This is a genomic window from Variovorax sp. EBFNA2 (assembly GCF_033802765.1).
GTDB classification, from domain to species: domain Bacteria; phylum Pseudomonadota; class Gammaproteobacteria; order Burkholderiales; family Burkholderiaceae_C; genus Variovorax; species Variovorax paradoxus_H.
The window spans coordinates 2946145-3002254 of the sequence record NZ_CP138496.1 but is presented as its reverse complement, the minus strand read 5'-3'; the positions used below and the strand labels follow the sequence as shown (position 1 = coordinate 3002254).

At 67.1% G+C, this 56110-nt stretch carries 52 protein-coding genes, 4 tRNA genes and 1 riboswitch (2 of these 57 running past the window's edge); of the genes, 20 read left to right on the top strand and 36 right to left on the bottom strand.

The annotated features are described in order from the left end of the window. The 9 genes from RZE79_RS14025 to RZE79_RS13985 all read right to left on the bottom strand — a co-directional run. On the bottom strand, positions 1-146 hold the 5' portion of the coding sequence (locus RZE79_RS14025) for a MotA/TolQ/ExbB proton channel family protein (RefSeq protein WP_056581454.1). Its footprint begins 328 nt before the window's first position; 146 of the gene's 474 nt are visible here — the first part of the coding sequence; its start codon is at positions 144-146; its stop codon lies off the left edge, out of view. Further along, positions 146-844, bottom strand: a complete 699-nt coding sequence (bluB, locus tag RZE79_RS14020) for a 5,6-dimethylbenzimidazole synthase (RefSeq protein WP_319360891.1) — start codon at positions 842-844, stop codon at positions 146-148. The genes RZE79_RS14025 and bluB overlap by 1 nt, the downstream gene beginning before the upstream one ends. A gap of 5 nt (positions 845-849) precedes the next feature. Further along, positions 850-1419, bottom strand: a complete 570-nt coding sequence (gene cobO / locus RZE79_RS14015) for a cob(I)yrinic acid a,c-diamide adenosyltransferase (protein WP_319360890.1) — start codon at positions 1417-1419, stop codon at positions 850-852. Positions 1420-1732: 313 nt separating this feature from the next. Then, positions 1733-2515 carry an ABC transporter ATP-binding protein gene (locus RZE79_RS14010; RefSeq protein WP_319360889.1) on the bottom strand — a complete coding sequence of 261 codons (783 nt, stop codon included), beginning with the start codon at positions 2513-2515 and terminating at the stop codon, positions 1733-1735. Further along, positions 2512-3522, bottom strand: a complete 1011-nt coding sequence (locus tag RZE79_RS14005) for an iron ABC transporter permease (protein ID WP_319360888.1) — start codon at positions 3520-3522, stop codon at positions 2512-2514. Before RZE79_RS14005 ends, RZE79_RS14010 begins: the two co-directional genes overlap by 4 nt. Positions 3523-3527: 5 nt before the next feature. Further along, positions 3528-4394: an ABC transporter substrate-binding protein gene (locus tag RZE79_RS14000; RefSeq protein WP_373696571.1), complete on the bottom strand. Its 867-nt coding sequence runs from the start codon at positions 4392-4394 to the stop codon at positions 3528-3530. Positions 4395-4405: 11 nt separating this feature from the next. Continuing rightward, positions 4406-4996: a bifunctional adenosylcobinamide kinase/adenosylcobinamide-phosphate guanylyltransferase gene (locus RZE79_RS13995; RefSeq protein WP_153284477.1), complete on the bottom strand. Its 591-nt coding sequence runs from the start codon at positions 4994-4996 to the stop codon at positions 4406-4408. Then, entirely contained in the window at positions 4983-6380 is a 1398-nt protein-coding gene (locus RZE79_RS13990) for a cobyrinate a,c-diamide synthase (protein WP_319360886.1), read from the bottom strand. Before RZE79_RS13990 ends, RZE79_RS13995 begins: the two co-directional genes overlap by 14 nt. Further along, positions 6365-8311 (bottom strand): TonB-dependent receptor domain-containing protein, encoded by a 1947-nt coding sequence (locus RZE79_RS13985; protein WP_319360885.1) that lies wholly within the window; start codon positions 8309-8311, stop codon positions 6365-6367. The genes RZE79_RS13990 and RZE79_RS13985 overlap by 16 nt, the downstream gene beginning before the upstream one ends. A gap of 71 nt (positions 8312-8382) precedes the next feature. Next, positions 8383-8624, bottom strand: a riboswitch (cobalamin riboswitch). A 143-nt stretch (positions 8625-8767) separates the two neighbouring features. Between RZE79_RS13985 and RZE79_RS13980 the strand changes: the two genes are divergently transcribed. From RZE79_RS13980 to RZE79_RS13965, 4 genes are all read left to right on the top strand, one after another. After that, entirely contained in the window at positions 8768-8995 is a 228-nt protein-coding gene (locus RZE79_RS13980) for a hypothetical protein (protein ID WP_056581479.1), read from the top strand. Beyond that, positions 8992-9327 (top strand): cell division protein ZapA, encoded by a 336-nt coding sequence (locus tag RZE79_RS13975; protein WP_153284480.1) that lies wholly within the window; start codon positions 8992-8994, stop codon positions 9325-9327. The genes RZE79_RS13980 and RZE79_RS13975 overlap by 4 nt, the downstream gene beginning before the upstream one ends. Positions 9328-9619: 292 nt before the next feature. Continuing rightward, complete coding sequence (locus tag RZE79_RS13970; protein ID WP_319360884.1) at positions 9620-10447, top strand: sulfite exporter TauE/SafE family protein; 828 nt, start codon at positions 9620-9622, stop codon at positions 10445-10447. A gap of 73 nt (positions 10448-10520) precedes the next feature. Beyond that, complete coding sequence (locus tag RZE79_RS13965; protein ID WP_319360883.1) at positions 10521-10946, top strand: universal stress protein; 426 nt, start codon at positions 10521-10523, stop codon at positions 10944-10946. A gap of 42 nt (positions 10947-10988) precedes the next feature. Here the strand turns inward: RZE79_RS13965 and RZE79_RS13960 are convergent, their stop codons facing one another. Continuing rightward, positions 10989-11963 carry a helix-turn-helix domain-containing protein gene (locus RZE79_RS13960; RefSeq protein WP_319360882.1) on the bottom strand — a complete coding sequence of 325 codons (975 nt, stop codon included), beginning with the start codon at positions 11961-11963 and terminating at the stop codon, positions 10989-10991. A gap of 180 nt (positions 11964-12143) precedes the next feature. Between RZE79_RS13960 and RZE79_RS13955 the strand changes: the two genes are divergently transcribed. Beyond that, positions 12144-13160 carry a carbon-nitrogen hydrolase family protein gene (locus tag RZE79_RS13955; RefSeq protein ID WP_319360881.1) on the top strand — a complete coding sequence of 339 codons (1017 nt, stop codon included), beginning with the start codon at positions 12144-12146 and terminating at the stop codon, positions 13158-13160. Here the strand turns inward: RZE79_RS13955 and RZE79_RS13950 are convergent. From RZE79_RS13950 to RZE79_RS13915, 8 genes are all read right to left on the bottom strand, one after another. Then, entirely contained in the window at positions 13157-14701 is a 1545-nt protein-coding gene (locus tag RZE79_RS13950; protein ID WP_319361181.1) for a malonyl-CoA synthase, read from the bottom strand. The genes RZE79_RS13955 and RZE79_RS13950 overlap by 4 nt on opposite strands. Positions 14702-14728: 27 nt before the next feature. Beyond that, a complete protein-coding gene (locus RZE79_RS13945; RefSeq protein ID WP_319360880.1) occupies positions 14729-15517 on the bottom strand; it encodes an enoyl-CoA hydratase/isomerase family protein in 789 nt (262 codons plus the stop codon). Next, positions 15514-16503 (bottom strand): tripartite tricarboxylate transporter substrate binding protein, encoded by a 990-nt coding sequence (locus tag RZE79_RS13940; protein ID WP_153284485.1) that lies wholly within the window; start codon positions 16501-16503, stop codon positions 15514-15516. The genes RZE79_RS13945 and RZE79_RS13940 overlap by 4 nt, the downstream gene beginning before the upstream one ends. A gap of 93 nt (positions 16504-16596) precedes the next feature. After that, positions 16597-18063, bottom strand: coding sequence for a malonyl-CoA decarboxylase (locus RZE79_RS13935; RefSeq protein WP_319360879.1), 1467 nt, complete (start codon positions 18061-18063; stop codon positions 16597-16599). Positions 18064-18109: 46 nt separating this feature from the next. Next, positions 18110-18778: a GntR family transcriptional regulator gene (locus tag RZE79_RS13930; RefSeq protein ID WP_101492953.1), complete on the bottom strand. Its 669-nt coding sequence runs from the start codon at positions 18776-18778 to the stop codon at positions 18110-18112. Positions 18779-18979: 201 nt separating this feature from the next. Next, positions 18980-19810 carry a prolipoprotein diacylglyceryl transferase gene (lgt, locus tag RZE79_RS13925; protein WP_153284487.1) on the bottom strand — a complete coding sequence of 277 codons (831 nt, stop codon included), beginning with the start codon at positions 19808-19810 and terminating at the stop codon, positions 18980-18982. 57 nt (positions 19811-19867) lie between these two features. Next, on the bottom strand, positions 19868-20137 hold the full coding sequence (locus RZE79_RS13920) for a hypothetical protein (RefSeq protein ID WP_319360878.1): 270 nt from the start codon (positions 20135-20137) through the stop codon (positions 19868-19870). 42 nt (positions 20138-20179) lie between these two features. Then, on the bottom strand, positions 20180-20953 hold the full coding sequence (locus RZE79_RS13915; RefSeq protein ID WP_319360877.1) for an SDR family oxidoreductase: 774 nt from the start codon (positions 20951-20953) through the stop codon (positions 20180-20182). Between the two features lie 150 nt (positions 20954-21103). Between RZE79_RS13915 and RZE79_RS13910 the strand changes: the two genes are divergently transcribed. After that, positions 21104-22048 carry a LysR family transcriptional regulator gene (locus tag RZE79_RS13910; protein ID WP_319360876.1) on the top strand — a complete coding sequence of 315 codons (945 nt, stop codon included), beginning with the start codon at positions 21104-21106 and terminating at the stop codon, positions 22046-22048. 3 nt (positions 22049-22051) lie between these two features. Here RZE79_RS13910 and RZE79_RS13905 read toward each other — a convergent pair whose 3' ends face one another. Further along, positions 22052-22993, bottom strand: a complete 942-nt coding sequence (locus RZE79_RS13905) for a LysR family transcriptional regulator (protein WP_101492949.1) — start codon at positions 22991-22993, stop codon at positions 22052-22054. Positions 22994-23099: 106 nt separating this feature from the next. On the opposite strand from RZE79_RS13905, the gene ilvD reads away from it, so the two are divergent. Then, entirely contained in the window at positions 23100-24794 is a 1695-nt protein-coding gene (gene ilvD, locus RZE79_RS13900) for a dihydroxy-acid dehydratase (RefSeq protein WP_319360875.1), read from the top strand. A 7-nt stretch (positions 24795-24801) separates the two neighbouring features. On the opposite strand, the gene RZE79_RS13895 is transcribed toward ilvD, so the two are convergent. After that, positions 24802-25620: a DUF3592 domain-containing protein gene (locus tag RZE79_RS13895; RefSeq protein ID WP_319360874.1), complete on the bottom strand. Its 819-nt coding sequence runs from the start codon at positions 25618-25620 to the stop codon at positions 24802-24804. 46 nt (positions 25621-25666) lie between these two features. After that, a complete protein-coding gene (locus RZE79_RS13890; RefSeq protein WP_153284493.1) occupies positions 25667-25924 on the bottom strand; it encodes a TIGR04438 family Trp-rich protein in 258 nt (85 codons plus the stop codon). Between the two features lie 106 nt (positions 25925-26030). Between RZE79_RS13890 and RZE79_RS13885 the strand changes: the two genes are divergently transcribed. Beyond that, positions 26031-26336, top strand: coding sequence for a c-type cytochrome (locus RZE79_RS13885; protein ID WP_319360873.1), 306 nt, complete (start codon positions 26031-26033; stop codon positions 26334-26336). A gap of 33 nt (positions 26337-26369) precedes the next feature. Here the strand turns inward: RZE79_RS13885 and RZE79_RS13880 are convergent, their stop codons facing one another. Next, complete coding sequence (locus RZE79_RS13880) at positions 26370-26870, bottom strand: LapA family protein (RefSeq protein WP_319360872.1); 501 nt, start codon at positions 26868-26870, stop codon at positions 26370-26372. A gap of 319 nt (positions 26871-27189) precedes the next feature. Next, on the bottom strand, positions 27190-29187 hold the full coding sequence (acs, locus tag RZE79_RS13875) for an acetate--CoA ligase (protein ID WP_319360871.1): 1998 nt from the start codon (positions 29185-29187) through the stop codon (positions 27190-27192). A gap of 153 nt (positions 29188-29340) precedes the next feature. On the opposite strand from acs, the gene RZE79_RS13870 reads away from it, so the two are divergent. Then, positions 29341-29976 carry a YqhA family protein gene (locus RZE79_RS13870; protein ID WP_319360870.1) on the top strand — a complete coding sequence of 212 codons (636 nt, stop codon included), beginning with the start codon at positions 29341-29343 and terminating at the stop codon, positions 29974-29976. A gap of 6 nt (positions 29977-29982) precedes the next feature. On the opposite strand, the gene RZE79_RS13865 is transcribed toward RZE79_RS13870, so the two are convergent. Further along, a complete protein-coding gene (locus RZE79_RS13865; RefSeq protein WP_319360869.1) occupies positions 29983-30891 on the bottom strand; it encodes a LysR family transcriptional regulator in 909 nt (302 codons plus the stop codon). Between the two features lie 108 nt (positions 30892-30999). Between RZE79_RS13865 and RZE79_RS13860 the strand changes: the two genes are divergently transcribed. Further along, positions 31000-31617, top strand: a complete 618-nt coding sequence (locus tag RZE79_RS13860; RefSeq protein WP_319360868.1) for an NAD(P)-dependent oxidoreductase — start codon at positions 31000-31002, stop codon at positions 31615-31617. Positions 31618-31681: 64 nt separating this feature from the next. On the opposite strand, the gene fumC is transcribed toward RZE79_RS13860, so the two are convergent. After that, positions 31682-33079: a class II fumarate hydratase gene (fumC, locus tag RZE79_RS13855; protein WP_319360867.1), complete on the bottom strand. Its 1398-nt coding sequence runs from the start codon at positions 33077-33079 to the stop codon at positions 31682-31684. Between the two features lie 557 nt (positions 33080-33636). Between fumC and proV the strand changes: the two genes are divergently transcribed. The 10 genes from proV (at position 33637) to RZE79_RS13805 (ending at position 47084) form a co-directional block, all read left to right on the top strand. Continuing rightward, positions 33637-34890 (top strand): glycine betaine/L-proline ABC transporter ATP-binding protein ProV, encoded by a 1254-nt coding sequence (proV, locus tag RZE79_RS13850; RefSeq protein WP_101492940.1) that lies wholly within the window; start codon positions 33637-33639, stop codon positions 34888-34890. A 21-nt stretch (positions 34891-34911) separates the two neighbouring features. Beyond that, positions 34912-36099, top strand: coding sequence for a glycine betaine/L-proline ABC transporter permease ProW (proW, locus tag RZE79_RS13845; protein ID WP_319360866.1), 1188 nt, complete (start codon positions 34912-34914; stop codon positions 36097-36099). A 22-nt stretch (positions 36100-36121) separates the two neighbouring features. Continuing rightward, positions 36122-37144 (top strand): glycine betaine/L-proline ABC transporter substrate-binding protein ProX, encoded by a 1023-nt coding sequence (proX, locus tag RZE79_RS13840; RefSeq protein WP_319360865.1) that lies wholly within the window; start codon positions 36122-36124, stop codon positions 37142-37144. 148 nt (positions 37145-37292) lie between these two features. Further along, complete coding sequence (locus RZE79_RS13835) at positions 37293-38411, top strand: helix-turn-helix transcriptional regulator (protein ID WP_319360864.1); 1119 nt, start codon at positions 37293-37295, stop codon at positions 38409-38411. A 142-nt stretch (positions 38412-38553) separates the two neighbouring features. Continuing rightward, the gene (locus RZE79_RS13830; protein ID WP_319360863.1) at positions 38554-39207 is read left to right on the top strand and encodes a hypothetical protein; all 654 of its coding nucleotides are present in this window, start codon (positions 38554-38556) and stop codon (positions 39205-39207) included. Between the two features lie 39 nt (positions 39208-39246). Continuing rightward, complete coding sequence (locus RZE79_RS13825; RefSeq protein WP_319360862.1) at positions 39247-41478, top strand: hypothetical protein; 2232 nt, start codon at positions 39247-39249, stop codon at positions 41476-41478. A 150-nt stretch (positions 41479-41628) separates the two neighbouring features. Continuing rightward, positions 41629-43182: a fumarate hydratase gene (locus RZE79_RS13820; protein ID WP_101492937.1), complete on the top strand. Its 1554-nt coding sequence runs from the start codon at positions 41629-41631 to the stop codon at positions 43180-43182. After that, on the top strand, positions 43179-43991 hold the full coding sequence (gene murI / locus RZE79_RS13815; RefSeq protein ID WP_319360861.1) for a glutamate racemase: 813 nt from the start codon (positions 43179-43181) through the stop codon (positions 43989-43991). Before RZE79_RS13820 ends, murI begins: the two co-directional genes overlap by 4 nt. A 17-nt stretch (positions 43992-44008) precedes the next feature. Continuing rightward, on the top strand, positions 44009-44797 hold the full coding sequence (locus tag RZE79_RS13810) for a hypothetical protein (RefSeq protein ID WP_319360860.1): 789 nt from the start codon (positions 44009-44011) through the stop codon (positions 44795-44797). Positions 44798-44885: 88 nt separating this feature from the next. Beyond that, the gene (locus RZE79_RS13805; RefSeq protein ID WP_319360859.1) at positions 44886-47084 is read left to right on the top strand and encodes an Ig-like domain-containing protein; all 2199 of its coding nucleotides are present in this window, start codon (positions 44886-44888) and stop codon (positions 47082-47084) included. Between the two features lie 10 nt (positions 47085-47094). Here the strand turns inward: RZE79_RS13805 and RZE79_RS13800 are convergent, their stop codons facing one another. The 11 genes from RZE79_RS13800 to RZE79_RS13750 all read right to left on the bottom strand — a co-directional run. Continuing rightward, the gene (locus RZE79_RS13800; protein WP_319360858.1) at positions 47095-48399 is read right to left on the bottom strand and encodes an MFS transporter; all 1305 of its coding nucleotides are present in this window, start codon (positions 48397-48399) and stop codon (positions 47095-47097) included. A 32-nt stretch (positions 48400-48431) separates the two neighbouring features. Then, positions 48432-49073, bottom strand: coding sequence for a DUF6806 family protein (locus RZE79_RS13795; protein WP_099796722.1), 642 nt, complete (start codon positions 49071-49073; stop codon positions 48432-48434). Positions 49074-49096: 23 nt separating this feature from the next. Next, positions 49097-49188 (bottom strand) — tRNA-Leu (locus RZE79_RS13790). Between the two features lie 98 nt (positions 49189-49286). Then, a tRNA-Cys gene (locus tag RZE79_RS13785) sits at positions 49287-49360 on the bottom strand. A 64-nt stretch (positions 49361-49424) separates the two neighbouring features. Then, a tRNA-Gly gene (locus RZE79_RS13780) sits at positions 49425-49500 on the bottom strand. Positions 49501-49561: 61 nt separating this feature from the next. Continuing rightward, entirely contained in the window at positions 49562-52003 is a 2442-nt protein-coding gene (gene lon, locus RZE79_RS13775) for an endopeptidase La (RefSeq protein WP_101492931.1), read from the bottom strand. A gap of 15 nt (positions 52004-52018) precedes the next feature. Then, positions 52019-53287 (bottom strand): ATP-dependent Clp protease ATP-binding subunit ClpX, encoded by a 1269-nt coding sequence (gene clpX / locus RZE79_RS13770; protein ID WP_062475840.1) that lies wholly within the window; start codon positions 53285-53287, stop codon positions 52019-52021. 116 nt (positions 53288-53403) lie between these two features. Further along, positions 53404-54012: an ATP-dependent Clp endopeptidase proteolytic subunit ClpP gene (clpP, locus tag RZE79_RS13765; protein WP_095745077.1), complete on the bottom strand. Its 609-nt coding sequence runs from the start codon at positions 54010-54012 to the stop codon at positions 53404-53406. A gap of 123 nt (positions 54013-54135) precedes the next feature. Beyond that, positions 54136-55449 carry a trigger factor gene (tig, locus tag RZE79_RS13760; RefSeq protein WP_153284507.1) on the bottom strand — a complete coding sequence of 438 codons (1314 nt, stop codon included), beginning with the start codon at positions 55447-55449 and terminating at the stop codon, positions 54136-54138. Positions 55450-55475: 26 nt separating this feature from the next. Further along, positions 55476-55562 (bottom strand) — tRNA-Leu (locus RZE79_RS13755). Between the two features lie 206 nt (positions 55563-55768). Continuing rightward, on the bottom strand, positions 55769-56110 hold the 3' portion of the coding sequence (locus RZE79_RS13750; RefSeq protein WP_319360857.1) for an efflux RND transporter permease subunit. 2823 nt of this gene lie beyond the right edge of the window; 342 of the gene's 3165 nt are visible here — the last part of the coding sequence; the start codon falls outside the window, past its right edge — the gene reads right to left on this strand; its stop codon occupies positions 55769-55771.

Below are 56110 nucleotides of genomic sequence, written 5' to 3'. Positions count from 1 at the left end.
GACGGATCGCGTCGGCGCTGCCACCCCTCGATGCCGAAGGCACCGAGGCAGTACACCGCATAGACGAAAGACAGCAGCACGCCGAGCGTCACGGGCCAAAGGAACAGGCGCGCAAGCTCGAAGAGAACGGTGTCGAAGGCCAGCATCAGGTGGGCTCCACGGAAGAAGATGAAGTGGAAGAAGGATCGAACAGGTCCGACGCCCGGCCCCAGCTTTCGTCGAACACCAGTGAGGCAAGCGGTGCACGCTTGGCCCAGCGTTCGCGTTGCAGCATCGGCTCTTCGTAGAACGCATGCACCGGGCCCAGGCACAGCAAGGCGATCGGCTCCGCGCCTTCGGGCAGGCCGAGCAGCACGCTCAGTTCGGCGGGTTCGAACAGCGACACCCAGCCCATGCCCAGCCCTTCGGCGCGCGCCGCGAGCCAGAGGTTCTGGATGGCGCAGGAGGCGGAGGCCAGGTCCATCTGCGGCAAGGTGCGGCGGCCGAACACATGCTGCTCGCGGCCGTCGGCCAGCGTCACCACCAGCAGCTCGGCCGCGTCGAGCACGCCCTGCACCTTGAGACGCATGAACTCGTCTTCGCGCTGGCCGAGCGCGCGGGCGGTGCGCACGCGTTCGCGCTCGACCACCTCGTGCAGCTGCCGGCGCAGCCCTTCGCCGCGCACGCGGATGAAGCGCCACGGCTGCATGAAGCCGACGCTGGGCGCGTGGTGCGCGGCGTCGAGCAGGCGGCGCAGCACCTCGGGCGGCACCTCGCCCCCAGCAAAGTGGCGCATGTCGCGCCGCTCGTGGATGGCGCGGTACACCGCCTTGGCCTCGTCGGCCGCGAACGCATGCGCCACCATCGGGTTCAGTCCTCGATGCCGCGCTGCGCCGGAATGCCGGCCTTGAACGCGTGCTTGACCATCTGCATCTCGGTGACCGTGTCGGCCAGTTCGATGATCTCCGGCGGGCAGCGCCGGCCCGTGAGCACCACGTGCACGTGCTTGGGCCGCGCGCGCAATGTTTCGAGCACGCCTTCGAGCGGCAGCCAGCCGTAGATCAGCGGGTAGGTGATCTCGTCGAGCACCACAAGAAAGAAGTCGCCCGACATGATCGCGGCCTTGGCCTTTTCCCAGCCGTCGCGCGCGAGCTGGCCCGAGCGTTCGAGGTCCTGGCTTTTCCAGCTGAAGCCGTCACCGAGGCCTTCGATGGGCACGCCGATCTGCTCGAACATGCGGTGCTCGCCGAAGCGCGCCGAAGGCACCTTCATGAACTGGTAGATCTTCACGGCCTTGCCGCGGCCGTGTGCGCGCAGCGCGAGGCCGAAGGCTGCCGTGCTCTTGCCCTTGCCGTCGCCGGTGTTGACGATGACGATGCCGCGGCGTTCGCCTTCGGGCTTCTCGTAGGGCTTTTCGCTGGGAGGGGTTTCTATTTGCATGAGGTTTTCCGTTTGCTTGTGTTCTTGGCGCTGCGGTTCAGGGCGTGTGCACAGGCCACCGGGTACTTCCCTCCGCGAATGTCCCCCGGGCTTCGCCCTCCTCCTTGATTTCGCTGCGGGAAGCACCCAGTGCCCTGCGCACACTGAGCGCGGTCGTTGTTCTGGTCGATCAACAACCGCACCGCCCGACGCTCACGTCGATGGGGTGCCTTGCGCAGCGAAATCAAGGAGGAGGCCGCAGGCCGGGGGACATTCGCGGAGCAAGGTGCCCCGTCGGCGGGAGCGCGCCCTGAATGACTTGATGCACGAGGCTTCATAGCGGCAACGCGATCCACTGATCCGCGACGCGATGCACGCGAATTCGATGGTCGAACACCTGTTCCAGCGCAGCGTGCGTCACTGGGTCTGAGCAAGCACCGTGGTGCACCACCCTCCCCCGATTCATCACCACCAGTTCGTCCGCAGCCAGCGCCATCGGCAGCTCGTGCAACACGCTGACCACGGTGCGGCCTTGCGCGACCAACTCGCGCGCCGTCTGCATCCAGTCCGCTTGATGCGGCGGATCGAGATTGGCCAGAGGCTCGTCCATCAGCAACAACTCGGCCTCGACCGCCAGCGCACGCGCCAGCAGCACACGCTGGCGCTCGCCGCCCGACAGCTGCCCCAGCGGACGATCGCGCCAATCCCACGCTTGAGTGCTGCGCAGTGCACGTTCCACAGCATCGCGATCCGCTTCGCTAGGTGCCGCGAGCCAGCGCTGGTGCGGCAGGCGACCGAGCATGGCCACGTCGTAGACCATCAGGTCGTCGGCGCTGCCCTCGCCCGTGCCGCTCTGGCCCAGCCACGACAGGCGCCGTGCGCGCACGCGGGCCGGCACTGCCGCCTGGACCTCGCCGAAGAGCCTCACCTCGCCACGATGTGCGAGCAACCCGGCCAACGCCTTCAACAACGTCGACTTGCCGGCGCCGTTCGGTCCGACGATGCTGGTCCAGCGGCCGGCGGCGAGCGACAGGTCGATGCTGTGCAGCACCTCGACCGACCCGAGCGTGGCGCTGAGGCCGTGCGCTTCGAGCGCGGCGGATCGGGTGCGGCTCATAGACCACCGCCCTTCGCGCCGCGCCGGTGCATCAGCCATAACAGGTAGCTGCCGCCGAGCACCGCCGTGAGCACGCCCACCGGCAGTTCCTGCGGCGCGATCAGCCAGCGCGCCAGCAGGTCGGCCGCCATCAGCAGCAGCCCGCCCATCAGCGCCGACAGCACGATCAGCCGCGCGTGCGTGGTCTTGACCACCGAGCGCACCAAGTGCGGTGCGGCCAGGCCGACGAAAGCGATCAGGCCGGTCTGCGCGACGGCGGCGCCGGTCGCCAGCGCCAGCACCGCCACCAGCGCGGCGCGCATGCCGCCGAGTGGCAACCCAAGGCTGCGCGCCGTGGCCTCGCCGAGTGCGAGCCCGTCGAGCACCGGCGCGAGCGCCCAGGCCAGCAGCAGGCAGACCGCGCCGACGGCCGCCATCACGGCGCAGGCGGTCCAGCCGACCAGGCCCGTGCTGCCGAGCACGAAGCCCTGCAGCGCCTGCAGGATGTCGGCCGAGGCGATGGTGATGAGGTCCTTGGCGGCGCCCAGCACCACGCCAACGATCACCCCAGCGAGCAACAGCCGCAGGGTCTGTTGCACGCCGCGCGCCAGCGTGAGCGTGAGCAGCACCGCCGCCACGGCGCCGACGAAAGCCGCACCCGTGAGCCCGATGCGCATCACCCATTGCGTGCTGGTGACGGAGCCACCGAACAGCATCAGCGCCAGCGCCACGCCGAGCGACGCGCCCGAGGCGCTGCCCAGCAGGTACGGGTCGGCCAGCGGATTGCGGAACAGGCCCTGCGCCACCGCACCCGCGAGCCCGAGCAGCGCGCCCGCGAGCCATGCACCGAGGGTGCGCGGCAGGCGGATGTCCCACACGATCTGCAACGCCACCGGATCGTGCCGTGCAGACAGCAGGCTCTGGAAACCGGTGCTGCCGATGCCCAGGCCGAAGAGCAGCAACGCCGCGCCCAGCACGAGCAAGCCGGCACCCAGCAGCAGCACGCGACGCAGGTGGGCGGAATGCATGCCGCTCACCGCCCCTTGTCCGACAGGCACTGCGCCATCAGGCGCGCGGCCTCGTCCATGCGCGGGCCGGGGCGCACGACCACGTCGGTCTGTTCGGCGTCGAAGCGGCACACGCGCCCTTCGCGCACCGCGCGGATGCCGCCCCAGCCGGGACGCTGCTCCAGCCCCATCGCGCTGCGCACGCTGACCATGATGAGGTCGGGGTTCGCACGCACGACGAACTCGGGGTTGAGCTTGGGAAAGGGGCCGAGCGACGCTGGCACGATGTTCTTCACGCCGAGCCGCGCGAGCGTCTCGCCGATGAAGGACGAATCGCCCGCCGCGTAAGGGCCGGTGTTGACCTCGAAGTACACGCGCAGGCCCTTGGCACTGGCGGGCAGCGACTGCGCTGCGGCCGACACAGCCGCGTCAATGGCTCGCCAGACGGCCGGCGCCTCGTGCGTGCCGAGCACCTGATCGAGCGCGCTCAATACGCGGCGCACGTCGGCGTGGCTCTTGGGTTCGAGCACGATCACCTTCAGGCCCAACGCCTCCAGCCGCTGCGTCACGCGCGACGACTTGGCAAGCAGCACCATGTCGGGCTTGAGCGCGACGATGGCTTCGACATTCGGATCGATCCCGCCGCCGAGCTGCGGCAGCGCGCGCACCTGCGCGGGCGAGTTGGAATAGCGGTCGACGCCGATCAGCCGGTCGCAGGCGCCGAGCGCGCAGACGCCTTCGGTGAGCGATGGCAGCAGCGAGACGATGCGCTGCGGCGGCTGCGCCAGATGCACGGTGACGCCGCGCTCGTCGAGCACATCGATGGCCTGCGCAGCCTGCGCGCACACCGCCAACGCAAGGCCGAGCGAGAGCGCGCGCAGCCAAGTCTTCATGGATTCGAAGCTCATGCGGCGGGCGCCTTCAGCGTCAGCGGCAGGCCGGCGACCATCAGCGTCGCGCGGTGGCAGGCGGCGGCGACGTCCTGGTTCAAGCGGCCGAGCACGTCGACGAAGGCACGCGTCTCGCGGCCCAGCGGGATCACGCCCAGGCCGATCTCGTTGCCGACCAGCACCACGGGGCCGCGCGCTTCGCGCAGCGCGATGAGCAGTAGCGTGGCGTGCGCCGAGGGCGTGCGCGTGACCATGGCGGCACCTTCGGTGCGCAGCGGCATCAGCAGGTTGGTGAGCCACAGCGTGAGGCAATCGACCACCACGAGCGTGTCGGGCGCGCTCTGCGTGACGATGGCACGCGCCAGCTCGATCGGCTCCTCGAGCGTCTGCAGGCCGGGCACGCGCTCGGCACGGTCGCTCTGGTGGCGCGCGATGCGATCGCGCATCTCGTCGTCGTGGGCCTGCGCGGTGGCGATCAGCACCGCGCGGCGCGACTTGGGCGATGTCGGCGATTGGGCCAGCCAGTCGGCGGCGCGCTGTTCGGCACGGCGCGACTTGCCGCTTTTCTGGCCGCCGAGGATGAATTCGTGCTCAATGAGGGGCATCGGAAGGCGCCGGTGCGGCGTGGCTGTCGAGTTCGAGGGGCATGGCGCCGAAGAGCCGCGCGGTCGCCTCCGGGCTGGACGCGAACCACGCATGGAAGTAGCTCGCGCGCACGGGGCCGTGCACGTACAGCGCCTCGCCGCCGCGCGTGCCGACGGTGCGCGCGGCGGGCGCGAGCGGCGTCTCGCAGCGCGAGTAGTGGAAGGTGTGGCCGCGCAAGGCATGCGCGCCGAGGTCCAGCTGCTGCGGGCCGAGGCCGGCCAGCCGCTTCTGCATGACCGCCCTTCCCGGCAGCACGCCCCAGAGGCGGTGCACGTCGTGCGGTTCGGCGTCGTCGCGCGTGGCGAGTTCGTCGAACAGCGCCATCATGCCGCCGCACTCGGCCCAGATGGGCTTGCCGGCGGTCACGTGGTTGGCAAGCGAAAGGCGCAACCGATCGCTGGCCGACAGCACTGCCGCATGCAGCTCGGGATAGCCGCCAGGGAACCAGGCGGCATCGCAAGGCGGCAGCGGCTCGTCCGCCAGCGGCGAGAAGAACGCGAGCCGCGCGCCGAGCGCTTCGAGCACGTCGAGATTCGCCGGGTAGATGAACGAGAACGCCGCGTCGCGCGCGATGGCGATGGTGCGTCCGGCCAGCAGCGGTGCGATGGGGGCAGCGGCTTCGTGTTCGAAGCGCACCTGCGGCAGCTGATCGGGCGTGCGTTGGCCGAGCGGCGTGGTCGCGAGCACGTCGGCCGCGGCATCGAGCCGTTCCATGGCATCGCCGAGTTCGGCCGCGCCGACCAGCCCCAGGTGGCGTTCAGGCAGTGCGAAGTCGGCGCTGCGCGGCAAGGCGCCGAGCCAGTCGCCGGGCTCACGCAATGCGTCCTTCAGCATGTCGGCATGACGCTCGCTGGCCACGCGGTTGGCGAGCACGCCGGCCCAGGGCAGGCCCGGCTGGAAATTCTGCAGGCCATAGGCCAGCGCACCGAAGGTGCCGGTCATGGCGTGCGCGTCGATCACGGCGAGCACGGGCAGCCCCAGGCGCGCGGCCAGTTCGGCCGCACTGGGCGTGCCGTCGAACAGGCCCATCACGCCTTCGACGATGACCAGGTCGGCCTCGCACGCGGCGGCATGCAGGCGGGCGCGGCAGTCGGCTTCGCCGGTCATCCACAGGTCGAGCGAATGCACCGGCGCGCCGGTGGCCAGCGCGAGCCAGTGCGGATCGAGGAAGTCGGGCCCGCACTTGAAGGCCCGCACGCGGCGGCCCTGGCGCACGTGCAGCCGCGCGAGCGCGGCCGCGACGGTGGTCTTGCCTTGGCCGGAGGCCGGCGCAGCCACGAGCACCGCAGCGCATGTGGCAGCGGCGCCAGGCGGGAAACGGCGGGTGTTTACTGCGGAGTCCACTTGAGTCCGACGTACGCGGTGCGGCCCCCGTTGGCGTAGAGCCGTGCGAACTGGTAGTCCTTGTCGCCCACATTGTCCACGCGCGCCACGAGGTTCAGGTCGCGCGTGATCTGCGTGCTGGCCGACAGGTTCAGCAGCGTGTAGCCGCCGAGCTTGACGGTGTTGGCCGCGTCGTCGAAACGCTTGCCCGAGCTCTGGATCTCGGCGCCCAGCGTCCAGCCTGCGACGCGCCAGTCGGCGCCCAGCGTGCCGTGGGCCCGGGCACGGCGTGCCAGCAGGTTGTCGGTGGCGAGGTCGCGCGGGTCCTGGTAGTCGAGCGAGGCGCGCAAGGTGACGTCGCCGATGCGGTGGCCGCCTGTGAGCGTCACGCCCTGGTAGCGCGCGCGCGCCGTGCTGGCGTAGCAGCCGAACGACGACTGGCAGCCTTTGGCGCTGCCGTCGAACACGATGAGGTTCTGCACCCGGTTGCGGTACAGCACGATGCCGGCCTGCGTGGCCCCGGCCGTGTATTGCAGGCCCAGCTCGACGTTGCGGCTCGACTCAGGCTGCAGGCTCGCCAGGCCGTACTCGCTGAAGCGCTGGTACAGCGTGGGCGCACGGAACGCGGTGCCGGCCGACACGGTGGCGCGCAGGCTCGGCGTGATGGCGTAGCCGTAGGCGGCGCTGCCGGTGGTCTTGCCGCCGAACTCGCTGTCGTCGTCATGGCGCACGTGCAGCTGCAGCGAATGCGGGCCCTTCACGTAGCCGTAGCCCAGTGCCGCGGCGTTCTGCGAGCGGTCGCGCGAGAACAGCTTGGCCGAGGTGGTCGGCGCGTTTTCGAGCGCGTCTTCGCGGCGCTCGAGCGTGGCGGTGACCAGGTGCGCGCCGAAGCGGAATTCGTTCTGGAACAGGTAGCCGCGCAGGTTGGTTTCGGTGCGGTAGAACGACGGCTGGGTCTTGTAGACCGTCTGCGAATCGGTCACCTGCAGGCGGGTGCTGTAGATGTCGTTCCACTTGGCCGACCAGGTCAGGCCGGCGGTGCGCAGTTCGTTGGTCGACACATCGCCCCGGAAGGTGATCGGCAGCTTGGTGCGAAAGCTCACCGACGGGTCGTACGCCGCTTCGGTGTTGCTGGTGAGCAAGGTGGCGTCGAGGCGCTGGTCGGGCGTGATCTGGAAACCCAGCTTCAGGTTGCCCGAGGTGCTGCGGTAGCCGTCGCGGTCGGGGTTGGTGAAGCCGTCTTTCGACGGCGTGCGCTTGGCGATGGGCTGGATGTTGAAGCCCTTGCTTTCTTCATGTGCCACGCCGAACGCGTAGTCGAGCAGGCCCGACTTGCCGCTCACGCCGCCTTCGATCTTGCGCAGGCCGTGGCTGCCGAAGCCGATGCCGGCGTAGGGCGACACGCCCTCTTCGCCGCGTTTGGTGAAGAGCTGGATCACGCCGCCCACGGCGTCCGAACCGTACACCGCCGCGGCCGGGCCACGCAGCACTTCGATGCGATCGATCTGCGCGAGCGGAATGCCTTCCCACCCGGCGCCGCCGGTCGATTGCGAATCGATGCGCACGCCGTCCAGGTAGACCGCGGTGAAGCGCGATTCGGCGCCGCGGATGAACACGCTGGTGGCGTTGCCCACGCCGCCGCTGCGCGAGATCTCCATGCCGGGCAGGCGCGCCAGCACGTCGGCCACACCGGTGGCGCCGCTGCGCTCGATGGTCTTGCGGTCGACGATGGAGACATCGCCCACCAGGTCCGACAGCGCCTGCGGCGTGCGGTTGGCGGTGACGACGGTCTCGCCGAGCGTGGCAGCTGCCACGACTTGCGCGTGCGCAGCCACTGGCACCAGGACCAGGCCGCCGAAGGCCGAAGCCAGGGCGAGCGTCAACGGCAGGCACGCGGGACGGTTGCGGCGCACGCTGGCGCGGCCGCTGGAGAGGGAAACACAGGAAATCATGGGGTGAACCGAACGAACTTCTATGCCCTGGCCGGCTTCCCCGCCGGCGCCATGGGCGTCATGGCTGCCGATGCGGCAGCCGCCTTGTTGGCCGGTATCCGGGCTGGCAGATCGACCCTTTGCCGCCTTCCCAGGCGCCTGTTTCAGAGCGCCCAGTGGCTGGATGGAAAGGGGTGACGCCTTGCGGCGTCGTCTGCTTGACCGTTGCGGGGGCAGCGCAGGCGGCTTCGGCCCCGGGGGGCGTCCACTCCTGCTTCCCGTTGAACTGCGCCGTGCGAACCACGCCGCGAGCACCAACGGGCGGGATTTTAGGCCCACGGGACGCCCGCGGGGCGCACACACCACACTGCGTTTGATCGCGGGCGGCGCAGGCCCCAGAATCTCGGCCACGTCCGGTGCGCGCCCCGCGCGGTGCGCCGGACCTTCCGAATTCCCGGGAAACTACAATCGCCAACCATGCCCGCCTCCAGCCCCATCGACCAGATCGCCGAGCGTGTGGAACGCCTGCTTGTGCGTCACGAAGAGGTGCAGCGCACCAATGCGCTGCTGCAGGAACAGGTCGATGCGCTCACGCGTGAACGCGACGGCCTGAAGTCGCGGCTCGCCGCGGCCCGCACCCGCCTCGATGCCCTGCTGGAACGGCTGCCGGCCGAACCCCCTTCCGAAGATTCCCATCACGCATGAAGCAGATTGAAGTACAGATCATGGGCCAGAGCTACCTGCTCGGCTGTCCCGACGGCGGCGAGGCGCAACTGCGCGAGGCCGTCGACCGCGTGGACGCGGCCATGTGCAAGATCCGCGACGCAGGCAAGGTGAAGGCCCGCGACCGCATCGCCGTGCTCGCCTCGCTGAACCTGGCCTTCGATCTCGCGGCCCAGCAGGCCGCTGCTGCTGCCGCACCGGCGCCTGTTGCCGCCGCCCGCGCCGAAGAAAGCGCCGGCGACGCCGACCCGAAGGCCGCCCAACTCATTCAAAGACTCGATCAAGCCCTGGCGGGCGATGGACATTTGCTCTGAAGGCACGCGGCACGACGCAGACGGGGCGTAAAATCCACTTCGTCTGCAGACGTGTCGGGCTTAATATTTCCTTGTTCCAATGCTCTCCGGAGCCGGGCTTGGTACATCGCTAGACGGGCGTGATCATCTCGCGTCAGATGAACCCGAAGTCTTGCTGCCCTCGCCCACCTGAACCCTGGTTCAGGATGCGGGTCCGGCACACCATCTGCAGACACCTTTTCCCGCCACGGCCCCCTGCTTCACCGCACGGGGCCGTTGCTTTTTCAGCCACTCCTTTCTTCCTCATCCGCCCGTGAACTTCACCGCCCTGCTCGACCCGCTCCTGATCGCCGAACTCGCCGCGCTCGGCCTGGGCACCGGTTTCCTCGCGGGCCTCCTGGGCATCGGCGGCGGCATGCTGATGGTGCCGTTCATCACGATCATCATGGGCCAGCGCGGCGTGCCGGCCGACCTCGCAGTGAAGATGGCGATCGCGACCTCGATGGCGACGATCATCTTCACGTCGGTGTCCAGCGTGCGCGCGCACCACAAGCGCGGCGCGGTGCGCTGGGACATCGTGCAGCGCCTGGCGCCCGGCATCGTGATCGGCAGCCTCGCGGGCAGCCTGGGCGTGTTCGCGCTGCTCAAGGGCACGGCGCTCGCCATCTTCTTCGCGCTGTTCGTGGGCTTCTCGGCCACGCAGATGTTCCTCGACAAGAAGCCCAAGCCGACGCGCCAGATGCCGGGCACCGGCGGCCAGTTGGCGGCGGGCGGCACCATCGGCTTCATCTCGGGCCTGGTGGGCGCGGGCGGCGGCTTCATCAGCGTGCCGTTCATGACCTGGTGCAACGTGGCGATTCACAACGCGGTGGCGACCAGCGCGGCGCTGGGCTTTCCGATTGCGGTGGCCAACGTGCTGGGCTACGTGCTCGCCGGCCAGTCGGTGCAGGGCCTGCCGGCCGGCGCCTTCGGCTATATCTGGCTGCCCGCGCTCGTGGTAATCGCAGCCTGCAGCGTGTTCACCGCGCCACTGGGCGCCAAGGCCGCGCACAGCCTGCCGGTGAAGAAGCTCAAGCGCGTGTTCGCGAGCATCCTGTACCTGCTGGCCGCCTACATGCTCTGGAAGGGCCTGCGGGGCTGAGGCATATCAAACGTTCACCGGCGTTCCTGTGCCATCCTATGCAGCTGTTGTTCATAGTCGTAAAAGGAAAGCCATGAAAATCCTCATTGCCGTCGACGGCAGCGCCTACACGCAAAAAGCCCTCAACTACCTGCTCGCCAACCGCGCCATGTTCGTGGACGGCCATGAGCTGGTGGTGGTGAATGTCTGCACCGGCATCTCCGGCCACGTGGCACGACACCTCAGCAAGGAAATCGTCACCGATTACTACGCCGAGGAAAACGCCAAGGTGCTCGACCCGGTGAAGGCCTGGTTCGCCGACAAGGGCGTGACCAACTTCACCGCTGACGCGCGCCACGGCCACGCGGCCGAAGAAATTCTCAAGTCGGCCAGCGAATCGAAGGCCGAGCTGATCGTGCTCGGCACGCACGGCCACGGCATCCTGGGCCGCGCGCTGATGGGTTCGGTGGCGACCAAGGTCGTGGCCGAGACCGACATCTCGGTGCTGCTGGTTCAGTAAAAAGCCCGCCACCCGGCAACGGCCGATGCGCCGTTGCCGCAGTCATGGCTGCGCGCGCTGCCGCCGCCATTCGCGCGGCGAGCATCCGAAGCGCTCGCGAAACGCGCGGCTGAAATGCGCCGCGTCGTTGAAACCCCTCCCATACGCGATCTCCCCCACCGGCCGCCCTGCCAGGCGCGGCTCCAGCAGGTCGCGGCTGCACGCGTCGAGCCGGCGCTCCCAGATGTACTGCGACGGCGTCAGCGGCTCGCTCTTGAACACGCGGTGGATGTGACTCACCGACATGCCCAGCTGCGCCGCCAGCGTGCCCACCGACAGCGTCGGATCGGCCAACTGCTCGTCGATGCGCTGCTTCACGCGCCCCAGGTGGTACGCCGTGAGGTTGCTGAGTGCCGGCGCGTGCGCCGCGGGCAGCGTCTGCAGGCCGGCCACGAGGATGTTCTGCACGCCATGGGCCACCGCCAGTGCCGAGGCCGGCTGCAGCGCGTCGAAGTCTTCGCGCAGCGTACGGATCATGCCCAGCAGCAGGTGCCCCGCGCCCTCGCGCCCTGACACGGTGGTGGCCGTGAGCGCTTCGGTGTCGCGCAATTCGCTGCGCAGCCGCTCGCCGGGCAGCTTGAGCACGATCTGCTCGAAGGGCTGGTCGAACAGCAGCTCGTAGGGCCGCGTGCTGTCGTACAGCGCGAAGTCGCCGGCGCCGAGCACGGCGTCGCGCCCGTCCTGGCGCACCACGCCCTGCCCGCGCGCCTGGATGCTGACAAGAAAGCAGTCGTCGCTCGACGCGGCGATGTGACGCGGCGTGCGCATCACCTTCTGCGCCCGCGAGGTCACGACCGACATGCCGAGGCCGGGCAGCGCGTGCTGGCGGATGCTGCCCTCGAAGTCGCCGCCGTCGCCGCGATCGCCGGTGCGCACCGCGTCGCATTCGAGCTGCACGTAGACGTTGCAGATCATGTCGGTCCAGTACGCGAGCCGCTGGTCGCGCGAAACGGCATCGGTGCTGAGCAGATGGGTCATCGGGGTCCTCGGAAGGCCTTCGCAAAGGCACATGCAACGCTGGAACAAGAACGCCGCCAATCCGGGTCAAGGCGTTCCGGCGGCGCGAATCTACGCTTCATGCAACCCGCATGCCACCGCGCAAACCCGGTGCGCACGGCGGGGATTTCGTTACGTTCATTGCACTCTGGAGAACACCCCATGCCGACCACCGTCCACCCCAAGCTGCGCGTCGCCGCCGTGCAGGCCGCCCCAGTGTTCCTCGACCTCGACGCCACCATCGACAAGACCATCGACCTGATGGCGCAGGCCGCGAAACAGGGCGTGCAGCTCATCGCCTTTCCCGAGACCTGGGTGCCCGGCTACCCGTGGTGGACGTGGCTCGACTCACCGGCCTGGGGCATGCAGTTCGTGCAGCGCTACCACGACAACTCGCTGGTCATCGGCTCGCCCGAGTTCGAGCGCCTGCAGGCCGCGGCGCGCCAGCACAAGATCTGGCTCTCGCTCGGCTACAGCGAGAAAGCGGCGGGCAGCCTGTACATCGCGCAGGCGCTGATCGACGACCAGGGCCGCACCGTGCAGACGCGCCGCAAGCTCAAGCCCACGCACGTGGAACGCACCGTGTTCGGTGAAGGCGACGGCGCCGACCTGCACGTGGTTGAAACGCCATTGGGCAACATCGGCTCGCTGTGCTGCTGGGAACACCTGCAGCCGCTGAGCAAGTACGCGATGTATGCGCAGAACGAGCAGATCCACTGCGGTGCGTGGCCAAGCTTTTCGCTCTACCGCGGCGCGGCCTATGCGCTGGGCCACGAGGTCAACAACGCCGCGAGCCAGGTGTATGCGGTCGAGGGCGGCTGCTTCGTCATCGCGCCCTGCGCCACGGTGTCGAAGGCCATGAGCGAGCTGATGTGCACCGACGACGGCAAGCGGCAGATGCTGAGCGTCGGCGGCGGGCATGCGCGCATCTACGGCCCGGACGGTTCGCCGCTGGGCACGCCGCTGGCCGAGGACGCCGAAGGCCTGGTGATCGTCGACATCGACCTCGGCATGATCGCGCTCGCCAAGGCGGCGGCCGACCCGAGCGGCCACTACGCGCGGCCCGACGTCACGCAGCTGCTGCTGAACAAGACGCGGCGCACGCCCGTGGTGGTGCAGCTCACGCCGGAGCCCGAGGGCAGCGCGGCCGAGCCGGTGGCTGCGGCCGTGCAGGCCTAGCCGGCGAACAGTTCCTTGTGCTCGGCGCGCAGCAGCGCCTTCTGCACCTTCCCCATCGTGTTGCGCGGCAATTCGGGAACGACGAAGCAGCGCTTCGGGATCTTGAAGTTCGCGAGTTTGGCCTTGAGTTCGGCCACGATGGCGTCGGCGTCGATCGTGGCGCCGGCCTTGGGGATCACGATGGCCACGCCCACCTCGCCGAAGTCGGGGTGCGGCACGCCGATGACGGCGCTTTCGGCCACGCCGGCCATCTCGTTGATGTAGCCCTCGATCTCGGCGGGGTAGACGTTGTAGCCGCCGCTGATGATCAGGTCTTTGCTGCGTCCGACGATGGTGATGTAGCCGCGCGCATCGATCTTGCCCACGTCGCCGGTCTTGAAGAAACCGTCGGCGGTGAACTCTTCCTTGGTCTTCTCGGGCATGCGCCAGTAGCCGGCGAACACGTTGGGGCCCTTCACCTGGATGCCGCCGATTTCGTCGACGGGCAGGTCTTTGCCCTCGTCGTCGCGCACGCGCAACTGCACGCCCGGCAGCGCGAAGCCGACGGTGCCGCCGCGGCGCTCGCCCTTCTTCGGGTCGTAGGGGTTGGACGTGAGCATGGCGGTCTCGCTCATGCCGTAGCGTTCGAGGATCGTGTGGCCGGTGCGCTCGCGCCACTCGTCGAAGGTCTCGATGAGCAGCGGCGCCGAGCCCGCGACAAACAGGCGCATGTTGCGCACGGCCTCGCGCGTGAGGCCGGGCTCGGCCAGCAGGCGCACGTAGAGCGTGGGCACGCCCATGAACACGGTGGCCTCGGGCAGCTTGGCGACGATGCGCTTGGGGTCGAACTTCGAGAACCAGATGATCTTGCTCCCGTTGAGCAGCGCGCCGTGCAGCGCCACGAACAGGCCGTGCACGTGGAAGATGGGCAGCGCGTGGATCAACACGTCGCCCTTCTTCCAACCCCAGTAGGTCTTGAGCACTTCGGCGTTCGACAGCAGGTTGCGGTGCGTGAGCATCGCGCCCTTGCTGCGGCCCGTGGTGCCGCTGGTGTACAGGATCGCGGCGAGGTCGTCGGGCTTCTTGACGGCAACGGTATGGCGGTCGCTGCAGCGCGCCGCGGCGTCGAGCAGCGTGCCGGTGCGGTCGTCGTCCAGCGTGAACACATGGCGCGTGCCGGCCGCTTCGGCAATCGGTCGCACCCAGGCCGCGTTGCGGCCGGTGCACACGACCACGGCGGGTTCAGCGTTGCCGATGAAGTACTCGATCTCGGCGCTCTGGTAGGCCGTGTTGAGCGGCAAAAACACGTAGCCCGCACGCAGGGTCGCGAGGTACAGGAGCATGGCCTCGACCGATTTCTCGACCTGCACGGCAACGCGCGCGCCCTTCTCGAGCTTCAGGCCGTCGAGCAGGTTGGCGATCATCGCGCTGGCGCGGTCGAGGTCGCGCCACGAATAGTGCAGGCCGTTGTCGGTTTCGACCGCGATGGCATCGAGGTCGGCAGGAAAGGCCGCGCGCAAGGCGGCGAACAGGTTGGCGTTGGGGGAGGACTTCGTCTTCATCATCTTCGTCATCATCGAACGGCAGGCTCAGGACGAGCGGAAATTCGGAGGGCGCTTGGCCAGGAAGGCATCGATGCCTTCGCGGTGCTCGGCGGTGTCGGCGTAGTCGTACGCGGTGGCCAGCAGCTGCTGTGCCGCCGCGCCGCCGCGCTTCAGTGCGGTGAAGGTGGCCTTGTGCAGGCGCGCGGCCTGCGGCGACAGCGCGGCAATGCGCCCGGCATGCGCCTGCGCAGCGGCCGGCACTTCGGTGTCGGGCAGCACGTGCAAGAGAAAGCCGGCGTCGTACAGCCGCTGCGCGCCATGCACGCCGGCGGCCAGCAGCATGTCGCGCGCCAGCACGTCGCCGATGGCGCCATGCACCAGCGCGGCTTCGCGCGGCGCCATCGGGAAGCCCAGCTTCGCGATGGGCGCGCCGAACTTCGACGACGCGCCGGCCAGGCGGATGTCGCAGCAGCTGGCAATCTCGACGCCGGCGCCCATGCAGGCGCCTTCGATCTGGGCCACCAGCGGCAGCGGGCAGTCGAGCATCGCCTGCAGCGCGGCCCAGACTTCGTTCTCGTGGAATTCGCGCAGGCTCGCTTCCTCGAAGCGGAACGAGGGGTACTCGGAGATGTCGCCGCCCGCGCAGAAGGCACCGCCCTCCCCGCGCACGACGACGCAGCGCAGCGCGGTGTCATCGTCAGCACGCAGCCCGTCGAACACCGCACGCAGCTCGCGCCACATGGCGCGCGTCATCGCATTGAGACGCCCCGGGTTCGACAGCGTGACAACCGCCACGGCGCCGTCGCGGCGCAGCGAGACCTGCCGATCGCTCATTCGAGCTTGGCGCCCGAGGCTTTCACGACGGTCGCCCATCGCTTGATCTCGGCGTTGACGAAGCGGCCGTAGGCGGCGTTCGTGACGTTCGGAATCTCGGAGCCGTTCTGGGCCCAGATGGCTTTGAGCTCGTCGGTGCCGAGCGCCTTCTTCATCGTCTCGATGATCTGCGTCTGCGCTTCGGCCGGCGTGCCCTTGGGCGCCCACAGGCCGTACCAGGTGGTGACGGTGTAGTCGGGCAGGCCCACTTCGGCGGCGCAGGGCACGTCGGGGAAGGCGGGGTTGCGCTTGGCACCGGCGACCATGAGCGCCTTGATGCGGCCGCCCTTGATGTGCTGTGCGGAAGAACCGAGGCCGTCGAACATCAGGTCGACGTTGCCCGCGATCAGGTCGGACAGCGCCGGGCCCGCGCCGCGGTACGGAATGTGGGTGATGAAGGTGCCGGTCTGCAGCTTGAACAGCTCGCCCGCGAGGTGGTGCGACGTGCCCGAGCCGGCCGAGCCGTAGTTGAGTTTGCCGGGATTGCGCTTGACCGTGGCGATGAGCTCCTGGATGGTCGCGGCCTGCACGCGCTTCGGGTTGACCACCACCACCTGCGGCACGTTGGCCAGCAGCATCAGGGGCACGAAGTCTTTCTCGAGGTCGTAGTCGAGCTTGGGGTAGATCGACGGTGCAATGGCGTGGTGCACCGCACCCATGAAGAGCGAGTAGCCGTCGGCCGGCAGCTTGGCCGCGATGCTCGCGCCCACGGTGCCGCCCGCGCCGCCGCGGTTGTCGATGACCAGCGTCTGGCCTGCCGCGCGCGAGAACTGGGCCGACAGCGGGCGCGCGAAGGCGTCGGTGCCTCCGCCGGCCGGGAACGGCACCACCATGGTCACCGGCTTGGTCGGCCAGCCTTGGGCGCGCGCACCACCGCAAAGGGCCACGGCCCCGGCAGCGGCGGCGACGCGCAGCACATCGCGTCGTTGAAAACTCTGTTGCGTCATCTGTCTTGTCTCCTGTCGTCGTCGTTGTGGAAGTTGCCGCCCTCCGGCGGTCAGGGTGCGGGCCGCAGCGCTGCCGCGGCGAAGCGAACGGACTCAGCCTTTTTTGAGGAACAGGCCTTCGATGTCTCCCGAAACTGCGATCTTGCCTTCGGCCAGCCAGGCGCGATGGCGGTCCAGGCGCTTGAGGTCGTACAGGTAATTGACCATGAGGCCGTACGACTGCTTGAGCCCCTTGGCCGACGGATCGCCGGCCCAGTTGAGCCGCTCGACGCGTGCGCCGTTGCCCAGGTGGAAGCGCGCCACCGGATCGGCCGGCGTGCCGTCGACCAGCGTGCGGCCCAGGTACTCGGCAGCGGCCTGCAGCAGCCACTGGCGCAGCGGTGATTTCGCGTCGAGTTCCGCGGCCGCATCGACTGCTGCGAGCAGGCGCTCGGCCGTGGGCGGCACCGAGCCGACGAGGCGGCCGAGTTCGGCTTCGCGCTTCTCGTCCAGGCGCGGCAGCAGCTCGGCGGCATTCTTGGCGAGCCACGTGCGCAGGCCCGGAATGGGCGACAGCGTGGCGAAGGTCTTCAGGCGCGGCAGCTCCTCCTGCAGGGTCTCGACGACGCGCTTGATGAGCGAATCGCCGAAGCTCACGCCGCGCAGGCCGGTCTGCGTGTTGCTGATCGAATAGAAGATCGCGGTGGTCGCCTTGGCCGGCTGCACCGGCACGGCGGCCTCGTCGAGCAGCGGCATGATGCCTTCGCTGATGCGGTCGACCAGCGCCACCTCGACAAAGATGAGCGGCTCGTTCGGCAGGCGCGGATGAAAGAAGCCGTAGCAACGGCGGTCACTGTCGTCGAGCCGGTTCTTCACATCGGACCAGCTCTTGATGTCGTGCACCGCTTCGTAGCGGATGAGCTTCTCGATCAGCGAGGCCGGCGAGTTCCAGTCGATGCGGCGCAGCTCGAGGAACGCGACGTCGAACCAGGTGGAAAACAGGTGCTCCAGCTCGGCCTCGAGCGCGAGCAGGCGCTTGTCGGACTTCAGGCACGGCAGCAGGTCGGCGCGCAGGTCGACCAGAAAGCGCATGCCGCCGGGTTCGACCGCAAAGCGCTGCAACAGCCGCATGCGCGGCGACACCAGCGCGCGCCGCAGGCGCAGCTCGGCCTGCCCTTCGTCGGGCGTGCCGACGGCGCCCTGGTGCTGGTCGCGCGCGCTCTTGAGCTTGCCCGCGTCGGCAGCGAAATGCTCGCTCATGAGCGCCCAGTAGTCTCGGCGCTCTTCGGGCGAGGCGCCGGCGTAGGCCTGCGCGATGGCATGGGCGCGGCGGCCGCCTTCGACCTCGCTCACGCGCGGATCGATCACGGCCTGCAGTTCGGCCAGCACGCGGCGCAGCGTGCGCGGCGACAGCGCCTCGTCGGCCTTGCGCAGCGTGGCCAGCAGCCGCTCGGCGGTGGTGCGGGCGCTGGGCTTGGGCGTGTGGCGGGCCGGGCTCTTCGTGGCACCGTGGCTCGCCACGGGAACCTTGGACGATTCGCCCATGCGCAGGCGCGCCTGGAACCACTCGGTCGCACTCATCGATCTGCTCCTGTGCCGTTGGCTGTATCAAAGGTGGGATTGCGTGTCACGGCATCACCCGGGATTTCTGCTGTTGCATGACTTCGCGCAATGCTTCGCGCTGGCGCGTCATGTGGGTGCGCATGGCGGCATCGGCGCCTTCGCTGTCGCGCGCCTTGAGGGCGGCGAACACGGCCAGGTGCTCCGACAGGCTCTGGTCGAGCCGCCCCGGCGCGTGCAGCTGCTGCAGCCGCGCGAGCTTCAGGATCTTGCGCAGGTCGCCGATCACCTGCGCCAGCCACTTGTTGTCGGCGAGCTTGATGATCGCCTCGTGAATGATGTGGTTGGTGGCGTAGTAGTCGTTGATGCGCCGGGCCTTGGCGTGTCGCACCAGGCGCTCGTGCAATGCGTCGAGCTCGTTCAGCTCGGCGTCGCTGGCGTTGCGCGCGGCCTCGTAGGCACAGCGCCCTTCGAGCAGCGCAATGACCGGAAAGATCTCATCCAGGTCGCGCTCCGTCACCTCGTTCACGAAGCAGCCGCGGCGCGGCTCGTGGCGCAGCAGGCCTTCGGCCGTGAGCACCTTCAGCGCTTCGCGCAGCGGCGTGCGCGAGATCGACAGCCGCTCGCACAGGGCCGCCTCGTCCACGAAACTGCCGGGCGCCAGCGTGCCGTCGAAGATCTGCTCGCGCAGCGTGGCGGCGACTTCGTCGTGGAGGGAATTGGGGACCAGGCGCATGCGTTGAAGACGCTGAAAGTCGGTGGGCGTTTCGCGTAATTTCCTGTAATTACGCATAATTGTGAGTGGACAGTTAACGCAATGCAAGGGCCGCGCCCTGCCCAGGCGGCCCGGAATTACCCTGAGACGGACGAAAAAAAGCGGCGCGCACCCGAAGGTGCTGCGCCGCTTTTCGCGGGTGTCTCGCGAGTGCGTGGAGCGTCAGGCGCGCGCGGTGCTGCCGGTCTTGCCGGCCCGGCCGAACCAGATCCACAGCGCGATGCCGCCGATCACCATCGGCACGCTGAGCCACTGGCCCTGGCTCAGGCTGAGCGCGCGCAAGCCCAGGAAATCATCGGGCTCGCGGAAGTACTCGGCCACGAAGCGCAGCACGCCATAGCCGATGAGGAACACGGCGGCCACCTGCCCCTGCTTGCGCTCCTTGCGCGCATAGAGCCACATCACGACGAACAGCAGCAGCCCTTCGAGCAGGAACTGGTAGACCTGCGACGGATGGCGCGGCAGCGTCGAGCCGCTTTGCGGGAACACCATGCCCCACGGCAGGTCGGGGCTGCTGAAGCGGCCCCACAGCTCGCCGTTGATGAAGTTGCCCACGCGGCCCGCGGCCAGGCCGGTCGGCACGCAGGGCGCAACGAAGTCCATCACCTGCCAGAACGGCCGCGCACGCGAACGCGCAAACCACACCATGGCACCGATCACGCCGAGCAGGCCGCCATGGAAGCTCATGCCGCCCTGCCACACATAGAGAATTTCGAGCGGGTGCGTGAGGTAGTACTCGGGCTTGTAAAACAGGCAGTAGCCGAGCCGGCCGCCGACGATCACGCCCATGACGCCGAGGAACAGGATGTCCTCAATGTCCTTGCGTTGCCACACGCCGGCCGTGGCCAGCGAGCGGAACGGCTCGTGGCGCAGGCGGCGTGTGCCCAGAAAGTAAAACAGCGCGAAGGCCGCCAGGTAGGTCAGGCCGTACCAGTGAATGGCCACCGGCCCCAGCTGCAAGGCGACGGGATTGATCTGCGGATACATGAGCATCCGACGATTGTGCCGTGGCGCGATGACGCCGCCGGCACGGGGGCATTCAGGGCAATGTCAGCGCCCGAACTTCCACCACAGCCATCCCGCCACCAGGGCCGGCACCGCGAAGACGAACAGGAAGATCGGCAGCTCCTCGGCCACCGAGTACCCGGCCTTCAGCACGCCCACGGCCATGTTGATGCCCGCGCCGACGAACCACGCCGGAATGAACCACTTGGCCGCCGCGGCCAGCGCCATCGACGAGCCGTCGCCCATGAAGCGGCCGGCCAGAAGAAACACCACCAGCAGCGCGAAGCCGCCGCCCATCACCATGACTGTGTGCATCTGCGTTGTCCTCCTGGATCGATCGTGCCCGATGTTGCCGGGTCAGCGCGTGGTGTAGCCGCCGTTGGCGAAGATCGTCTGGCCCGTGATCCACCAGCCCTCGGTGACCAGGAAGCGCACGATGGGCGCGATGTCCTCGATGTCGGTGAGGCCCTTCTTCGAGTACTTGCTGAGCGCGGCGGCGGTGCTGTGGTACGCCACGGCCTCGGGGCTTTCCTGGCCGTAGAAGAACGGCGTGTCCATCGGGCCCGGGCCGATGGCGTTCACCGAGATGCCGCGCTCGCCGAACTCCTTGGAAGCCGCGCGCGTGAAGTGCTCCACCGCCGCCTTGGCCGCCGGGTAGATCGCATAGAACGGCGTGTAGGCCGCGAGCAGCGAACTCACCAGCGTCACGATGCTGCCGCCGTCGGCCAGCGTGCGGCCGGCCTGCTGGATGAAGAAGAAGGCGGCCTTGGAATTGGCGTCGAAGCTCTTGTCGTAGTCGGCCTCGGTGACGTCGAGGATCGGCTTCTTGATCACCACGCCCGCCGTGTTGATCGCCAGGTCGACCTGGCCGAAGTGCTTCACGGCCTGGTCGAACAGCGCCACGTTGTTCTCGACCACGGCGAGGTCGCCCTGCACCAGCAGCGTGTCGGCGCCCTTGGCCTTCAGCGCGTCGGCGGTCTGCTCGGCCTCGCCGCGCGAGCTGTCGCTGTTGTAGTGGATGGCGATGCCGCGGGCGCCACCGTCGACCAGCAGATGGGCGATGAGGGCACCGAGGTTCTTGCCACCGCCGGCGATGACGGCGACCTTGTTCGTGAGCGTGCGTGCGGACATGGATGAACTCCTCTGGATGAATGAAGAACCCGAAAGACCGGGGTCGGGATGTGTGACCGAGCAGCCAGTCTATTGATCGCCAAGTTGCAGATAAATCATTCATTCAAAGCTAGACTGTTCTGAAAACTACGAACAATCAGCCACGCCGCCATGGACCGCATCGAACTCCTCCAGGTCTTCCTGCGCGTGGCCGAAACCGGCAGCTTCACGCGCGCCGCCGACCGGCTCGCGCTGCCACGCGCCACCATCTCGACCGCCATCCAGCAACTCGAGGCCCGCCTGGGCTCGCGCCTGCTGCACCGCACCACGCGCCGCGTGGGGCTCACGCCCGACGGCGAGGTGCTGCTCGAGCGGGCCCGCGCGCTGGTGGCCGACATGGAAGACATGGAGCAGCAGTTCCAGCCCGCGCACAGCAGCGTGAGCGGACGGCTCAAGGTCGATGTGCCGAGCCGCATCGCGCGCCTGCTGATCGCGCCGGCGCTGCCGGACTTCTTTGCGCGCCACCCGGCGGTCGAACTGGAACTCGGTTCCAGCGACCGCGCGGTCGACCTCGTGCTGGAAGGCGTGGACTGCGCCCTGCGCGTCGGCCCGCTCGCCAGCAGCAGTCTCGTGGCCCGGCCCCTGGGGCATTTCACGCTCATCAACTGCGCGAGCCCGGCCTACCTCGCACAACACGGCACGCCGCGCACGCCGGCCGACCTGCCGCAGCACTTCGCGATCAACTACGCCTCGCCGACGAGCGGCCGCGCCGCGCCCTGGGAATGGCAGCTGCGCGACGGCGAGACCCAGACGCTGCGGCTGCGCAGCCGCGTGGCGGCGAACAACGCCGAGACCTACATCGCGTGTGCGCTGGCCGGGCTGGGACTGATCCAGATTCCGGCCTACGACGTGCGCGCGCACCTGGCAGCCGGCGAGCTGGTCGAGGTGCTGCCCGACGCGCGCGCCGAGCCGCTGCCGGTGCACCTCGTGGTCCCGCACCGGCGCAATCTGTCGCGGCGCGTGCAGGCTTTCGCGGGCTGGCTCGACGCGCTGCTAGGCGCCTCGCTCGATGCGCCCATGCCCTCACCCGCCGGCCGGGCGTCGCGCAGCCCCTGAGCCTTACGCCGGCACGCGCCCGGCCCGCTCGCGCACGAAGGCCACGAAGCGCGCCAGCGCCGGATGCGAGGCCTGCGCTGGCCACACGAGGCTGGTCTCGCACACCGGCAAGGTCACGCGGCGGCGGCCCACGCCCTTGAACTCGTGGACCTGCCGGTAGACCACACCGGCGCGCCGGAACTGCATCACGCTGTGCGGCACCCAGGCCGCGCCGATGCCGCCCGACACGAGGTTGACGATGGTCTGCATCTGGATCGCCTCCTGCGCCACCTGCGGCGTGCGGCCGGCCGCGTGGTACAGATCGAAGATCGCGTCGTGCAGCGAGGGCACAATGCGGCGCGGAAAGATCACCAGCGGCTCGTCCAGCACCTCGGCCAGCGGCACGGGCCGCGCCTCGGCCAGCCGGTGCTGCGCGGGCAGCGCGAGCACCAGCGGCTCCACCTCGACCGGCAGGCAGGCCAGCCCCGGCGGCGCGGCGCCCGGCGAATGCAGCATCAGGCCGGCGTCGATCTCGCCGCGCGCAAAGGCTTCGAGCTGCACGTCGCCGGTGGCCTCCACCAACTCCAGCGCCACTTCGGGGCACAGCACGCGGAACTCGCGCACCCACGCCGGCAGCTGTTCGAAGCCGACCGTCGAGACAAAAGCGATGCGTACGCGCCCCACCTGCCCCGCCGCCGCCGCGCGCGCCCGCGCCGGCAGCGCCTGGGCGCGCGCCAGCAGTTCACGCACGTCGGGCAGCAGCGCCTCGCCGGCGGGCGTGAGCGCCACGCGGCGGCGCGTGCGGTCGAACAGCACCACGCCCAGCGTTTTCTCGAGCTGGGCGATGGCCTGCGTGACCGGCGGCTGCGTCATGTGCAGGCGCAGGGCGGCGCGGCCGAAGTGCAGTTCTTCGGCCACGGCCACGAACTGGCGCCAGGCGCGCAGGTCGATGAGGGCTTCATTCATACGCCGAGCATATCAATCCATGCTTCAAATTGGATTGGAACCAATCAATCAGAAGTCCGATACTTGGCGCTTCCCCTCACGATCTCCCCACGACAGAAGAGACACCATGGACACCAAGACCATCCAGATCAATCGCCGCAGCGCGAACATCACCGAAGGCAAGAGCCGCGCCCCCAACCGCTCGATGTTCTACGCCATGGGCTACGAGGAAGGCGACTTCAAGAAGCCGATGGTCGGCGTCGCCAACGGCCACAGCACCATCACGCCCTGCAACTCGGGCCTGCAGAAGCTGGCCGACGCGGCCATCGCGGGCATCGAGGAAGCCGGTGGCAACGCGCAGGTGTTCGGCACCCCCACCATTTCCGACGGCATGGCCATGGGCACCGAGGGCATGAAGTACTCGCTGGTGAGCCGCGAAGTCATTTCGGACTGCATCGAGACCTGCGTCGGCGGCCAGTGGATGGACGGCGTGCTGGTGGTCGGCGGCTGCGACAAGAACATGCCCGGCGGCCTCATGGGCATGCTGCGCGCCAACGTGCCCGCCATCTACGTCTACGGCGGCACCATCCTGCCGGGCCGCTACAAGGGGCAAGACCTGAACATCGTGAGCGTGTTCGAAGCCGTGGGCCAGAACGCCGCCGGCAACATGAGCGACGAAGACCTGCACGAGATCGAGAAGCGCGCCATTCCCGGCACCGGCTCCTGCGGCGGCATGTACACGGCCAACACGATGTCCAGCGCGTTCGAGGCGCTCGGCATCTCGCTGCCCTACTCGTCGACCATGGCGAACCCGCACGACGAAAAGGCCAACTCGGCCAAGGAATCGGCCAAGGTGCTGATCGAGGCGATCAAGAAGGACCTGAAGCCGCGCGACATCGTGACCAAGAAGGCTATCGAGAACGCCGTGGCGGTCATCATGGCCACCGGCGGCTCGACCAATGCGGTGCTGCACTTCCTGGCGATCGCGCACACGGCCGAGGTCGAATGGACCATCGACGACTTCGAGCGCATGCGCAAGAAGGTGCCGGTGCTGTGCGACCTGAAGCCCTCGGGCAAGTACCTCGCGGTCGACCTGCACCAGGCCGGCGGCATTCCGCAGGTCATGAAGGTGCTGCTGAAGGCCGGCCTGCTGCATGGCGACTGCATCACCATCAGCGGCCAGACCATCGAGGAAGTGCTCAAGGACGTGCCCGACGTGCCGCGCGCCGACCAGGACGTGATCCGCCCGATCGACAAGCCGATGTACGACGAAGGCCACCTGGCCATCCTGAAGGGCAACCTGTCGCCCGAAGGCGCGGTCGCCAAGATCACCGGCCTGAAGAACCCGGTCATCACCGGCCCGGCCCGCGTGTTCGACGATGAGCAGTCGGCGCTGCAGGCCATCCTGGCCGGCAAGATCGTGGCCGGCGACGTGATGGTGCTGCGCTACCTCGGCCCCAAGGGCGGCCCGGGCATGCCGGAAATGCTGGCCCCCACGGGCGCGCTGATCGGTGCGGGCCTGGGCGAAAGCGTCGGCCTCATCACCGACGGCCGCTTCTCGGGCGGCACCTGGGGCATGGTGGTCGGCCACGTTGCGCCGGAAGCGGCAGCGGGCGGCACGATTGCGTTCGTCAACGAAGGCGACTCGATCACCATCGACGCGCACAAGCTGGTGCTCGAACTGAACGTGCCCGAAGCCGAGATTGCCAAGCGCCGCGAAGGCTGGAAGGCCCCGGCCCCGCGCTACACGCGCGGTGTGCAGGCCAAGTTCGCGTTCAACGCCTCGAGCGCGAGCTCGGGCGCGGTGCTCGACAAGTTCTGAAGCGGGCTCAGCCCATCATCCAAGCGCCGTAGCCGAAGGCCATGAAGCCCAGGCCGACGATCGCGAAGATGGCCCGGGCTTCGAAATCCATCGCCGGGGGAAAGCTCTGCACGACGAAGTGCAGCAGCGCCCCCGCGCCGATGGTCAAGAAACCCGCACCGAACTGCTTCATCGCGCTCGGGTCGGGATAGAGAAACACCAGCGCGAAGCCGGCGAGGAACACCACGTTCGCCAGCACCGTGCCGCGCGTGCGCCATCTCTTCTGCAGGGGTGTCGGCTCGCGCACCGGTGCCGGTTGGCCCTTGCGGCCTTCCTTGAGCGCCATGCCGCTGAAGAACAGGCCGAACATCGTCGGAAAGCCGCCGAAAAGGCCGAGCCCCCAGACGATGCCCCACATGTTCTGGAAGTCGGCCACCAGGGCCTGGGCGGGGTCAGCGGTGCTGTAGCGCACCTCGACCGCATCGCCCCACTCCTTGTCCGACAGGCTGCCACCGAGCCCTTTGACTCGGCGCTTCTGCCCATCGGCGGCGGTGTATTCGACGACGGGCGCACGCGTGGTGGTGACGTCGCCCTTGCTGTCCTTGCTGCGCTCTTCCACGAACTCGACCAGGCTGCCTTGCGTGGGGGCTGTGCCCGCGATCGACTGGTAGCGCTGCCAGCCCACCGTGACCGCGCCGTACAGGCCGGCGCAGCCGATCAGCAGTGCGCCAATGCCGGCACCCCAGAAGAAAGTCTTGAAGCGCCCGACCAATGCGCCAACGGCCGGGCCGACCAGCAGCGACAGCCCGAAGACGAGCAAGGCATGGGTGGCGGCTTCGTCGTCCATGGCGCGCGTCCGATTGGCATGCGGCGCGGGTGACGGAGCCGCGTGGTCAGCGGCGCGGGCGCTGTTGCCCGTTGCTGGTGCGAAGGCCCATGTTGGTCTTCTGGCGGTCGATGCGCGCCTGCTTGCGCGCCTCTTCGCGCTCGATGACCTTGCGCTTGGTGTAGCCCGACGAATCGGCCCAGGCCCACCATGCCAGGGCCAGCGCGAACGGGCTCAGCACGATCCACCAGCTCCAGCCGGCGACCATGCCCACTTCGAAATATTTGAGGGCTATACCAAGCAGGCCCAAGAGCAAAAACCACATCGCGAATCCCCTCAGAGTTGGTCGGTATCGCCGCCGGTGCGTGTGCACCGCGCTACCTACAATCGCGTTGGATCGAATGTAACTCAGCCCTTACGAAAACAGTCCCATGAAAAGAACGATGTTGATGGCAGTCCTGGGCCTCGGCCTCGCGGCGCCCGCCTTTGCCGACCTGGCCCTCGCCACGTCGAAGAACTGCATGAGCTGCCACGCGGTCGAACGCAAGGTGCTCGGGCCGTCGTTCAAGGACATCGCGACCAAGTACAAGGACGACAAGGGCGCCGCCAACACGCTCGCCAACAAGATCATCAAGGGCGGCTCCGGCGTGTGGGGCCCGGTGCCGATGCCGGCCAACAACCAGGTCAGCGAAGCCGATGCGAAGAAGCTCGCGGCCTGGGTGTTGTCGACGAAGTAATCAGCAGAGAAACGAAGCGCGCGGCGCGCCCGGTCAGATGCTCGGGTTGATGTCGCTGGGCACCGGACGGCGCTCGATGCGGTCCTCGAGCTGCCCGATGTGCGCGGCCACCGTGTTGTCGGTCTGGTCCGAACGCGCCTTGACCGCGCGCTCCAGTTGCTCCATCCGCGCCAGCAGCGCGGTGTGCCGATCGGCGTTGTGCGACATGTGCTGCTTCTCCTGCGCTTCCAGGAAGTTGCGCAGCTCGGTGAAGCGCGAGGCCTCGGCCTTGTCGGCGAGGTCGCGCTGGGTCTGCATTTCCTTCGTGTGGCGCTTGGTCTCCAGCAGCACCGAGCTGTGCAGGTACAGCACGTACACGAGGAAGAAGGCCGCGAGCACGGCCGTGAGCCCCAGCATGATCAGCCCCAACGGCGCCGACACGCTCATGAAGCCGAGCGACACGTCGGTGGGAGCCGACAGCGTGCCCCAGTTCAACGCGGCAAGCCCGGCGATGAGCAGCACGATGACAAACAGAAAAGCGGATCTCACGCCCATGTGGCGCCTCCTTGCAAAAGACCGACAAAAGCCGCACGCCTGTGAAGGCGCGCGGTGACGGCATCGGTTTTACCTCAGCAAGGAGCCCGCTTTGGTGCGCATGGCCGCACAAACGGCCATGTCCTACACCTCTCCACAGCCGGTTCGTGACAACTGTTCCGAAACGGTAGGCGATGGCCGCGTCTGCGGTCAGTTCGTTTCCGACAACTGATCGAGGATGGCCGGGTTCTGCCGGACACATCACATCGCTGCGCGATATGAGTGCCGTCTTCACCGGCCCCGCGCTACGCGCTCACCGGCCTTGCGGCCGGTTCCTCGATCAGTTTGTCTCCGACAACTGATCGAGGATGGCCGGGTTCTCCAGCGTCGACGTGTCCTGCGTGATCGCCTCGCCCTTGGCAATGCTGCGCAGCAAACGCCGCATGATCTTGCCGCTGCGCGTCTTGGGCAGGTTGTCGCCGAAGCGGATGTCCTTGGGCTTGGCGATGGGGCCGATTTCCTTCGCGACCCACGCGCGCAGCTCGTTGGCGATCTGCTTGGCCTCTTCGCCGGTCGGGCGCGAGCGCTTGAGCACGACGAAGGCGCACACGGCCTCGCCGGTCACATCGTCGGGACGGCCCACCACCGCAGCCTCGGCCACGAGGTCGGTCTTGGACACCAGCGCCGATTCGATTTCCATCGTGCCCAGGCGGTGGCCCGACACGTTGAGCACGTCGTCGATGCGGCCCGTGATGCGGAAGTAGCCGCGGTCGGCACTGCGCACCGCGCCGTCACCCGCGAGATAGATCGTGCCGCCCATCTCTTCGGGGAAGTAGCTCTTCTTGAAGCGCTCGGGGTCGTTCCAGATGGTGCGGATCATCGAGGGCCAGGGCCGCTTGATGACCAGCATGCCGCCCGCGCCGTTGGGCAGGTCTTTGCCGGTCTCGTCGACGATCGCGGCCATGATGCCCGGCAGCGGCAAGGTGCACGAGCCCGGCACCAGCGGCGTGGCGCCCGGCAGCGGCGTGATGACGTGGCCGCCCGTTTCGGTCTGCCAGAAGGTGTCCACGATCGGGCAGCGTTCGCCGCCGATATTGCGGTGGTACCACATCCATGCTTCGGGATTGATCGGCTCGCCGACCGAACCGAGGATGCGCAGGCTGGTCAGGTCCCAGTTCTTCGGGTGCACCTTTTCGTCGCCTTCGGCCGCCTTGATGAGCGAGCGGATCGCGGTGGGCGCCGTGTAGAACACGCTGACCTTGTGCTTCTCGATCATTTCCCAGAAGCGGCCCGCATGCGGGAAGGTCGGGATGCCTTCGAACACGACCTGCGTGGCGCCGGCCGCGAGCGGGCCGTAGGCGACATAGGTGTGGCCGGTGATCCAGCCGATGTCGGCGGTGCACCAGAACATGTCTTCGGGCTTGATGTCGAAGGTCCAGTCCATCGTGAGCTTGGCCCACAGCAGGTAGCCGCCAGTGGCGTGCTGCACGCCCTTGGGCTTGCCGGTGGAGCCCGAGGTGTAGAGGATGAACAGCGGGTGCTCGGCATTGACCGGCACGGGCGCGCACTCGGTGCTCTGCCCGGCCTGCGCTTCGGTGAAGGTCTTGTCGCGGCCCTCGACGCGGTTCCACGCGGTGGGCGTGCGCTCGTAGACGAACACCGTCTTGATCGACTCGCAGCCGCCCAGCGCGATGCCGTCGTCCACGATGGCCTTCAGCGGCAGCTCCTTGCCGCCGCGCAGCTGGTAGTTGGCCGTGATGACGGCGACGGCGCCCGCATCGATGATGCGTTCCTGCAGCGCCTTGGCCGAGAAGCCGCCGAACACCACGCTGTGGGTGGCGCCGATGCGCGCGCAGGCCTGCATGGCGACCACGCCTTCGATGGTCATCGGCATGTAGATGATGACGCGGTCGCCCTTCTGGATGCCCTGCGCCTTGAGCGCATTGGCGAACTGGCTCACGCGGGCCAGCAGTTCCTTGTAGGTGACGCGGGTGACGGCGCCATCGTCGGCTTCGAAGACGATGGCGGTCTTGTTCTCGACGGGGGTGCCGATGTGCTTGTCCAGGCAGTTGGCGCTGGCATTGAGCTCGCCATCACCGAACCATTCGTAGAACGGCGCCTTCGATTCGTCGAGGGTGCGGGTGAAGGGCTTCGTCCACTGCAGGTTGTCCTTGGCCAGCCGGGTCCAGAAGCCTTCGAAGTCTTGTTCGGCTTCCTTGCACAACGCTTCATAGGCGGCCATGCCGGCAATGCGGGCGCCTTCGGTGGCGCGGGCGTCGGGCGGGAACACGCGGTTCTCGACGAGGACGGATTCAATGTTCTTCGATGCGCTGCTCATGCTCTTGTCTCCTGATTGAATGCGGCCGTAATGTCGGGGCACGCACTTACGGGCCACTGACGGGGTCGATGTTAGTTCGCAGGGTTATCACGAGTGCGTCACTGGGAGACCTCTAAAATCGCCCGACTTTTTACATCTGTCTTCTTACTTCCCATGTCCGCCCCCGATCCTTTCGACGCCCGGAACGCGCCCGTACCAGCGCGCAGTTCCCCGCTGAAGCCATTGCCCCGGCTCATCTTCGCGAGCCGCTGGCTGCAGCTGCCGCTGTACCTGGGGCTGATCGTGGCACAGGGCGTGTACGTGGTGCACTTCCTGGTCGAGCTGCTGCACCTGGTCGAGGCCGCCTTCGGCAACAAGGACGCGCTGCAGGCCCTCATCACGAGCATCGGCTACAAGACCACCGCACCGGTCGGCTCGCTCAACGAGACGGTGATCATGCTGGTGGTGCTGGCGCTGATCGACGTGGTGATGATCTCCAACCTGCTGATCATGGTGATCGTGGGCGGCTACGAGACCTTCGTGAGCCGCATGGACCTCGAAGGCCACCAGGACCAGCCCGAGTGGCTGAGCCACGTGAACGCCTCGGTGCTCAAGGTGAAGCTGGCCACCGCCATCATCGGCATCAGCTCGATCCACCTGCTCAAGACCTTCATCAACGCGGACAACTACACCGACAAGGTGCTGATCGCGCAGACCGTGATCCACATCGCGTTCCTGTTCTCGGCCATGGCCATCGCCTACACCGACAAGCTGATGAACGAGGCGGCCGCCGCCAGCACGCGCCACTGAGCCCCGCTACGGCGTATCCCAGGCCGGCGTTTCGGTGAAGCGCTCGGCCAGAAAATCGAGCAAGGTGCGCAGCGCAGACGGCATGTGCTTGCGCGACGCGTACACCGCATACACGCCCAGCACCTGCGGCTCGTGATCGGGAAAGAGCGACACCAGCTCGCCCGATTGCAGCAACCCCGACGTCAGATAGGTGGGCAGCATCGCAATGCCCGCCCCGGCCTGCGCCAGCGCCATCAGGCTGGCCGCGTCGTTGGTCGAGAGGTTGCCGGCCACGGCCACCGAAACGGGCAGGTCGTCGGCCTTGCGGGTGAAGTTCCAGAGGCTGCGGCCGAAATACGAATGCGTGAGGCAGTTGCGCTGCGCCAGCTCTTCCACGCGCTGCGGCTGGCCGTGCGCCTTCAGGTAGGCCGGCGTTGCGCAGACCACCGAGCGGCACACCGAGAGCCGGCGCGCAATGAGGTTCGGATCGATCTCGGCCGACACGCGGATCGCGAGGTCGATGCGCTCGTCCACCAGGTTCACCGCGCGATCGAGCAGCACCAGGTCGACCGCCACGCCCGGGTAGCGCCGCACGTAATCGGCCACCGCGCGGGCCAGCTGCGCCTGCGCGAACGAGGTGCTGGCGGTGATGCGCAACTGCCCGCTCGGGGCCTCGGCTGGATGGCGCACCGCCGCCTGCATGTCGCCCGCAAGCTCCAGCACCTGGCGGCAGCGCGGCAACAGCTCTTCGCCCGCCGCCGTGAGGCTGAGGCGCCGCGTCGTGCGGTGCAGCAGGCGTGCGCCGGTCCATTGCTCCAGCTCGGCCACGTAGCGCGTGACCACCGGGCGAGACATGTCGAGCTTGTCGGCCGCGGCTGAAAGGCTGCCCGCATCCACCACGTTCACGAACACCCGCATTGCGTTCAATCGGTCCATTCGAACGATTTTAGGAATAAAGAAGCGCGGAATTCGAGGTATTTCTTTCGAAACCAGAAACCTAAGATGCGGTTCATGCCCTTCTCAACCTTTTGACTGGAGTCCCTCATGAGCCACATCGCCATCATCGGAGCCACCGGACGCGCCGGCGGCCGCCTTCTCGAAGAAGCGCTGCGCCGCGGCCACACCGTCACCGCCATCGCGCGCAAGGCCAGCGAGAAGCTGTCGGGCCGCGCCAACGTGAAGGCCGTGGATGTCGACGCGCTCGACGCCGCCGCCCTCGAAAAGGCCGTGGCCGGCCATGACGCCGTGTTCAGCGCCGCGCATTTCGCCACCGTGCCGCCTGCGGCCGTCATCGAGCCCGTGAAGCGCGCGGGCGTAAAGCGCCTGCTGGTGGTCGGCGGCGCCGGCAGCCTGTTCGCGGCGCCCGGTCTGAAGGTGATCGACACGCCGAACTTCCCCGATGCCTACCGCGCCGAAGCCACGGCCGGCGGCGTGTTCCTGGACGCACTGCGCAACGAGAAGGACCTCGACTGGACCTTCCTGTCGCCCTCCGCCGAATTCGTCGAAGGCGAGCGCACGGGCAAGTTCCGCCTCGGCACCGACGACCTGCTGGTGAGCGCCGAAGGCCGCAGCTGGATCAGCTTCGAGGACTACGCGATCGCGTTCATCGACGAACTCGAGAAGCCTGCGCATTCCCGCCAGCGCTACACGATCGGCTACTGATCGATCGATCAAGCGCCAACGAAAAAGGACCCTCGCGGGTCCTTTTTTCATGGGGCTGTCCGAATCAACGACCGGTCATGTTCTCCGGCACCACCCACTGGTCGAACTGCTCGGCCGTCAGGTGCCCCGACGCAATCGCCGCTTCGCGCAGGCTCGTGCCTTCCTTGTGCGCCTTCTTGGCGATGTAGGCCGACTTGTCGTAGCCGATGTGCGTGTTCAGCGCCGTCACCAGCATCAGCGAGCGCTGCACCAGCTCCGTGATGCGTTCGCGGTTCGGCTCGATGCCCACGGCGCAGTGGTCGTTGAAGCTCACCATGCCGTCAGCCAGCAGGCGCACGCTCTGCAGGAAGTTGTGCGCCACCATCGGGCGGAACACGTTCAGTTCGAAGTTGCCCGAGGCGCCACCGATGTTGATGGCCACGTCGTTGCCGAACACCTGCGCGGCCAGCATCGTGACGGCCTCGCTCTGGGTCGGGTTGACCTTGCCCGGCATGATCGACGAGCCCGGTTCGTTCTCGGGAATGCTCAGTTCGCCGATGCCGCTGCGCGGTCCGCTCGCGAGCCAGCGCACGTCGTTGGCGATCTTGTTCATGCTGGCGGCGAGCGTCTTCAGCGCGCCGTGGGCATGCACCAGCGCATCGACGCTGGCCATGGCTTCGAACTTGTTCGGCGCGGTGACGAACGGCAGGCTCGTGAGCCTCGCCAGTTCGGCCGCGACCTGTTCCGCATAGCCCTTGGGCGCATTGAGCCCGGTGCCGACGGCCGTGCCGCCCAGCGCCAGTTCGCACAGGTGCGGCAGCGCGGCGCGCACATGCGCTTCGCCGTGCGCCAGTTGCGCGACGTAGCCCGAGAACTCCTGGCCCAGCGTGAGCGGCGTGGCGTCCTGCAGATGGGTGCGGCCGATCTTCACGATGTCGGCAAAGTCTTCCGCTTTTTTCGCCAGCGTGCCGCGCAGCTTGGCAATCGCGGGCAGCAGCTTGTGCGTGATGGTCTCGACGGCGGCCACGTGCATGGCGGTCGGGAACACGTCGTTGCTCGACTGGCTGCGGTTCACGTCGTCGTTCGGGTGCACCAGGCGCCCTTCCCCGCGCTCACCGCCGAGGATTTCGCTCGCGCGGTTGGCCAGCACCTCATTGACGTTCATGTTGCTCTGCGTGCCCGACCCGGTCTGCCAAACCACGAGCGGGAACTCGCCCGGGTGCTTGCCGGCGATGACTTCGTCGGCCGCGGCCACGATGGCGTTGGTCTTCTTCTCGTCCTGCAGCCCCAGCGCGTGGTTGACCACGGCCGATGCGCGCTTCACCTGCGCCAGCGCCTTGATGATTTCGCGCGGCTGCTGCTCGCCGGAAATGTCGAAGTTCTGCAGCGAGCGCTGCGTTTGCGCACCCCACAGCTTGTCGGCCGGCACGTCGATCGGGCCGAAGGTGTCGCGCTCGGCACGGGTCTTGGGAGAAGTCGTCATGAGAAAAAGGGCTCCGCAGTCTTGGATGGTTGCGCCGCTCATTGGGCACGATGCCGAGTATCGGCTCGATAAGAATGGCTCGCATCTGGCGAGGCCTTTCGCCTGGGTCCCACAGACACGATACGCCTGCGGGTTGACTCGCGTCATGCCAAAAAGTTATAATCATGGGCTTCCGACGACCAACAAGTCATGTTGGTCACCCTTGCACTACTCGCGGATCTGTGAATCCCGTCGCGGTGCAAGGTCCTCCACGCCGGGCCCAGCCCGGCAAAACCGGCCGGATCTTTTTCCGGCCCCATTGCCACGTCACGCTCATCCAGGCGGCGCCCCTCGACCAGGCCCGTTGTCTGCGAATGAAGCATCCGGCGGGCACTGGCTTCGTCGCCACGTCGTTTTCAGTGCCTGTCGGCAGCCCTCGGGGCTCGCCGGGCCATTGCATGCGCATGCGCAATCTTCATGCGCGCTGTCGGGCAGCTCCCTCATCGGGCTGATGGCGTGGCCGTTGCCGTCCTTCGGGGCGGTGCTGTGTCCACCCTTCACTCAAGGAGCCCCGGCATATGGCCAAAGGAATTCTCATCGACCATGTCTTCAAGGTGTTCGGCGATTCGCCCGAACAAGCCCTCGAGCTGGTCCGCCAAGGTTTTTCCAAGAAGGAAATCCTGGCGCAAACCGGCCAGTCGATCGGCGTGTTCGATGCCACCTTCGAGATCCAGGCCGGCGAGATCTTCGTGATCATGGGCCTGTCGGGCTCGGGCAAGTCGACGCTGGTGCGGCTGCTCAACCGGCTGATCGAGCCGACCGCCGGGCGCATCGTGATCGACGGCGCCGACATCAACGAGCACTCCGACAGCAAGCTGCGCGCGCTGCGCCGCAAGGACATCAGCATGGTGTTCCAGTCGTTCGCGCTGATGCCGCACATGACGGTGCGCGAGAACACCGCCTTCGGCCTGGAGCTGTCGGGCACGCGCAAGAAAGACCGCCTCGCGCAGGCCGACCTGGCGCTTGCGCAGGTGGGGCTTTCGGGCTGGGGCGACAGCTACCCCGACGAGCTCTCCGGCGGCATGCAGCAGCGCGTGGGCCTGGCGCGCGCGCTGGCGTCTGACCCGTCGATCCTGCTGATGGACGAGGCCTTTTCGGCGCTCGACCCGATCATCCGCACCGAGATGCAGTCGGAGCTGCTGCGGCTGCAGCAGGTGCAGCGCCGCACCATCGTCTTCATCTCGCACGATCTGGACGAAGCCATGCGCATCGGCGACCGCATCGCGATCATGAAGGACGGCCACGTGATCCAGGTCGGCACGCCCGACGAGATTTTGCGCAGGCCGGCCGACGACTACGTGCGCAGCTTCGTGCGCGGCGTGGACGCGGCGGCGGTGTTCAAGGCGGCCGACATCGCGCGCAAATCGCTCACCGTGGTGTGCGAGCACCCCGAGCGCGGCGCGCACGCGGCGCTCAAGCTGCTCGAAGACCAGGACCGTGACTTCGCCTACGTGACCAGCCCGACCAAGCGCTTCCTGGGCGTGGTCTCGGCCGACACGCTGCGCGGTGCGCTCGACGGGCATTCGGGCCCGCTCGGACTGCACCACGCCTTCCTCGATGAACTGCCGCGCATCGACGCCGAAGCCCCCGTGGCCGGCCTCATCGGCCAGCTCGCGCAGGCGCCGTGTGCACTGCCGGTCGTGGCCAGCGACGGCCGCTTCTGCGGCGCGATCAGCAAGACGACGCTGCTCAAGTTTCTTGACCGCGACACGCCGCCGATCGAACCCGTCTCGCCGCACGCCGCCCCCGCACTCGCCGCCGAGCCGCACTGAATTCACGAAGGACCTTGAACGATGAACGACACCACATTGCCTTCCGACCTGAACGCGCCCCTGATGGACGCCCCTGTTTTGGACACGCCCGCCGCGCCCGTCGCCACTCTCGATCCGTGGGAAGCAATCTCCGCCGCGCCTGACACCTCGACCGCCAGCGCCTGGCTCGATGCGCCGGCGAACACCGCACACGCCCTCGCGGGCCAAGCCGACACCGCCACCAGTGGCTTCTCGCTGCACCGCCTGTGGGACGGTTCGCTGCCCGTCGAGGCCTGGATCAACCAGGGCCTGGGCTGGGTGGTCGAGCATTTCCGGCCCTTCTTCCAGACCGTGCGCCTGCCCATCGACAGCACACTCAACTCGGTGCAGGGCCTGCTCACCGCCCTGCCCGCGCTGCCGATGATTGCGCTCATCGGCCTGCTCGCCTGGCAGTTCGCCGGCCGCGCGCTGGCCATCGGCACCGTCGTGTCGCTCATGCTGGTGACCCTGCTCGGCATCTGGCCCGAAGCCATGGTCACGCTGTCGCTGGTGCTGACCTCATTGGTGTTCTGCATGGTCATCGGCCTGCCGCTGGGCGTGCTGCTGGCCAGCAACGACCGGGCCCAGCGCGTGATGCGCCCGGTGCTCGACGCGATGCAGACCACGCCGGCCTTCGTCTACCTCGTGCCCGTGGTGATGCTGTTCGGCATCGGCAACGTGCCGGGCGTGATCGTGACGATCGTCTTCGCGCTCGCCCCGCTGGTGCGCCTGACCAACCTCGGCCTGCGCCAGGTGCGGCCCGACCTCATCGAGGCCGCGCGTGCCTACGGCGCCTCGCCCTGGCAGATGCTGCTGAAGGTGAAGCTGCCGCTGGCCATGCCGTCGATCATGGCCGGCATCAACCAGGCGCTGATGCTGTCGCTGTCGATGGTGGTGATCGCCTCGATGATCGCCGTGGGAGGCCTGGGCCAGATGGTGCTGCGCGGCATCGGCCGGCTCGACATGGGCCTGGCCACCGTTGGCGGCCTGGGCATCGTGCTGCTGGCGATCACGCTGGACCGTCTGACGCAGGCCATGGGCAAGTCGCGCCGCAGCGCCGGCCACCGCTGGTGGTACACGGGACCGGCCGGCCTCGCGCTGCGCACGCTGCAGCGCCTCGTGGGCACGCCTTCGCGTGGCCAGCCGCACGCCGACGACGCCGTGCCCGCCCTTTCCACGCAAGCGCACTGACCGTCACGGAGGACATCCACGCATGAAGACCACCCGCCTCTTCTTCGCCCGCAGCCTCCTGGCGCTGGGCCTCGTCGCCTTCGGTACCTCGGGTGCGGCCGCGCAAACCGCCACCGCCGAACTGCCCGGCCAGGGCGTCACCGTGCAGCCGCTGAAAAGCTCGCTCGCCGAGGAAGCCTTCCAGACGCTGCTGGTGATGCGCGCGCTCGAAAAGCTCGGCTACAAGGTCGAGCCGATGAAGGACCTCGAGCCCGCCACCGAGCATCTGGCCATTGCCAATGGCGACGCCACCTTCATGGCCAACCACTGGAGCCTGCTGCACGCCGACTTCTACAAGAACAGCGGCGGCGACGCCAAGCTGTGGCACCAGGGCGTGTACTCCGACGGCGCGGTGCAGGGCTACCTGATCGACCGCAAGACCGCCGAGCAATACAACATCACCAACCTCGCGCAGCTCAAAGACCCGGCCATCGCCAAGCTGTTCGATGCCGACGGCGACGGCAAGGCCGACCTCACCGGCTGCAACCCCGGCTGGGGCTGCGAGCTGGCCATCGAGGGCCACCTGAGCGCCTACCAGTTGCGCGACAGCGTGACCCACAAGCAGGGCAGCTACGCCGCACTCATGGCCGACACCATCGCGCGCTTCAAGCAGGACAAGCCGATCCTCTACTACACCTGGACGCCCTACTGGGTCAGCGCCGTGCTGCGTCCGGGCGCTGACGTGGTCTGGCTGCAGGTGCCGTTCTCGCCGCCGCAGGCCGGCGAGCCGGTGAACACGCGGTTGTCGAATGGCCGCAACTACGGCTTCCTGGCCAACCAGCAGCGCATCGTTGCCAACCGGGCCTTCATCGAGAAGAACCCCGCCGCCGGCCGCCTGTTCGAAGTGATGAAGCTGCCGATCGCCGACATCAACGCACAGAACCTGCGCATGAGCGAAGGCGCGAACAGCATGCAGGACGTGACGCGCCACGCCGACGGATGGATTCGCGTGCACCAGGCGACCTTCGACGGGTGGATTGCGCAGGCGCGCGCCGCGGCAAAGTAGCAGCGCAGAGCCCGTCGGGCGGGCTACGGAACGCCGTGGCCGTCGCACCCCGGCAAGGAAAAAAGACGCGAGAACGGCGCGTGCCCCCTACACTTTCGCACTAAACAATGCGGGAGGGGGACGGATGGCAGGCTCTGACATTGGCTTGATGAATGCCGTGATCGCGGCCTCACGCGCGCCATCGAACGCATCGCGCTGGGCCGATACGCTGGAGGCGCTGTGCCTGCGGTTCGACGCCACGGCCGCGTGCATCCACACCCCGCGCAGCACGACAGCCGACCGCTCGCTGTTTGTCGCTCACGGCTTGCCCACCCACACGGTGCCCGACTACGTCGAGTACTGGTCGGCCAAAGACCCCTGGATGGCCGGCGCGGCGGACAAGGAAATCTGCGTGCGCTCGGGCGAATGCGGCATCGGCCGCGAACTGTGCGACTGGGACGCACTGGACAAGCTCGACTACTTCCATGAATTCGCGGCCCCCACGGGCGTGAAGGGCTTGCTCGCCCTGATCGTCGACGACGGCACGCAGCCCTTCGTCGCGCCGTACACGGCGATCGGCCTCTACCGGCGCCCCGGGCTCGAGGAATTCAGCTATCAGGACAAGCGCGTCTTCGAATCGGTGCACGGCCCGCTGCAACTGGCGCTGCACGCGCACTGGGCCTTCGGCCGCAGCACACAGGCCGGCCAGACCTCCCTGGCGCTGCTCGACGTGGTGCCCAAGCCGCTGCTGGTGCTGTCTCACACGGGCGAGGTGCTGTACGCGAACACGGCAGGCACGGCCCTGCTGTCGCGCAACGACTGGGCGGCCACGCAGCACGGCAAGCTGGTCCGGCTGGGCACGCTGGATGCCGACGCGGTGGCTGCATCGTTGCGCCTGGTGCGGCAAGGCCTGCTGCAGACGCATGTGCTCTGGAAGCGCGGCAGCGACGATGCGGGAGCTTCGGCGACGGCGCGGCTGGTTCCGCTCGAAGAAAGCAATGCGTGTCGCCTGGCCTGGCCGACCGCCCTTGCACTGTTGATGATCGACGAGCCGCAAGAGGACCACCAAGCCCGGCGGCTGAAGCAGATCGCCGCGCAGTACCGGCTCACCGAAGCGGAGATGCGGGTGATCGCCGAGCTGGTCGACGGCACCCGTCCGGCCGAGTTTGCGCAGCGTCATGGCATCTCCGTGCACACCGTGCGCACGCACCTGCGCAACATCTTCGACAAGACCGGGCTGCGCCGCCAGAGCGACCTGATCCGCCTGGCCGGCATGCCACGAAGCTGAAGGTTTCGCCGCCCTTCGCCTCTACTTGATTTGAGTGATGCCGGGGCGCGAGGCGCCACGGACACTCTCCCGAGGAGCGCGGCGCCCGCAGCGGGTGTGCGGATGCCGTGGACATCCTGCACCCACCCCTGGAGCCCCGCCCATGAAGCCCTCACCCCATCGCGCCTGCACGGTCCGCGCCGGCGTCACTGCCCTCTGTCTCCTGGCCGCGCACCAGATGGCCGCCGCGCAAACGGCGCCCGTATGCGAGCACGATGCCGCCGTCACCGAGCGCTTCATTCCCGTGGAGATGCTGACGGGAAACTCGATGCCCGAGACCCGCGAGCTGAAGTTCACCGAGGTCGACCGACGCTACCCCTACATCGACGTGCACCCCAGCGGCAAGCTCGGTGCGGGAGACGTCACGCTGAAGGGCCCCCTGAAGTACGTGGGCTACGCCGGCAAGGAGTTCGAGGTGTACGAACGCACGGTGCCCCGCTCGTACGAGCGCTTTGCGCTCACGCCCGACGGCACGGCCATCGGCCGCGTCTTCGACCAGCGTTTCGGCCAGTCCTACAACGAAGGCAAGTTTCCGGTCGGCCTCTGGCAGCAAGGCCAGAAGCGCAGCTACGACACGCTGTACGGTCAGCGCAGTGCCGTGTCGTCGATCGAGGTCGAGAAGCTCTCGTGCACCTACGACGGCATCGCGGGCGCTTTGCAGTACCGCTGGAAAACGAACAACGGGCTCGACTACGCCTACGTCTATGCGCCGGGTCGCGGCATCGTGCAGGTCTTCACGTACAAGAACGGGCGCTGAAGAAGCGGCGCTGAATTTTTTGCGCATCGTGTACTTGATTTGAACGATGCCCGCGCCCTTGTCCATCGAAATACTTCACACGGCCAAGCACCTAGAGGGGGTGCTTCAACAACCGAGGAGAAGAAGATGGCGAGTGCGTTCCTGCGTTCAAAAGTGTGTGCGGCCTGCGTGGCCTTGATGGCCGTGGCCGCGTGTGGCGGAGGCAGCGGCGGTGGGGGTGGCGGGTCGTTCTTTCCCATCGGAGGCACGCCCGCACCCACCGACCCGGCCGGCCCTTCCGACCCGACCCCGCAAGAGCCTGCGGACGCCGGGTTCGCGGTCAAGGTCATGGACGGCGCCATTCGCAATGCCGTGGTGTTCCTCGACAAGAACAACAACGGCCTGCTCGACACCGACGAACCCAGCGCGCGCACGGATGCCGAAGGCAACGCCACGCTGCAGATCGCGCCCGCCGACCGGGGCACGGCGCCGGTGGTGGCGCTGATCGGCACCGACGCGGTGGACGCCCAATCGGGCCCCGTCACGACGGCCTATGTGCTGAAAGCCCCGGCGGACAAGGCGCAGCTGGTCACGCCGTTCACGACGCTGATCAACCAGATCGTCGAGAACACGGGGGCCACCACGGAGCAGGCCGAAACCAATCTGCGACTCCAGCTTGGCTTGTCGAAAAACCTGCTGGAGGACTACAGCGCAGACAACGCGAACAGCGCGATGGCGTCCACCTTCGTCAAGGTCGCCCAAAAGATAAGCACAACCGCCACAGGACAGGTCCTCACGCCCGATGGCTTCGAAGGCCTCACGGCCGCCGACATCTCGAAGGAAACGCAGAACCTGCTGATCGAAAGGCTACCCACGTTCGGTTTTCATTTCAGCACGCAGTTCGCTCGCACCTCCTGCGCCGACGGCCTCGCCTCCGATGCATGCAAGGACTTCATCACCTTCATCGCGGACTTGTTCACGGGCAGCCCGAGCGAGAACCGGCTCCAGGGGTCCAACATGAGCATGGCGGTGGGCACGACCAGGGCGATTGCCGCCGTCCCTCCGGCTTCCAGGCCGGAAACACCCGAAGCCGGCGGCACACTCGAATTCCTGACGTTGACGAACAACACGAACTGGTATCGGCGCATCCTGCTGTCCACGACGGAAGAAGCAACGCCGATCAACGGCAAGACGCGCTTTCGCGACTTCCGCAACCGCAGTACCAACGGCACATTGACAAGTTGGTCGTCCGGCGGTTCGCCGGACCAGCAGGACGATCTGCATTGGAACGGCAGCGCGTGGGTGACTTGCCCCATCGGCGTCGAAGCCACCGGCACCAGCACCGCGCGCGATGCCAGGCAAGTGAGCAGCTCCGACTATTGCGATGGCGCGAGCCTCGGCGTCAGCAAGCGCACGCCCGTCGACATCAGCGGCCATCCGATGGCGGCCACGCTCATGTACATCCAGGCCTACCCCTATTCGACCAACGGCGCCTACGGACAGCGCTACTCGAACTGGGGTCCGAACCTGAGCGCTTCCGAGTGGATAACGCTGGCACCGTTCACTTTTCCGGCGGGATCGACGCTGTATTACCAAGGCGCGCTGGACTTGTCGAATGCACCGACCTACAGCGCGAGCAACGCCAGCAAGGTCACCGTCTCGTCGGCCGAAGTTGCGGCGGGCGGTGATTCGCGCACCAACCCGGCCGTGCCCTGCTCGGTGTCGACCACCCCCTTTGCCGCCGCGAGCAGTCTCGACGAAATCATCGCCCGCAACCCCGGAACGGCCTGCTTCAACGGCCCGGCGAACCTTGCAGGCACGGCGCTTTCGAGTGGCGCGCGCAACGACGGTTGGCAAGCCACCTCGTTGAGCCTGGGCTCGGTGGGCGGCGCGCCCCTGGGCGATGCGGCCACGGTAACCGACTACTACACGACGAACCGACCGATTCGCGTGAGTTTCACCGGGGGCAACAGCTCGAAGGTCACTTTCTACGAGTGCCAGCAGCGGGCCATCAATGGCTCGGCCCGCAATTGCGATGTGGTGGGATCGGGCAACTACACGATCACCCAGATGGGCGACGCGCGCGTGATGAGCTTCGGGGCGATCCCGGGCCTCGCCGCATACCTCGGCAGCGAACGCGTTCTGATCGAGCGTGGCGGCGCGGTGTTCATCGGGAACAAGGCCAAGCCGGTGGCACGCAAACAGATCCGCATGAACCTCAAGGCAGCCAATGCCATCTTCGAGGCGTTCACCACGCTGGGCTACGTCGGCCTGACGCAGATCACGCCCTGACAAGACAGCCAGGGTGCGATCACAGAAGGGGCTCCGGCCCCTTTTTTCATGGGGCTGGCCGCGTCCCGAGGGGCATTGCGCCAGGGAAAGTGGCCGCTATCGCTGGCTGAGATAATCGAGGGCGTTCCCCCTCCAAGAAGACTCCCCACCATGACGACCACGATCCAGCAGGCCGACCTGATCGAATCGATCAGCGCCGCGCTCCAGTACATCAGCTACTACCACCCCGCGGACTACATTGCCCACCTGGCCAAAGCCTACGAGCGCGAGCAGAGCCCCGCCGCCAAGGACGCCATTGCGCAGATCCTCACCAACAGCAAGATGAGCGCCACGGGCCACCGCCCGATCTGTCAGGACACCGGCATCGTCAACGTGTTCCTCAAGGTCGGCATGGACGTGCGCTGGGGCGGCTTCACCGGTTCGCTGGACGACGCCATCAACGAAGGCGTGCGCCGCGGCTACAACCACCCCGACAACACGCTGCGCGCCTCGGTCGTGGGCGACCCGCAGTTCGATCGCAAGAACACCAAGGACAACACGCCCGCGGTGATCTTCACCGAGATCGTCCCCGGCAACACCGTCGAAGTGACGGTGGCCGCCAAGGGCGGCGGCAGCGAGAACAAGAGCAAGCTGGTCATGCTGAACCCCGGCGACAGCGTGGTCGACTGGGTGCTCAAGACCGTGCCGACCATGGGCGCCGGCTGGTGCCCGCCGGGCATGCTGGGCATCGGCATCGGCGGCACCGCCGAGAAGGCCGCGCTGATGGCCAAGGAAAGCCTGATGGACGACCTGGACATGCACGAGCTGCAAGCCAAGGCCGCCTCGGGCGCCGAGCTGAGCAAGGTCGAGGCGCTGCGCCTGGAGCTGTTCGAGAAGGTCAATGCCCTGGGCATCGGCGCGCAGGGCCTGGGCGGCCTGGCCACCGTGCTCGACGTCAAGATCAAGATGTACCCGACGCACGCGGCCAGCAAGCCCGTGGCGATGATCCCCAACTGCGCGGCCACGCGCCACGCGCACTTCGTGATGGACGGCAGCGGCCCGGTCTACCTCGATCCGCCGTCGCTCGACCTGTGGCCCGACGTGAACTGGGCGCCCGACGAAAAGAAGAGCAAGCGCGTCGATCTGAACAAACTCACGCCCGCCGAAGTCGCCAGCTGGAAGCCGGGCGACACGATCCTGCTGAACGGCAAGATGCTCACCGGCCGCGATGCCGCGCACAAGCGCATCCAGGACATGCTGGCCAAGGGCGAGAAGCTGCCGGTCGATTTCACCAACCGCGTCATCTACTACGTCGGCCCGGTCGATCCGGTCGGCAACGAAGCCGTGGGCCCCGCCGGCCCGACCACCGCCACGCGCATGGACGGCTTCACCGAGATGATGCTGGCCCAGACCGGCCTGATCGCCATGATCGGCAAGGCCGAGCGCGGCCCGGTCGCCATCGAGGCCATCAAGAAGCACAAGAGCGCCTACCTCATGGCCGTGGGCGGCGCCGCCTACCTCGTGAGCAAGGCCATCAAGACCGCCAAGGTCGTGGGCTTTGCGGACCTGGGCATGGAAGCGATCTACGAATTCGACGTGGTCGACATGCCCGTGACCGTGGCGGTCGATGCCGGCGGCACCAGCGCGCACATCACCGGCCCGGCCGAGTGGCAAAAGCGCATCGCCAGCGGCGAGTTCAAGACCATTCCGCTGGAAGTCGCTTGAACCCCGTCGGCGTGTTCGACAGCGGCGTCGGGGGGCTCAGCACACTCGCCGCGCTGCAGGCCGAGCTGCCGACCGAACGCTTCGTCTACTTCGCCGACACCGCGAACGCGCCGTATGGCGAGCGCGGTGACGCCTACGTCATCGCGCACTCGCGCCAGGTGGTCGAACACCTGCTGCGCGCGCACGGCATCAAGGCGCTGGTGGTGGCCTGCAACACGGCCACCACGGCGGCGATCCATGTGCTGCGCGCCGAATTTCCCGCCCTGCCCATCGTGGGCCTGGAGCCGGCGCTCAAGCCCGCTGTGGCGACGAGCCGCACGGGCCACATCGCGGTGCTGGCCACGCGCGGCACGTTGGCCAGCGCCCGGTACGCGGCGCTGCGCGATTCCTTTGCAGGCACGACGACCGTACGGCCCGTGCCGTGCGATGGGCTCGTGAAGGCCATCGAAGGCTTCGACAGCGCCACCATCGCCGCGCTGTGCGAGCGCTACATGGCGGAAGCCGGTCCCTTCGGCGACAGTCCGGGCGAGGTCGACACCGTGGTGCTCGGCTGCACGCACTACCCGCTCGTGAAAGACGAGCTGCAGCGCCATGCCCCGCCGACGCTGCGCTTCATCGACACCGGTGCGCCGGTCGCGCAGCAGACGCGTCGCGTGCTCACGTCGCTCGGCCGCCTGCCCGACGATGCCAGCGAAGGCGGGCTCGTGCTCGATAGCAGCGGCAATCTGGCAGTGCTCGAAGCAGCCGCCGCGCGTTGGCTGCCCGCGCGTTCGCAGGGCACTTCGATGCCTGCAGCAAACGTCGCCTGACCTCATCACGATTGGCAATGCGCGCCCTCTTCTTCCTGCGTCATGCACTGATCTCTTTGGGCCTCGCCGCCACCGCCGGCCTGGGCCACGCCGCCTGTGAAAGCGGGCTGGCCGAGCGCATGCATGCCAAGCTCTATCCCAGGCAACCGCTCGACGAGCGGCTTGCCGCCTGCAAGGTCTGGCCGGCGTTCCCCGGCCGCAGCATCGTCGTGCTGCCCATGCCGCGCGAGACCACCGACAAGGGCGCCAAGGTCTTCGACCTCGCGCTGCTGCTGATCCAGCGTCCCGACAACGGCAACACCGACCGCGACACGGTGATCGGACGGATCTTCCTGCCCGAGGCGCTCGACGAAGACGCCAACACCGCGATCCAGGAGATCCGCGTCGACACCTCGCGCTACGTGCTGTCGCCCGACACGCGCGCCTTCGGCCTGCGCGTGCGCTACCGCGGCAACAGCCCGACCTCCGGCCCGCAGGCCAGCGAGACCGTGCGCCTGTACGTCCAGCATGGCAACAAGCTGCGCCAGGTGCTGCAGGAGGTCGAGCTCGACCACGACAACGGCGGCTGGGACGCCACCTGCACCGGTCACTTCGAGAAGCTGCGCACGATGTTGTCGGTCACCCGCACCACGAGCAACGGCTTCGCCGACCTGCAGCTGTCCCGCACGCTGGTGCAAAGCCGTGCGCAGGAACAGGAAGACCAAGGCTGCGTCGAGAAAGCGCTGCCGGCGAAGTTCAGCACCGTGACGCTGCGCTATGACGGCGAGCGCTACAAGGTGCCGAAGTCGCTGCAGCAGGCGCCCTGACGCGCACCTGAATCCGGCGGGTCTTTCACGGACCCGTCATACGAAAGTAACAGCATGCGCGGTTTGTTCCCAAGAACGGCCACGCACCATGAGTTCGCTTTCCCTCCCGTCCCGCATTCCCTTCCAACCCATGCTGCTCGCCGGCGCCCTGTCGTTGTTGCTCGCCGCCTGCGGCGGCAGCAGTGGCGGTGGCGGCTTCAACGGCTTCTTTCCGCCCACGCCCAACCCGCCGCCGACCACGCCGCCTGTCGTGGTGCAGCCCGAGCCCGACCAGCTCGTCTCGAAGGCCCAGTTCACGCCCAAGGCAGACAGCACCGAAGGCTCGTCCGACGCATCGACCGCCATCGCCCTGCCCGACGGTTTTATGCTCGTGGCTGACGACGAAGCGAACGTGCTGCGCGTGTACCCGCGCGCCGGCGGCGCGGCGGTGAAGGAATGGAGCTACAAGGACAAAGGTCCCACGCTCGCCAAAGAACTCGACCTCGAAGCCGGCACGCGCATCGGCGACACGCTGTACTTCACCGGCTCCAATAGCAACAAGAAGGACGGCGGCGACGCAGCGGCCGACCGCTCGCACCTCTTCGCGGTGAAGGTCGGCGGCACCGGCGCGGCCACCACGTTCGACTACGTGGGCCAGTTCTCGCTGCTCGAAGCTCAGCTCATCGCCTGGGACAAGGGCAACGCCCACGGGCTCGGCGCCAACCACTTCGGCTTTGCCGTGTCGGCCGCCGCCGGCATCGTGCCGGAGCGCATCGACGGCTTCTCGATCGAAGGCCTGACCAGCGCGCCGGGCGACACGGCCCTGTGGCTGGGCTTCCGCGCGCCGCAGACCGGCGCTTCGGTGCGCGCGAAGGCGCTGATCGTCCCGCTGCAGAACCACGCCGCGCTGATGGCCGGCACTGCCACGCAAGCCGTCTTCGGCGCGCCCATCGAACTGGAGCTGGGAGGCCGCGGCATCCGCTCGATCGACAAGGGCACCGACGGCAACTACCTGATCGTTGCAGGCCCGGCGGGCGCCGCAGTGCCCGAGGTCGACCGCAACTTCGCGCTGTTCGCCTGGGACGGCAACCCGAACAGCGCACCGGTCGAACTGTCGAACGACCTCGAGGCGCTGCGCAAGGAAACGGGCGGCAGCTTTGAATCCATCGTCGAGGTGCCGGGCCCGGTGAAGGCCGGCACGCAGGTGCAGCTGCTGCTGGACAACGGCGACACGAAGTGGGACGGCAGGACGGCCTCGAAAGACCTGCCCGCCGCCGAGCAGAAGTTCGACGGTTTCGTCGTGCGCCTGGGCGCCCCGTGGGTCGACACGGCCGCGCCGAAGCTGCAGAAGGCGTCACCGCCGGCCGGCCGCGTGGGCGTCAACCTCGACACCTCGGTCATGCTGTCGTTCAACGAGGCGGTGCGCCTCGGGTCCGGGCGCATCGTGCTGCACGCGGCCGACGGCGCGGTGGTCGAGACCTTCCACGCCAACAGCCCTTCCGCGCGCGTGCATGTAGCCTTCAACGTGCTGACGCTGGTGCCGACGGCCAAGCTTGCAATGAACGCCGGCTACTACGTCACGGTAGATGCCAACGCCATCACCGACGCGGCTGGCAATGCCTTCGCGGGCATCAACGACACGACGACACTGGGCTTCACGACGGCCGGCGTGCCCACGCCACTGGCAGCCGGTGACCTGCTCTTCATGGCCGCCAACGCCGAAGCGCCCGATGCCTATGCGTTCGTGCTGCTGAAGGCGGTGAACGGTGGGACGCAGGTGCTGTTCACCGACCGCGACCGCGGTGACGGCACGGCCGAATTCACTGGCATCACCAAGGAAACGGCCTACTTCTGGACCGCGAACCAGAACCTGCCGTCCGGTACCATCGTGACCATCCAGACCGACGTCGTGGGCAGCCCGATCGCGGACAAGGGCTTCACGCTCGGCTCGCCGGGGGGCATCGGCAAGGCGGAAACCATTTATGCCATTTCGGGTGGCACCATCAAAGAGCTGAGCGAAGGCAAGGCTGGAGAGATCGCCTCGGTCGGCAACTACCTCGCGAGCATCACGCTCGGCGGCAAGGCTGGCAGCATTCCCGATGCGCTCGCGACGGCGGGCACGGCGTTCAGCTTCACGGTCGATCCGCTCAACCAGACGAACACGATCTACACCGGTTCGCTCGATCGCTCGGACCTGACGGCCTTCGCGGCGCGTGTGAAAAATTCGGCCAACTGGGTCCAGAGCTACGCACCGGCAGCCGGCTACCCGCTGACGCGCGACAGCCTGTTCGGCGACAAGCTGCCCTGAGCGTCGTTGACTAGCGAGCCTGCAGCGCGGCTTTGCGGCCGCGCTGCATGTCGATCGGCAGCAGCAGCAACAGCCCGCCGATGAACAGCACGGCGGTCGAGAGGATTGCAATCCGCTGGTTGCCACCGGTGGCCCAGGTGATCGCGCCGAAGCTCAGCGGGCCGATGATGCTGGCCAGTCGCGTGGCGAAGGTCCAGAGCCCGAAGAACTCGGCAAGCTGCTGCGGCGGCGCGAGGTAGCCCGTCATCGCGCGGCCGGCCGACTGGCTCGAGCCCATCGCCAACCCCGCGATTGCGGCGGCCCACCAGAAGCCGCCCTTGGTCGTCACCCATGCGGCGATCACGCAGACCGCGATCCACGCGAGCAGCGTCACGGCCAGCGACAGCTTGTGGCCGACGCGGTCCTGCACATAACCGAAAGCGAATGCGCCGAGCGCGGCCGCCAGGTTGAGCACGAAGATCAGCACCATCGTCTCGCTCGCGACGAAGCCGATCACCTGCTCTGCGTAGATCGCCGCCAGCGTGATCGCCACCGCGACGCCGCCCTGGTAGCAGACGGTGCAGACCAGCAGCCACATGAAGTCGCGGTAGGCTCGGGCCTGCTGGAACGTGGCGCGCAGCTGCTGCCACGCGCTGTTCTGGCCGCGGCTGGCCTGCGGCGCAGCGCGCTCGGGCAGCAGCGCAAACGTCGCGCAGGCGGCAGCGCCGTAGAGGGCCGCCGTGATCAGCATCGTGACCGGCACGAAATGGGCCGCCGGCAGCCCGCGCGCCTGCGACCACAGCACGTAGGCCAGGCAGAACCCCAGCGCCAGCATGCCGCCGACATAGCCGAAGGCCCAACCCCAGCCGCTCACCTTGCCCATGCCTTCGGCCGTCGCCAGTTCGGGCAGGAAGGCGCCGGTCAGCGACTCGCCGTAGGAATAAAACGCATTGGAGACGATCACCAGCGCCATCGCGAGCGCGACGCCCATCGCGCCGCCCGCGAAACCCGGCGTGAGCGCGAGCGCCGCGGTGGCGAACACGCAACCTGTGGTCGTCATGACCAGCACGCGCTTCTTGGCACCATGCAGGTCGGCCCAGGCGCCGATGGCGGGCATCGTGAGCATCACGATGGCGTACGAGGTGCTGAGGGCCGCCGTCCACGCAAAGGTGGCCCATGGCGCGCCCTTCGCGATGCCACCGACGAAGTAGGCGGCGAACACCGCCGTGATCACGACCGTGGTGTAGCCCGAGTTCGCGAAGTCGTACATCGCCCAGCCGAACACCTCGCGCTTGCGCACGCCGGGGCGCAACGCGGAGGCTGGAAACAGGGCCATGCGGCCTTGGGACCGGGCGGGAAGTGAGAGGGTTAGTGCAGGTGGCGCGGACGACGGCCACCGCCGTGACCACCACCGCCGCTGCCGCCGCCAGCACCACCGGCACCGCGCGGACGCTTGCCGATTTCGAGCGAATTCACGAGTGCGTCGAAGCGGTCGCTGAAGAGGCGATCGATTTCGGCGACCACGCCGCCCAGCTCGGCGCCGTCGAAGTGGCGCTCCATGAGGTTGACCACGTCTTCGACCAAGAGGTCGCGCTGCACCTGCATGATCGCGGCCGGGTTGGGGCCCACGAACAGCATCAGGAAATCGTCGCGCGATTCTTCATCGGGGTCGCCCTCTTCTTCGTCGAAATCGGTGTCGTAGAAGGTGACTTCGATCGCAGCGCCGCGCTCGGAGAGTTCGTTCAGGGCCATGCACATCTCGTCGAGCGCCTGGCGGAAGTCTTCATCGCCCGGCACGGTCCAGCAGATCTGCAGCGTGTGGTCTTTTTGCTCGAAGCGGATGCCCGGCTCTTCTTCGTAGGTGCTGGTGGCACCGTCGGCCAGCGATTTGGCGCCCGCGTATTTCCAGAGCGGCTTCAGCGCCTCCTGGATTTGCTCGAAGCTCGCGTCCGCGCGCAGCGGCACATCGCCGTGCACATGGATCTCAAATGGAGCGTTGTAGCGAGGCATCAAATACTCCCTTGTAAATATGGTGGTACCCGGAACGGGGGTCGAACCCGTATGCCCCGATCAAGGAAGCGGCGGATTTTAAGTCCGATGTGTCTACCAATTTCACCATCCGGGCCACAGGTTGAACATCGACGATAACCCAAATGAAACAAGCCCCGGCAACGTCGGTTGGCGGGGCTTGCGTATCGGAGCCGATCGGTCTTGATGAGAGGGTGGAGGCGCGACCCGGAGTCGAACCGGGCTACACGGATTTGCAATCCGTTGCATAACCGCTTTGCTATCGCGCCACGCTGAATAACGAAATCGAACTGCGAAAAAAAGGGAAGCTGGTTGCTTCCCTTTTTCAAAAACTGGAGCGGGAAAAGAGTCTCGAACTCTCGACCTCAACCTTGGCAAGGTTGCGCTCTACCAACTGAGCTATTCCCGCGTTTCGAGCCTCAAATTATATACCAATTTTTTGAGGCTTCACAAGTTCTGCAATCAATCGATCAATGCTTGACCGAGCCTTCGGAAGCCGGTGCCCCAGCACGCTGCTTGGCCAGTTCGGCCACCGCAGCAGCCGATGCGGCCACCTCTTCGTCGGACAGCGGCTCGGGCATCTTCTCGAGTGCGATCTCGAGCACCTTGTCGATCCACTTCACCGGGACGATCTCGAGGCCGTTTTTCACGTTCTCGGGAATGTCCTGCAGGTCCTTGGCGTTCTCTTCGGGAATCAGCACGGTCTTGATGCCACCGCGCAGGGCGGCCAGCAGCTTTTCCTTCAGGCCGCCGATGGCCGTGACTTCGCCGCGCAGCGTGATCTCGCCGGTCATCGCGACGTCGGCACGCACCGGGATGCCCGTGAGCGCCGACACGAAGGCCGTCGTCATCGCTGCACCCGCGCTCGGTCCGTCCTTCGGCGTAGCGCCATCGGGCACGTGGATGTGGATGTCGCGCTTCTCGAACACCTCGTCCTTGATGCCCAGGCGGCGCGAGCGGCTGCGCACCACGGTGCGTGCGGCCTCGACCGATTCCTTCATCACGTCGCCAAGCGAACCCGTGCGGCTGATCACGCCCTTGCCGGGCATGGTGACCGCTTCGATCGTCAGCAGGTCGCCGCCGACCTCGGTCCACGCGAGGCCGACCACCTGGCCGACCTGGTTCTGCTTCTCGGCCAGGCCGAAGCTGTACTTGCGCACGCCGAGGAACTCGTTGAGGTTCTCGCCGTCGACCGTGACCTTGGGCGTCAGTTGCTTGAGCAGCAGGCCCTTCACCACCTTGCGGCAAATCTTGGACAGCTCGCGCTCGAGCGAACGCACGCCGGCTTCCCGCGTGTAGTAGCGCACGATGTCGCGCACGGCGGATTCGGTGACGGCCAGTTCGTCGTCCTTCACGCCGTTGTTCTTGAGCTGCTTAGGCAGCAGGTACTTGATCGCGATGTTGGTCTTCTCGTCCTCGGTGTAGCCCGAGAGGCGGATGACTTCCATGCGGTCCAGCAGCGCCGGCGGAATATTCATCGAGTTCGAGGTGGCGACGAACATGACGTCGCTCAGGTCGAAGTCGACTTCCACGTAGTGGTCGCCGAACGTGTGGTTCTGCTCCGGGTCGAGCACCTCGAGCAACGCGCTCGACGGGTCGCCGCGGAAGTCGGTGCCCAGCTTGTCGATCTCGTCGAGCAGGAACAGCGGATTGCGCGTGCCGATCTTGCTCAAGCCCTGCAGCACCTTGCCCGGCAGTGCGCCGATGTAGGTGCGGCGGTGGCCGCGAATTTCGGCTTCGTCGCGCATGCCGCCCAGCGCCATGCGGGTGTACTTGCGGCCGGTCGCCTTCGCGATCGACTGCCCCAGCGAGGTCTTGCCGACACCCGGCGGGCCCACGAGGCACAGGATGGGTGCCTTCACCTTGTCGACGCGTTGCTGCACCGCAAGATATTCAAGGATGCGGTCCTTGACCTTCTCGAGGCCGTAGTGGTCGGCGTTGAGCACGGCCTCGGCATTGGCCAGGTCGTGCTTGATCTTGGTCTTCTTGCTCCACGGCAGGGCGATGAGCACGTCGATGTAGTTGCGCACCACCGTGGCTTCGGCCGACATGGGCGACATGAGCTTGAGCTTCTTGAGCTCGCCCTCGGCCTTTTTCAGGCCTTCCTTGGACATCTTGGCGAGCTTGATCTTCTTCTCGATCTCCTCGATGTCCGCGCCCTCTTCGCCTTCGCCGAGCTCCTTCTGGATGGCCTTGACCTGCTCGTTGAGATAGAAGTCGCGTTGGTTCTTCTCCATCTGCCGCTTCACGCGGCCACGAATCTTCTTGTCGACGTTCAGGATGTCGACTTCGCGCTCGAGCTGGCCGAACAGGTTTTCCAGGCGCGCCTTGACGTCGTCGAGGTCGAGCACGGCCTGCTTGTTGTCGAGCTTGAGCGGCAGGTGGGCGGCGATGGTGTCGGCCAGGCGGCCGGCGTCGTCGATGCTCGAGATCGAGGTCAGGATCTCGGGCGGGATCTTCTTGTTCAGTTTGACGTACTGGTCGAACTGCTGCATCACGGCACGGCGCAGTGCCTCGACCTCGGTGCCTTTCTCGCCGCCTTCGAGCGCCTCGACGGGCGTCACGTTGGCAGAGAAATGGGTTTCGCCGTCATCGATGCGGTTGACGCGGGCGCGCTGCTGGCCTTCGACCAGCACCTTCACGGTGCCGTCGGGCAGCTTGAGCATCTGCAGGATGGTCGAGACGCAGCCGACCTCGAACATGTCCTCGACCGAGGGCTCGTCCTTGGCGGCGGCCTTCTGGGCCACCAACATGATGCGGCGTTCGGCTTCCATCGCCAGCTCGAGCGCCTTGATGCTCTTCGGGCGACCCACGAAGAGCGGGATCACCATGTGGGGAAACACCACGACGTCGCGCAGCGGCAGCAGCGGCAGGTCGAGGGCTTCGGGGGGCAATGGGGTATGACCAGACATGAGCGTCCTTGTCCTTTAGGCCTTTTTCGCCGTTTCGCGGTACACGAGCAGCGGGGGCTTGTTTTCGTCGATGGTCGATTCCTCGACCACCACCTTGTCGACATTGGTCGCGTTCGGCAATTCGAACATGGTGTCGATCAGCGACTGTTCAAGGATCGAGCGCAGGCCGCGCGCACCGGTCTTGCGGGCCAGCGCCTTGCGTGCGATCGCCTTGAGCGCCGCGGGACGGATTTCGAGGTCCACGCCTTCCATCTGCAGCAGCTTGGTGAACTGCTTCACCACTGCGTTCTTGGGCTCGGTCAGGATCTGCACCAGCGCGTCTTCGCTCAGCTCGGCCAGCGAGGCGACCACGGGCATGCGGCCCACGAGTTCGGGGATCAGGCCGAACTTGATCAGGTCTTCGGGCTCGACTTCGCGGAACACCTCGGTGATGCTGCGCTGGGCCTTGCTCTTGACGGCGGCACCGAAGCCGATACCCGAGGCCTCGGTGCGGTTTTCGATGACCTTCTCGAGCCCCGCAAAGGCGCCACCGCAGATGAACAGGATGTTGGTCGTGTCGATCTGCAGGAAGTCCTGGTTCGGGTGCTTGCGCCCGCCCTGGGGCGGCACGCTGGCCATGGTGCCTTCGATGAGCTTGAGCAGCGCCTGCTGCACACCCTCGCCCGACACGTCACGTGTGATCGACGGGTTGTCTGACTTGCGCGAGATCTTGTCGATTTCGTCGATGTAGACGATGCCGCGCTGGGCTCGCTCGACCTCGTAGTTGCAGCTCTGCAGCAGCTTCTGGATGATGTTCTCGACGTCTTCGCCCACGTAGCCGGCTTCGGTCAGCGTGGTGGCGTCAGCCATCACGAACGGCACGTCGAGCATGCGCGCGAGCGTTTGCGCAAGGAGCGTCTTGCCCGAACCCGTGGGGCCGATCAGCAGGATGTTGCTCTTGCTGAGCTCGACCTCGTCGCCCTTGGTGTTCTTTTCCTTGTGGCGCAGGCGCTTGTAGTGGTTGTAGACCGCCACCGACAGCATACGCTTGGCCGGCTCCTGGCCGATCACGTAGTTGTCGAGGTTGGTCTTGATCTCCAGCGGCGTGGGCAGGTCGCTGCGCGCGTCGCGCGCTTCCTCACCGGCCGGCAGCTCGTCACGGATGATCTCGTTGCACAGGTCGATGCATTCGTCGCAGATGAAGACCGAAGGGCCCGCGATCAGCTTCTTGACCTCATGCTGGCTCTTGCCGCAGAACGAGCAATAAAGCGTTTTTTCGCTGGAGGTGCCTTTTTTTTCGGCCATGGACTTTTGCCTCGTGACAGGGTATGGACAATGATAACTAAACAAAAACGGCGTTTCCCGTGTGGAAAACGCCGTTTTTTGCCAATTGGCGCCCGGGGCGCCGGCGCCGGACGGTTTTAACCGCGCTGGGCGACAACCTGGTCGACCAGGCCGTAATCCTTGGCCTCGTCAGCGGTCAGGAAGTAGTCCCGCTCGGTGTCCGACTTGACCTTTTCCAGCGGCTGGCCGGTGCGCTCAGCCAGGATGCGGTTCATCTGGTCCTTGGTACGCAGGATGTCGCGCGCATGGATCTCGATGTCGGTGGCCTGGCCGCGTGCGCCGCCGAGCACCTGGTGGATCATGATCTTCGAGTTGGGCAGCGAGAAACGCTTGCCCTTCTCGCCGGCCGCCAGCAGGAAGGCGCCCATGCTGGCTGCGAAGCCCAGGCACATGGTCGACACCGATGGCTTGATGAACTGCATGGTGTCGTAGATCGCCATGCCGGCGCTCACGCTGCCGCCCGGGGAGTTGATGTAGAACGAAATGTCCTTGTCCGGGTTCTCGCTCTCGAGGAACAGCAGCTGGGCCACCACGAGGTTGGCGGTCTGGTCGTTGACCTCGCCCACCAGGAAGATGATGCGTTCCTTGAGGAGACGCGAGTAGATGTCATACGACCGCTCGCCGCGGCCCGACTGCTCGACGACCATCGGGATCATGCCGAGGCCTTGAATTTCCTGTGCGCTCATGAATTTGCTCTCCGGAAAATGGATTCGTTCGTTCTGATTGAACTGTACGCCTGAGTGAAATGGGGCTCGTGCCGCAAAGCACAAGCCCCATCGGCGTTGCTGCATGCAGCGACGGAAACCAGCTTACTGCTGCTGCGCCATCAGTTCGTCGAACGACACCGACTTTTCGTTGACCTTGGCCTTGCCGAGCACGAAGTCGGTCACGTTGTTTTCGATGACCACGGCTTCGACTTCCGCCAGGCGGTTGTTGTCGCTGAAGTACCAACGCACGACGTCTTGCGGCTTCTCGTAGCTGGCGGCCAGCTCGTCGATGTGGGCCTTGATCTGCTCGGGCTTGGCCTGCAGTTCGTTGGCACGCACCAGCTCGGCCACCACCAGGCCCAGGCGCACGCGGCGCTCGGCTTGCGGACGGAAGACTTCTTCGGGGATCGGCGCCTTGTCGGCGTCCTTGATGCCGCGCTGCTTGAGCTCGGCGCGGGCGCCTTCGATCATGCGGGCGACTTCCGACTGCACGCTGGCGTTCGGCAGGTCGAGTTCGGCGTTGGCCACCAGGGCGTCCATCACGGCGTTCTTGTTGCGGGCCAGCAGGCGGAACTTCACTTCGCGCTCGAGGTTGCGCTTGATGTCGGCGCGCAGGCCTTCCACGGTGGCTTCGGCGATGCCGAGCGACTTGGCCAGCTGTTCGTTGACTTCGGGCAGGTGCGACGCTTCGATCTTCTTCACGGTGACCATGAAGTCGGCTTGCTTGCCGGCCACGTCCTTGCCGTGGTAATCGGCCGGGAACGACAGCGGGAAGGTGCGGCTGTCGCCGGACTTCATGCCACGCACGGCGTCTTCGAATTCCTTGAGCATCTGGCCTTCGCCGACGACGAACTGGAAGTCTTCGGCCTTGCCGCCCTGGAAGGGCTCGCCGTCGATCTTGCCTTCGAAGTCGACCGTCACGCGGTCGTTGTCTTCGGCCACGGCGTCTTGGGCGCGCTGGGCGAAGGTGCGGCGCTGCTTGCGCAGGATGTCCAGGGTCTTGTCGATGGCTTCGTCGCCGACTTCGGCCGACAGCTTCTCGACTTCAGCGCCCGACAGGTCGTTGATCTTGACTTCGGGGAACACTTCGAAGACCGCGTCGAAGGCGAGCTGGCCTTCGGGCGACTCTTCCTTCTCGGTGATGCGGGGCTGGCCGGCGACGCGCAGCTTGGCTTCGTTCGCGGCTTGCGAGAAGGCCTCACCGACCTTGTCGTTCATGACTTCGTAGTGCACCGAGTAGCCGTAGCGCTGGGCCACGACGTTCATCGGCACCTTGCCGGGACGGAAACCGTCCATCTTGACGGTGCGCGCGAGCTTCTTGAGGCGCGAATCGACTTCGTTCTGGATGGTGCCGACCGGCAGGGTCAGCGTGATCTTGCGTTCGAGCTTCTCGAGAGTTTCAACGTTCACGGTCATGGTGTCTTCCTTGTGAGGGGTGTGGCTGGTGCGCGGGGCCGGACTCGAACCGGCACGTTCTTGCGAACGTCAGGACCTAAACCTGGTGCGTCTACCAATTTCGCCACCCGCGCGATGCCAAATTTCAGGTGAATGCAAAGGCGGACGGCCTCGGCGCTGCAGGAAAACCCGCTGGCCCAAGACCGTCCGCCTGAAATCGGTCAACCGCGCATTTTAAACGCAAGAATGGGGGCCTTCCGGCTTCCCCCTTTCGGGGATTTCACCCACTCTCGCGCAAGGGCTACGGACCGCGCGAAAACGGCCCGTGAAAAGCGCTTTTTCAGGCCGCTTGCGGCTCCCGCTTGATGCGGAAGGCCGCGGCATACATCGCCGGCAGCGCCAGCAGCGTCAGCACGGTGGCGACGATCAGCCCGCCCATGATGGCCACGGCCATCGGCCCCCAGAACACGCTGCGCGACAACGGAATCATCGCCAGCACGGCCGCCGCAGCGGTCAGCACGATGGGGCGCAAGCGCCGCACGGCCGACTCGACGATCGCGTCCCAGGCCGGCACGCCGGCCGCGCGGTCGCTCTCGATCTGGTCGATCAGGATCACGGCGTTGCGCTGGATCATGCCCATCAGCGCGATCACGCCAAGCAGCGCGACGAAGCCGAACGGCCG

Excerpts from the sequence above, each read along its gene's own strand:
- RZE79_RS13805 (WP_319360859.1), top strand. The coding sequence starts at position 44,886 with ATGAGTTCGCTTTCCCTCCCGTCCCGCATTCCCTTCCAACCCATGCTG.
- RZE79_RS13810 (WP_319360860.1), top strand. The coding sequence starts at position 44,009 with ATGCGCGCCCTCTTCTTCCTGCGTCATGCACTGATCTCTTTGGGCCTC.
- RZE79_RS13880 (WP_319360872.1), bottom strand. The coding sequence starts at position 26,870 with ATGGGCGTGAGATCCGCTTTTCTGTTTGTCATCGTGCTGCTCATCGCC.
- ilvD (WP_319360875.1), top strand. The coding sequence starts at position 23,100 with ATGGACACCAAGACCATCCAGATCAATCGCCGCAGCGCGAACATCACC.
- RZE79_RS13885 (WP_319360873.1), top strand. The coding sequence starts at position 26,031 with ATGAAAAGAACGATGTTGATGGCAGTCCTGGGCCTCGGCCTCGCGGCG.
- clpX (WP_062475840.1), bottom strand. The coding sequence starts at position 53,287 with ATGGCCGAAAAAAAAGGCACCTCCAGCGAAAAAACGCTTTATTGCTCG.
- acs (WP_319360871.1), bottom strand. The coding sequence starts at position 29,187 with ATGAGCAGCGCATCGAAGAACATTGAATCCGTCCTCGTCGAGAACCGC.
- proW (WP_319360866.1), top strand. The coding sequence starts at position 34,912 with ATGAACGACACCACATTGCCTTCCGACCTGAACGCGCCCCTGATGGAC.
- RZE79_RS13950 (WP_319361181.1), bottom strand. The coding sequence starts at position 14,701 with ATGAAGACGAAGTCCTCCCCCAACGCCAACCTGTTCGCCGCCTTGCGC.
- RZE79_RS13795 (WP_099796722.1), bottom strand. The coding sequence starts at position 49,073 with ATGCCTCGCTACAACGCTCCATTTGAGATCCATGTGCACGGCGATGTG.
- lgt (WP_153284487.1), bottom strand. The coding sequence starts at position 19,810 with ATGCTCATGTATCCGCAGATCAATCCCGTCGCCTTGCAGCTGGGGCCG.
- RZE79_RS13890 (WP_153284493.1), bottom strand. The coding sequence starts at position 25,924 with ATGTGGTTTTTGCTCTTGGGCCTGCTTGGTATAGCCCTCAAATATTTC.
- clpP (WP_095745077.1), bottom strand. The coding sequence starts at position 54,012 with ATGAGCGCACAGGAAATTCAAGGCCTCGGCATGATCCCGATGGTCGTC.
- RZE79_RS13935 (WP_319360879.1), bottom strand. The coding sequence starts at position 18,063 with ATGAGTGCGACCGAGTGGTTCCAGGCGCGCCTGCGCATGGGCGAATCG.
- RZE79_RS14010 (WP_319360889.1), bottom strand. The coding sequence starts at position 2,515 with ATGAGCCGCACCCGATCCGCCGCGCTCGAAGCGCACGGCCTCAGCGCC.
- RZE79_RS14005 (WP_319360888.1), bottom strand. The coding sequence starts at position 3,522 with ATGCATTCCGCCCACCTGCGTCGCGTGCTGCTGCTGGGTGCCGGCTTG.
- RZE79_RS13965 (WP_319360883.1), top strand. The coding sequence starts at position 10,521 with ATGAAAATCCTCATTGCCGTCGACGGCAGCGCCTACACGCAAAAAGCC.
- RZE79_RS13860 (WP_319360868.1), top strand. The coding sequence starts at position 31,000 with ATGAGCCACATCGCCATCATCGGAGCCACCGGACGCGCCGGCGGCCGC.
- RZE79_RS13835 (WP_319360864.1), top strand. The coding sequence starts at position 37,293 with ATGAATGCCGTGATCGCGGCCTCACGCGCGCCATCGAACGCATCGCGC.
- RZE79_RS13920 (WP_319360878.1), bottom strand. The coding sequence starts at position 20,137 with ATGCACACAGTCATGGTGATGGGCGGCGGCTTCGCGCTGCTGGTGGTG.
- RZE79_RS13800 (WP_319360858.1), bottom strand. The coding sequence starts at position 48,399 with ATGGCCCTGTTTCCAGCCTCCGCGTTGCGCCCCGGCGTGCGCAAGCGC.
- RZE79_RS13865 (WP_319360869.1), bottom strand. The coding sequence starts at position 30,891 with ATGGACCGATTGAACGCAATGCGGGTGTTCGTGAACGTGGTGGATGCG.
- RZE79_RS13910 (WP_319360876.1), top strand. The coding sequence starts at position 21,104 with ATGGACCGCATCGAACTCCTCCAGGTCTTCCTGCGCGTGGCCGAAACC.
- proX (WP_319360865.1), top strand. The coding sequence starts at position 36,122 with ATGAAGACCACCCGCCTCTTCTTCGCCCGCAGCCTCCTGGCGCTGGGC.
- proV (WP_101492940.1), top strand. The coding sequence starts at position 33,637 with ATGGCCAAAGGAATTCTCATCGACCATGTCTTCAAGGTGTTCGGCGAT.
- cobO (WP_319360890.1), bottom strand. The coding sequence starts at position 1,419 with ATGCAAATAGAAACCCCTCCCAGCGAAAAGCCCTACGAGAAGCCCGAA.
- RZE79_RS13945 (WP_319360880.1), bottom strand. The coding sequence starts at position 15,517 with ATGAGCGATCGGCAGGTCTCGCTGCGCCGCGACGGCGCCGTGGCGGTT.
- RZE79_RS13870 (WP_319360870.1), top strand. The coding sequence starts at position 29,341 with ATGTCCGCCCCCGATCCTTTCGACGCCCGGAACGCGCCCGTACCAGCG.
- fumC (WP_319360867.1), bottom strand. The coding sequence starts at position 33,079 with ATGACGACTTCTCCCAAGACCCGTGCCGAGCGCGACACCTTCGGCCCG.
- lon (WP_101492931.1), bottom strand. The coding sequence starts at position 52,003 with ATGTCTGGTCATACCCCATTGCCCCCCGAAGCCCTCGACCTGCCGCTG.
- RZE79_RS13915 (WP_319360877.1), bottom strand. The coding sequence starts at position 20,953 with ATGTCCGCACGCACGCTCACGAACAAGGTCGCCGTCATCGCCGGCGGT.
- RZE79_RS13905 (WP_101492949.1), bottom strand. The coding sequence starts at position 22,993 with ATGAATGAAGCCCTCATCGACCTGCGCGCCTGGCGCCAGTTCGTGGCC.
- RZE79_RS13985 (WP_319360885.1), bottom strand. The coding sequence starts at position 8,311 with ATGATTTCCTGTGTTTCCCTCTCCAGCGGCCGCGCCAGCGTGCGCCGC.
- RZE79_RS13955 (WP_319360881.1), top strand. The coding sequence starts at position 12,144 with ATGCCGACCACCGTCCACCCCAAGCTGCGCGTCGCCGCCGTGCAGGCC.
- RZE79_RS14000 (WP_373696571.1), bottom strand. The coding sequence starts at position 4,394 with ATGAAGACTTGGCTGCGCGCGCTCTCGCTCGGCCTTGCGTTGGCGGTG.
- RZE79_RS13975 (WP_153284480.1), top strand. The coding sequence starts at position 8,992 with ATGAAGCAGATTGAAGTACAGATCATGGGCCAGAGCTACCTGCTCGGC.
- RZE79_RS13930 (WP_101492953.1), bottom strand. The coding sequence starts at position 18,778 with ATGCGCCTGGTCCCCAATTCCCTCCACGACGAAGTCGCCGCCACGCTG.
- RZE79_RS13995 (WP_153284477.1), bottom strand. The coding sequence starts at position 4,996 with ATGCCCCTCATTGAGCACGAATTCATCCTCGGCGGCCAGAAAAGCGGC.
- tig (WP_153284507.1), bottom strand. The coding sequence starts at position 55,449 with ATGACCGTGAACGTTGAAACTCTCGAGAAGCTCGAACGCAAGATCACG.
- RZE79_RS13895 (WP_319360874.1), bottom strand. The coding sequence starts at position 25,620 with ATGGACGACGAAGCCGCCACCCATGCCTTGCTCGTCTTCGGGCTGTCG.
- RZE79_RS13820 (WP_101492937.1), top strand. The coding sequence starts at position 41,629 with ATGACGACCACGATCCAGCAGGCCGACCTGATCGAATCGATCAGCGCC.
- RZE79_RS13960 (WP_319360882.1), bottom strand. The coding sequence starts at position 11,963 with ATGACCCATCTGCTCAGCACCGATGCCGTTTCGCGCGACCAGCGGCTC.
- RZE79_RS13940 (WP_153284485.1), bottom strand. The coding sequence starts at position 16,503 with ATGACGCAACAGAGTTTTCAACGACGCGATGTGCTGCGCGTCGCCGCC.
- bluB (WP_319360891.1), bottom strand. The coding sequence starts at position 844 with ATGGTGGCGCATGCGTTCGCGGCCGACGAGGCCAAGGCGGTGTACCGC.
- RZE79_RS13980 (WP_056581479.1), top strand. The coding sequence starts at position 8,768 with ATGCCCGCCTCCAGCCCCATCGACCAGATCGCCGAGCGTGTGGAACGC.
- RZE79_RS13830 (WP_319360863.1), top strand. The coding sequence starts at position 38,554 with ATGAAGCCCTCACCCCATCGCGCCTGCACGGTCCGCGCCGGCGTCACT.